This is a genomic window from Geodermatophilus sp. SYSU D00079, from assembly GCF_054050635.1.
Genome location: NZ_JBJGZS010000013.1, coordinates 1 through 55,692 on the forward strand (window position 1 = coordinate 1; position 55,692 = coordinate 55,692).

The 55,692-nt window shown below is 74.9% G+C and carries 54 protein-coding genes and 1 riboswitch; of the genes, 21 read left to right on the plus strand and 33 right to left on the minus strand.

Annotated features, from left to right (window positions below):
• Positions 1–165: 165 nt before the first annotated feature.
• The 5 genes from ACI79E_RS12395 to ACI79E_RS12415 form a co-directional block, all read right to left on the minus strand.
• The gene (locus ACI79E_RS12395) at positions 166–1,224 is read right to left on the minus strand and encodes a substrate-binding domain-containing protein (protein ID WP_456932847.1); all 1,059 of its coding nucleotides are present in this window, start codon (positions 1,222–1,224) and stop codon (positions 166–168) included.
• A gap of 136 nt (positions 1,225–1,360) precedes the next feature.
• Complete coding sequence (locus ACI79E_RS12400; RefSeq protein ID WP_456932848.1) at positions 1,361–2,545, minus strand: ABC transporter permease; 1,185 nt, start codon at positions 2,543–2,545, stop codon at positions 1,361–1,363.
• On the minus strand, positions 2,542–4,086 hold the full coding sequence (locus ACI79E_RS12405) for a sugar ABC transporter ATP-binding protein (protein ID WP_456932849.1): 1,545 nt from the start codon (positions 4,084–4,086) through the stop codon (positions 2,542–2,544). The genes ACI79E_RS12400 and ACI79E_RS12405 overlap by 4 nt, the downstream gene beginning before the upstream one ends.
• Positions 4,087–4,300: 214 nt before the next feature.
• Positions 4,301–5,467 carry an ROK family protein gene (locus ACI79E_RS12410; protein ID WP_456932850.1) on the minus strand — a complete coding sequence of 389 codons (1,167 nt, stop codon included), beginning with the start codon at positions 5,465–5,467 and terminating at the stop codon, positions 4,301–4,303.
• A 4-nt stretch (positions 5,468–5,471) separates the two neighbouring features.
• Positions 5,472–6,128: an alpha/beta fold hydrolase gene (locus tag ACI79E_RS12415; RefSeq protein ID WP_456932851.1), complete on the minus strand. Its 657-nt coding sequence runs from the start codon at positions 6,126–6,128 to the stop codon at positions 5,472–5,474.
• Positions 6,129–6,249: 121 nt separating this feature from the next.
• Here ACI79E_RS12415 and ACI79E_RS12420 point away from each other — a divergent pair, with 121 nt between their 5' ends.
• Positions 6,250–7,674, plus strand: a complete 1,425-nt coding sequence (locus tag ACI79E_RS12420) for an NAD(P)/FAD-dependent oxidoreductase (protein ID WP_456932852.1) — start codon at positions 6,250–6,252, stop codon at positions 7,672–7,674.
• On the opposite strand, the gene ACI79E_RS12425 is transcribed toward ACI79E_RS12420, so the two are convergent.
• From ACI79E_RS12425 to ACI79E_RS12445, 5 genes are read right to left on the minus strand one after another with little or no spacing between them, the layout of a single operon-like run.
• Positions 7,671–8,354, minus strand: a complete 684-nt coding sequence (locus tag ACI79E_RS12425; protein ID WP_456932853.1) for an alpha/beta hydrolase — start codon at positions 8,352–8,354, stop codon at positions 7,671–7,673. The genes ACI79E_RS12420 and ACI79E_RS12425 overlap by 4 nt on opposite strands.
• Before the next feature lie 5 nt (positions 8,355–8,359).
• Positions 8,360–9,646, minus strand: coding sequence for an erythromycin esterase family protein (locus tag ACI79E_RS12430; protein ID WP_456932854.1), 1,287 nt, complete (start codon positions 9,644–9,646; stop codon positions 8,360–8,362).
• A 4-nt stretch (positions 9,647–9,650) separates the two neighbouring features.
• Complete coding sequence (locus tag ACI79E_RS12435) at positions 9,651–10,442, minus strand: SDR family NAD(P)-dependent oxidoreductase (protein ID WP_456932855.1); 792 nt, start codon at positions 10,440–10,442, stop codon at positions 9,651–9,653.
• Positions 10,443–10,452: 10 nt separating this feature from the next.
• Positions 10,453–11,649 (minus strand): carboxylate-amine ligase, encoded by a 1,197-nt coding sequence (locus tag ACI79E_RS12440; RefSeq protein ID WP_456932856.1) that lies wholly within the window; start codon positions 11,647–11,649, stop codon positions 10,453–10,455.
• Positions 11,646–13,619: an alpha-amylase family protein gene (locus tag ACI79E_RS12445; protein WP_456932857.1), complete on the minus strand. Its 1,974-nt coding sequence runs from the start codon at positions 13,617–13,619 to the stop codon at positions 11,646–11,648. The genes ACI79E_RS12440 and ACI79E_RS12445 overlap by 4 nt, the downstream gene beginning before the upstream one ends.
• Before the next feature lie 105 nt (positions 13,620–13,724).
• On the opposite strand from ACI79E_RS12445, the gene ACI79E_RS12450 reads away from it, so the two are divergent.
• From ACI79E_RS12450 to ACI79E_RS12460, 3 genes are all read left to right on the plus strand, one after another.
• Positions 13,725–14,675, plus strand: a complete 951-nt coding sequence (locus ACI79E_RS12450) for a S1C family serine protease (protein WP_456932858.1) — start codon at positions 13,725–13,727, stop codon at positions 14,673–14,675.
• A 128-nt stretch (positions 14,676–14,803) separates the two neighbouring features.
• Entirely contained in the window at positions 14,804–15,736 is a 933-nt protein-coding gene (locus ACI79E_RS12455; protein ID WP_456932859.1) for a GGDEF domain-containing protein, read from the plus strand.
• A gap of 77 nt (positions 15,737–15,813) precedes the next feature.
• Entirely contained in the window at positions 15,814–17,214 is a 1,401-nt protein-coding gene (locus ACI79E_RS12460; RefSeq protein WP_456932860.1) for an FAD-dependent oxidoreductase, read from the plus strand.
• A gap of 3 nt (positions 17,215–17,217) precedes the next feature.
• Here ACI79E_RS12460 and ACI79E_RS12465 read toward each other — a convergent pair whose 3' ends face one another.
• Positions 17,218–18,030 carry an SDR family oxidoreductase gene (locus ACI79E_RS12465; RefSeq protein WP_456932861.1) on the minus strand — a complete coding sequence of 271 codons (813 nt, stop codon included), beginning with the start codon at positions 18,028–18,030 and terminating at the stop codon, positions 17,218–17,220.
• 226 nt (positions 18,031–18,256) lie between these two features.
• Between ACI79E_RS12465 and ACI79E_RS12470 the strand changes: the two genes are divergently transcribed.
• The gene (locus ACI79E_RS12470; RefSeq protein WP_456932862.1) at positions 18,257–18,616 is read left to right on the plus strand and encodes a DUF6221 family protein; all 360 of its coding nucleotides are present in this window, start codon (positions 18,257–18,259) and stop codon (positions 18,614–18,616) included.
• Between the two features lie 113 nt (positions 18,617–18,729).
• Here the strand turns inward: ACI79E_RS12470 and ACI79E_RS12475 are convergent, their stop codons facing one another.
• The 6 genes from ACI79E_RS12475 to ACI79E_RS12500 all read right to left on the minus strand — a co-directional run bounded on the left by ACI79E_RS12475 (position 18,730) and on the right by ACI79E_RS12500 (position 24,778).
• Positions 18,730–18,912 (minus strand): hypothetical protein, encoded by a 183-nt coding sequence (locus ACI79E_RS12475; protein WP_456932863.1) that lies wholly within the window; start codon positions 18,910–18,912, stop codon positions 18,730–18,732.
• 106 nt (positions 18,913–19,018) lie between these two features.
• Positions 19,019–19,948, minus strand: coding sequence for an ABC transporter permease (locus tag ACI79E_RS12480; protein WP_456932864.1), 930 nt, complete (start codon positions 19,946–19,948; stop codon positions 19,019–19,021).
• A complete protein-coding gene (locus tag ACI79E_RS12485; protein WP_456932865.1) occupies positions 19,945–21,033 on the minus strand; it encodes an ABC transporter permease in 1,089 nt (362 codons plus the stop codon). Before ACI79E_RS12485 ends, ACI79E_RS12480 begins: the two co-directional genes overlap by 4 nt.
• 55 nt (positions 21,034–21,088) lie before the next feature.
• Positions 21,089–22,693 carry an ABC transporter ATP-binding protein gene (locus ACI79E_RS12490; protein WP_456932866.1) on the minus strand — a complete coding sequence of 535 codons (1,605 nt, stop codon included), beginning with the start codon at positions 22,691–22,693 and terminating at the stop codon, positions 21,089–21,091.
• Positions 22,690–23,721 (minus strand): BMP family protein, encoded by a 1,032-nt coding sequence (locus ACI79E_RS12495; RefSeq protein ID WP_456932867.1) that lies wholly within the window; start codon positions 23,719–23,721, stop codon positions 22,690–22,692. Before ACI79E_RS12495 ends, ACI79E_RS12490 begins: the two co-directional genes overlap by 4 nt.
• A gap of 46 nt (positions 23,722–23,767) precedes the next feature.
• Positions 23,768–24,778 (minus strand): helix-turn-helix transcriptional regulator, encoded by a 1,011-nt coding sequence (locus tag ACI79E_RS12500; protein WP_456932868.1) that lies wholly within the window; start codon positions 24,776–24,778, stop codon positions 23,768–23,770.
• 94 nt (positions 24,779–24,872) lie between these two features.
• Between ACI79E_RS12500 and ACI79E_RS12505 the strand changes: the two genes are divergently transcribed.
• Complete coding sequence (locus ACI79E_RS12505) at positions 24,873–25,397, plus strand: DinB family protein (protein ID WP_456932869.1); 525 nt, start codon at positions 24,873–24,875, stop codon at positions 25,395–25,397.
• 82 nt (positions 25,398–25,479) lie between these two features.
• Here the strand turns inward: ACI79E_RS12505 and ACI79E_RS12510 are convergent, their stop codons facing one another.
• Together ACI79E_RS12510 and ACI79E_RS12515 are read right to left on the minus strand one after the other, a co-directional pair.
• Positions 25,480–26,415 (minus strand): hypothetical protein, encoded by a 936-nt coding sequence (locus tag ACI79E_RS12510; protein ID WP_456932870.1) that lies wholly within the window; start codon positions 26,413–26,415, stop codon positions 25,480–25,482.
• 29 nt (positions 26,416–26,444) lie between these two features.
• Positions 26,445–26,915, minus strand: a complete 471-nt coding sequence (locus ACI79E_RS12515) for an ArsI/CadI family heavy metal resistance metalloenzyme (protein ID WP_456932871.1) — start codon at positions 26,913–26,915, stop codon at positions 26,445–26,447.
• 131 nt (positions 26,916–27,046) lie between these two features.
• Between ACI79E_RS12515 and ACI79E_RS12520 the strand changes: the two genes are divergently transcribed.
• From ACI79E_RS12520 to ACI79E_RS12535, 4 genes are all read left to right on the plus strand, one after another.
• Positions 27,047–27,388 carry a metalloregulator ArsR/SmtB family transcription factor gene (locus tag ACI79E_RS12520; RefSeq protein ID WP_456932872.1) on the plus strand — a complete coding sequence of 114 codons (342 nt, stop codon included), beginning with the start codon at positions 27,047–27,049 and terminating at the stop codon, positions 27,386–27,388.
• Positions 27,389–27,393: 5 nt separating this feature from the next.
• Positions 27,394–28,503: an ACR3 family arsenite efflux transporter gene (gene arsB, locus ACI79E_RS12525; protein ID WP_456932955.1), complete on the plus strand. Its 1,110-nt coding sequence runs from the start codon at positions 27,394–27,396 to the stop codon at positions 28,501–28,503.
• The gene (locus ACI79E_RS12530) at positions 28,500–28,904 is read left to right on the plus strand and encodes an arsenate reductase ArsC (protein ID WP_456932873.1); all 405 of its coding nucleotides are present in this window, start codon (positions 28,500–28,502) and stop codon (positions 28,902–28,904) included. The genes arsB and ACI79E_RS12530 overlap by 4 nt, the downstream gene beginning before the upstream one ends.
• A gap of 72 nt (positions 28,905–28,976) precedes the next feature.
• The gene (locus ACI79E_RS12535) at positions 28,977–29,180 is read left to right on the plus strand and encodes a hypothetical protein (protein ID WP_456932874.1); all 204 of its coding nucleotides are present in this window, start codon (positions 28,977–28,979) and stop codon (positions 29,178–29,180) included.
• 63 nt (positions 29,181–29,243) lie between these two features.
• Here the strand turns inward: ACI79E_RS12535 and ACI79E_RS12540 are convergent, their stop codons facing one another.
• Positions 29,244–30,917 carry a hypothetical protein gene (locus tag ACI79E_RS12540; RefSeq protein WP_456932875.1) on the minus strand — a complete coding sequence of 558 codons (1,674 nt, stop codon included), beginning with the start codon at positions 30,915–30,917 and terminating at the stop codon, positions 29,244–29,246.
• Positions 30,918–31,090: 173 nt separating this feature from the next.
• Here ACI79E_RS12540 and ACI79E_RS12545 point away from each other — a divergent pair, with 173 nt between their 5' ends.
• From ACI79E_RS12545 to ACI79E_RS12555, 3 genes are all read left to right on the plus strand, one after another.
• Entirely contained in the window at positions 31,091–32,506 is a 1,416-nt protein-coding gene (locus tag ACI79E_RS12545; RefSeq protein WP_456932876.1) for an MFS transporter, read from the plus strand.
• Positions 32,507–32,978: 472 nt separating this feature from the next.
• On the plus strand, positions 32,979–34,613 hold the full coding sequence (locus ACI79E_RS12550; protein WP_456932877.1) for a hypothetical protein: 1,635 nt from the start codon (positions 32,979–32,981) through the stop codon (positions 34,611–34,613).
• Positions 34,610–35,971: an amidase gene (locus ACI79E_RS12555; protein ID WP_456932878.1), complete on the plus strand. Its 1,362-nt coding sequence runs from the start codon at positions 34,610–34,612 to the stop codon at positions 35,969–35,971. The genes ACI79E_RS12550 and ACI79E_RS12555 overlap by 4 nt, the downstream gene beginning before the upstream one ends.
• 48 nt (positions 35,972–36,019) lie before the next feature.
• On the opposite strand, the gene ACI79E_RS12560 is transcribed toward ACI79E_RS12555, so the two are convergent.
• A complete protein-coding gene (locus ACI79E_RS12560) occupies positions 36,020–36,334 on the minus strand; it encodes a DMT family transporter (RefSeq protein ID WP_456932879.1) in 315 nt (104 codons plus the stop codon).
• Positions 36,335–36,345: 11 nt separating this feature from the next.
• Positions 36,346–36,412, minus strand: a riboswitch (guanidine-III (ykkC-III) riboswitch).
• A 70-nt stretch (positions 36,413–36,482) separates the two neighbouring features.
• Between ACI79E_RS12560 and ACI79E_RS12565 the strand changes: the two genes are divergently transcribed.
• A complete protein-coding gene (locus ACI79E_RS12565; protein WP_456932880.1) occupies positions 36,483–36,968 on the plus strand; it encodes an SRPBCC family protein in 486 nt (161 codons plus the stop codon).
• Here the strand turns inward: ACI79E_RS12565 and ACI79E_RS12570 are convergent.
• Positions 36,955–38,658, minus strand: coding sequence for a PucR family transcriptional regulator (locus tag ACI79E_RS12570; RefSeq protein ID WP_456932881.1), 1,704 nt, complete (start codon positions 38,656–38,658; stop codon positions 36,955–36,957). The two genes, ACI79E_RS12565 and ACI79E_RS12570, sit on opposite strands and share 14 nt — an antisense overlap.
• A gap of 165 nt (positions 38,659–38,823) precedes the next feature.
• Between ACI79E_RS12570 and ACI79E_RS12575 the strand changes: the two genes are divergently transcribed.
• Positions 38,824–39,279: a GlcG/HbpS family heme-binding protein gene (locus ACI79E_RS12575; RefSeq protein ID WP_456932882.1), complete on the plus strand. Its 456-nt coding sequence runs from the start codon at positions 38,824–38,826 to the stop codon at positions 39,277–39,279.
• Positions 39,280–39,390: 111 nt separating this feature from the next.
• Here ACI79E_RS12575 and ACI79E_RS12580 read toward each other — a convergent pair whose 3' ends face one another.
• From ACI79E_RS12580 to ACI79E_RS12610, 7 genes are all read right to left on the minus strand, one after another.
• The gene (locus tag ACI79E_RS12580; RefSeq protein ID WP_456932883.1) at positions 39,391–39,819 is read right to left on the minus strand and encodes a RidA family protein; all 429 of its coding nucleotides are present in this window, start codon (positions 39,817–39,819) and stop codon (positions 39,391–39,393) included.
• The gene (locus ACI79E_RS12585) at positions 39,812–41,437 is read right to left on the minus strand and encodes a gamma-glutamyltransferase family protein (protein ID WP_456932884.1); all 1,626 of its coding nucleotides are present in this window, start codon (positions 41,435–41,437) and stop codon (positions 39,812–39,814) included. The genes ACI79E_RS12580 and ACI79E_RS12585 overlap by 8 nt, the downstream gene beginning before the upstream one ends.
• The gene (locus ACI79E_RS12590) at positions 41,438–41,872 is read right to left on the minus strand and encodes a Rieske (2Fe-2S) protein (RefSeq protein ID WP_456932885.1); all 435 of its coding nucleotides are present in this window, start codon (positions 41,870–41,872) and stop codon (positions 41,438–41,440) included.
• Positions 41,869–43,329, minus strand: coding sequence for an aldehyde dehydrogenase family protein (locus tag ACI79E_RS12595; protein WP_456932886.1), 1,461 nt, complete (start codon positions 43,327–43,329; stop codon positions 41,869–41,871). Before ACI79E_RS12595 ends, ACI79E_RS12590 begins: the two co-directional genes overlap by 4 nt.
• Positions 43,329–44,558 (minus strand): NAD(P)/FAD-dependent oxidoreductase, encoded by a 1,230-nt coding sequence (locus ACI79E_RS12600; RefSeq protein ID WP_456932887.1) that lies wholly within the window; start codon positions 44,556–44,558, stop codon positions 43,329–43,331. The genes ACI79E_RS12595 and ACI79E_RS12600 overlap by 1 nt, the downstream gene beginning before the upstream one ends.
• An 11-nt stretch (positions 44,559–44,569) precedes the next feature.
• Positions 44,570–44,962: a Rieske (2Fe-2S) protein gene (locus ACI79E_RS12605; RefSeq protein ID WP_456932888.1), complete on the minus strand. Its 393-nt coding sequence runs from the start codon at positions 44,960–44,962 to the stop codon at positions 44,570–44,572.
• A gap of 181 nt (positions 44,963–45,143) precedes the next feature.
• Positions 45,144–45,875, minus strand: a complete 732-nt coding sequence (locus tag ACI79E_RS12610) for a TenA family transcriptional regulator (protein ID WP_456932889.1) — start codon at positions 45,873–45,875, stop codon at positions 45,144–45,146.
• Between the two features lie 158 nt (positions 45,876–46,033).
• Between ACI79E_RS12610 and ACI79E_RS12615 the strand changes: the two genes are divergently transcribed.
• The 3 genes from ACI79E_RS12615 to ACI79E_RS12625 all read left to right on the plus strand — a co-directional run bounded on the left by ACI79E_RS12615 (position 46,034) and on the right by ACI79E_RS12625 (position 48,608).
• Positions 46,034–46,753, plus strand: a complete 720-nt coding sequence (locus tag ACI79E_RS12615) for a DUF1275 family protein (protein WP_456932890.1) — start codon at positions 46,034–46,036, stop codon at positions 46,751–46,753.
• Positions 46,754–46,793: 40 nt separating this feature from the next.
• Positions 46,794–47,612 (plus strand): SRPBCC family protein, encoded by an 819-nt coding sequence (locus ACI79E_RS12620; protein ID WP_456932891.1) that lies wholly within the window; start codon positions 46,794–46,796, stop codon positions 47,610–47,612.
• A 108-nt stretch (positions 47,613–47,720) separates the two neighbouring features.
• Positions 47,721–48,608 (plus strand): alpha/beta fold hydrolase, encoded by an 888-nt coding sequence (locus tag ACI79E_RS12625; protein ID WP_456932892.1) that lies wholly within the window; start codon positions 47,721–47,723, stop codon positions 48,606–48,608.
• A gap of 28 nt (positions 48,609–48,636) precedes the next feature.
• On the opposite strand, the gene mgrA is transcribed toward ACI79E_RS12625, so the two are convergent.
• Positions 48,637–49,671, minus strand: a complete 1,035-nt coding sequence (gene mgrA, locus ACI79E_RS12630; protein ID WP_456932893.1) for an L-glyceraldehyde 3-phosphate reductase — start codon at positions 49,669–49,671, stop codon at positions 48,637–48,639.
• A 34-nt stretch (positions 49,672–49,705) separates the two neighbouring features.
• Positions 49,706–50,083 carry a hypothetical protein gene (locus tag ACI79E_RS12635; RefSeq protein ID WP_456932894.1) on the minus strand — a complete coding sequence of 126 codons (378 nt, stop codon included), beginning with the start codon at positions 50,081–50,083 and terminating at the stop codon, positions 49,706–49,708.
• A gap of 100 nt (positions 50,084–50,183) precedes the next feature.
• On the opposite strand from ACI79E_RS12635, the gene ACI79E_RS12640 reads away from it, so the two are divergent.
• Positions 50,184–50,345, plus strand: a complete 162-nt coding sequence (locus ACI79E_RS12640; protein ID WP_456932895.1) for a hypothetical protein — start codon at positions 50,184–50,186, stop codon at positions 50,343–50,345.
• 134 nt (positions 50,346–50,479) lie between these two features.
• Here ACI79E_RS12640 and hisD read toward each other — a convergent pair whose 3' ends face one another.
• Positions 50,480–51,805: a histidinol dehydrogenase gene (gene hisD / locus ACI79E_RS12645; protein ID WP_456932896.1), complete on the minus strand. Its 1,326-nt coding sequence runs from the start codon at positions 51,803–51,805 to the stop codon at positions 50,480–50,482.
• Between the two features lie 130 nt (positions 51,806–51,935).
• On the opposite strand from hisD, the gene ACI79E_RS12650 reads away from it, so the two are divergent.
• Positions 51,936–52,955 carry a LacI family DNA-binding transcriptional regulator gene (locus tag ACI79E_RS12650; RefSeq protein ID WP_456932897.1) on the plus strand — a complete coding sequence of 340 codons (1,020 nt, stop codon included), beginning with the start codon at positions 51,936–51,938 and terminating at the stop codon, positions 52,953–52,955.
• A gap of 294 nt (positions 52,956–53,249) precedes the next feature.
• On the plus strand, positions 53,250–54,590 hold the full coding sequence (locus ACI79E_RS12655) for an MFS transporter (RefSeq protein WP_456932898.1): 1,341 nt from the start codon (positions 53,250–53,252) through the stop codon (positions 54,588–54,590).
• A gap of 162 nt (positions 54,591–54,752) precedes the next feature.
• Here ACI79E_RS12655 and ACI79E_RS12660 read toward each other — a convergent pair whose 3' ends face one another.
• The gene (locus ACI79E_RS12660) at positions 54,753–55,520 is read right to left on the minus strand and encodes an IclR family transcriptional regulator (protein WP_456932899.1); all 768 of its coding nucleotides are present in this window, start codon (positions 55,518–55,520) and stop codon (positions 54,753–54,755) included.
• Positions 55,521–55,692 lie beyond the last annotated feature (172 nt).

Consider the following 55,692-nt stretch of genomic DNA (forward strand, 5'->3'; position numbering starts at 1 on the left):
GGGGGGGGGGGGGGGGGGGGGGGGGGGGGGGGGGGGGGGGGGGGGGGGGGTGGGGGTGGGGGGGGGGGGGGGGGGGGGGGGGGGTGGGGGGGGGGGGGGGGGGGGGGGGGGGCGCCCCCCCCCCCCCCCCCCCCCCCCCCCCCCCCCCCCCCCCCCCCACGTCGGTCAGGACTCGAAGGCGCGGTCGATGTACTGGTCGACGTTCTCCGCCGTGACGACGGGGGCGTTCAGCACGATCTGCCGCGGGACCTCCGGGGAGACCAGGTCGGAGAACGACTTCTCCTGCGCGATCAGCCGGGCCAGGCGGATGCCGTCGGCGGCCTGCGTGTGCGGGTAGATGACGGTCGCCTGCAGGACCGACTCGCCGGACTCGATCTCGCGCATGGCGTTGGCCGAGCCCGCGCCGCCGACCATGATGAACTCGTCGCGGCCGGCGTTCTGGATGGCGGCCAGGACGCCGACGCCCTGGTCGTCGTCGTGGTTCCAGAGGGCGTCGATCTGCGGCGCGGCCTGGAGCAGGTTGGCCGCGGCCTCCTCGCCGCCCTCGACGGTGAAGTCCGCGGCGACGCGGTTGGCGACCGACAGCCCGCACTCGCTGAGCGCGTCGGCGAAGCCCTGGCTGCGGTCCTGCGTCAGCGGCAGCGAGTCGATGCCGGCGATCTCGGCGACGACCGCGTTGGGGTTGTCGCCCACCTGCTCGCAGACGTACGTGCCGGCCGAGACACCCATGCCGTAGTTGTCGCCCAGGATCGTGGTGCGGGCGGCGAACGGGCTGTTGAACTCGCGGTCGACGTTGATGACCGGGATGCCGGCCTCCATCGCCTGCAGCGCGACCGGGGTCAGCGCGGCGCCGTCGAAGGGCAGCAGCACGATGGCGTCGACGCCCTGGTTGATGAACGTCTCGACCTGGCTGATCTGCGTGCCGACGTCGTTGGTGCCCTCGGCGACCTGGAGCTCGACGTCCTCGTACTCCTCGGCCGCGGCACGGGCGGCCTCGGTGATGCCGGCCATCCAGCCGTGGTCGGCGGCCGGGGCGGAGAAGCCGATGGTGACGGTGTCGCCGGTCTCGTCGTTCGAGCTGGCGGCGTTGTTCCCGCCACCGCCTCCGCCGGAGCTCTCCTCGGGGGTGTTGCTCGTGCAGCCGGCGATCAGGGCGCCGGCACCCACGAGAGCCACCGCGGTGGACGTCAGGCGCCGGTAGGGGCGCCGCCTCGCTGCAGACATGTCATCTCCTCGAAGGACAGCCTCCCTGGCAGGACTCGGCCAGGTGGTGGTGCGTCGGTGGTGCTCCCCGCCGGACAGTGGCCGGCGAGGGGTGGTGCTGCTGGGGGGCGGGCGGCGGCTGCCGCCCGCGCACGGGTCAGGGCTGGGGGCGGTCGGTGGTCGCGCCGGGCGGGGTGCCGCCGGGCCCACCGGGCACGGAGCCGCCCGAGAGGGTGCCGGACGGCGCGCCGGCGGTGGTGGCGCTGCCGGACCCCGATCCCCTGCCGAGCCGGCCGAGGCTGAAGCTGCCGGTCGCCAGCCGCATCTGCAGCAGGACGGCGACGACGATGATCACGCCGCGGGCCACCGCCTGCGCGGAGCTGGACAGGTTGTTCAGGGTGAAGACGTTGCCCAGGGTGGTGAAGATCAGCACGCCCAGGACGGTGCCGACGATCGTGCCGCGGCCGCCGATGAGCAGCGTGCCGCCGATGACCACCGCGGCGATGGCGTCGAGCTCGGCCAGCGTGCCGTGGGTGGAGCTGCCGGTCGTCGTCCGGGCCATCAGCATGACCGCGGCGATGCCGCAGGTGATGCCGGAGAGCACGTAGAGCCACATGGTGTGCCGCTGCACCCGGATGCCGGCGAGGCGGGCGGCCTCGGCGTTGCCGCCGACGGCGAAGGTGCGCCGGCCGAACGTCGTCCGGTTGAGCAGGACCCAGCCGGCGACCGCGACCAGCGCGAAGATGATCACCAGCGTCGGGATGCCGAGGACGTCGCCGGAGAAGAAGGCGAGGAAGTCGCGGTCCTGGACGATCTGGGTGCGCCGGTTGGCGATGATCTCCGCCAGGCCCCGGGCCGCGGCCAGCATGGCCAGCGTCGCGATGAAGGCGACGAGCTTGCCGTAGGCGATCACGACGCCGTTGACCAGGCCGGCCCCGGCGCCCACGGCCAGCGCCGTGAACACCATGACGATCCAGTGGGTGTCCTCGGCCATCTGCTGGGTGGCCAGCGTGGTCGCCCACACCGAGGAGAGGGCGACGATCGCACCGACCGAGAGGTCGATGCCCCCGCCGATGATCACGAACGTCATCCCGACGCTGATCACGCCGATCACGGCGGCCAGCCGCAGGATCGTCAGGACGTTGTCGACGTCGGCGAAGCGGTCGCCGGCGGTGGCCACCCCGACGACGCAGAGCACCGCCAGGGCGATCACCAGGCCGAGGTTGCGCCCCACCGGGCCGGACATGAACCCCGGCCCCTTCCCGCCGGTGCGCCCCGGCGCGGTGCCGGCCGGCTCCGGGGTGGAGCCCACCCCGGTCGCCGCGGTCGTGCTGCCGCTCATGCCACGTCCCCTTCGTGCTGTGCGTGCGCGCCGTGGGCGGCCGCGTCCTCCATGACCAGGTCGAGCACCCGGTGCTCGTCGAGCGCGCCGGCCGGCTCCTCCGCGAGCACCCGGCCGTCGGCGACCACGAGGACGCGGTCGGCCAGGCCCAGCACCTCCGGGATCTCGCTGGAGACGACGACCACGGCGACACCGCGGTCGGCCAGGTCCCGGATCAGCGCGTAGATCTCCGCCCGCGCACCGACGTCGACCCCGCGGGTCGGCTCGTCGAGCAGCAGGACGCGGCAGTCGCGCAGCAGCCAGCGGGCCAGGACGACCTTCTGCTGGTTGCCGCCCGACAGCGTCCGCACCTCGCGGTCGACGTCGGCGGGCCGGACGTCGAGCGCCTGCACCTGCTCGCGGGCCGCGGCCTTCTCCGACCCGCGGGCGAGGAAGCCGCCCCGGGCGAAGCGGCGCAGGCTGGAGATGCTGATGTTGCGCGAGACCGACTCGCCGAGCAGCAGGGCCTGGCTCTTGCGCTCCTCCGGCGCGAGGCCCACGCCCGCCGACACGGCGGCGGCGACGTCGCCGGGGCGCAGCCGCCGGCCACCGACCCGGACGGTGCCGGCGGTCGCCCGCCGGGCGCCGTAGACGGTCTCGAGGATCTCCGAGCGACCCGAGCCGACCAGACCGGCCAGCCCGACGATCTCCCCGGCGTGCACCGAGAAGGAGACGTCGGAGAAGCGCCCGCGCAGGCCGAGACCCTCGACCTCCAGCAGCGGTCGTTCCTCGGTGTGCGGCCGGGTGCGCCGCTCGGGGAAGACGTACTCGATGTCGCGGCCGGTCATCAGCGTGATGACCTCGCGCGTGGCGGTCGAGCGGGCCGGCAGGCCGGTGGCGACGGTGCGGCCGTCCTTGAGGACGGTGATCCGGTCCCCGACCTGGCGGATCTCCTCCAGGCGGTGGGAGATGTAGACGACGGCGACGTCGTGGGCGGTCAGGTCGCGCATGACCGCGAAGAGCCGCTCGACCTCCTCGTTGTCCAGGACGGCGGACGGCTCGTCCATGATGATCAGCTTCGCGTCCTGGGACAGCGCCCGGGCGATGCTGACCATCTGCTGGGAGGCCGCCGGCAGGGAGCCGACCTCTGCGGTGGGCCGGATCTCGGCGTGGCCGAGCCGGGCGAGCAGCTCGGACGCCGCGCGGTTGGCCGACGCCGGACGGGTCAGCCCCAGGCGGGCGTGCTCGCGGCCCAGGAAGACGTTGTCGGCGACGGTCAGGCCGGCCACCAGGTCGAGCTCCTGGTAGATCGTCGCGATGCCCAGCGACATCGCCGCCTGCGGCGTGGTCAGGGAGACCGGCTCACCCCGCCAGGTGATGCTCCCGGCGTCGGGCTGGTGGGCACCGGCGAGGACCTTGATCAGGGTCGACTTCCCAGCGCCGTTCTGCCCCAGGAGGCAGTGCACCTCCCCCGCGCGGACGTCGAGGTCCACGCCGTCCAGGGCGCGCACCCCGGGGAAGCTCTTGACGATGCCGTGCATCTCCAGCAGAGGGGTGGTCACTCCGTGCCTCCTCCGGCGGTCGGGGCCGCGGCGCGCTCGCTGGGACCGACCACCACGCCACCCCCGGACTTTTGCTCACCATTGACCATTAGTCGTGTCAGGCGAGAACTTATGAGCCGCGTCACCTCCGGTCAAGGTCCCGGGGGGCAGTTACCGAACCGCAACGTCCGCGCGGAGTCGGGAGGAGGGCGCTCCGGGGGGCGGAGCGTCGGGCCTACTGGGCCAGGGCCTGGTGGACCGCGTCCTCGTCGAGGAAGCCCTCGATCGCCATCAGGGCCGCACCGAGGCGGCCCGAGAGGTCGGGCGCGTCGCTGACGGTGATCTCGAGGTCGCGGGCGGCCAGCGGCATCGAGCGCCGGTACACCGCCTCCCGGATGCCGGCCAGCAGCGGGGCGCCGGCGCGGGCCACGCCCCCCGTCATCACGATCCGGTGCGGGTTGAAGAAGTTGACCAGCGCGGCGAGCACCGTGCCGATCGTCCGGCCGGCGTCGCGGACCAGCTCCAGCGTGGGACCGTCGCCCTGCGCCGCCCGTTCGACGAGCTCCCGGACGCTGCTGACCGACAGGCCCGCGGCCACGGCGTCACGCAGCAGCGCCCCGCCGCCGGCGATCGCCTCCAGGCAGTTCTCGTTGCCGCACCGGCACACCACGACCGGCCCGCCGGGCCGGCCGACGTAGATGTGCCCGATGTCGCCGGCACTCCCCTGGGCGCCGCGGTACACGCGGCCGTCGACGATGACGCCGCAGCCGATGCCGGTGCCGACCTTGACGACGAGCACGTCCTGCACCGATCCGCCGACGCCCATCTCGCCCAGCGCCATGACGTTCACGTCGTTGTCGACGAAGACGGGGCACTCGTAGCGGCGGAACGCCTCGGGGATCGGGTGGTCGTGCCAGCCCGGCATGATCGGCGGGTGCGAGGGCCGGCCGCTGGAGAACTCGACCGGCCCGGGGACGCCGACGCCGACCGCGCACACGTCGCTCGGGGTGAGACCGGCCTCGGCGAGCACCTTCTGGCCCAGCCGGTCGACCTCGGCCAGCACCGGCCCGGGGCCCTCGGCGATGTCGATGGGGTGCCCCGCGGTGGCGAGGATCTGCGCCGACAGGTCGGTGACCGCGACGTCGACGCTGGTCACCCCGAGGTCGACGGCGAGCACGCACCCGGCGCGGCTGTTGAAGTGGAGCAGCGTGGGGGGCCGTCCGCCGGTGCTCCAGCCCGGGCCGCCCTCCTCCAGCAGGTTGGCCGCGATCAGCTGGTCCACCCGCGCGCTCACCGTGTTGCGGGACGCGCCGGTCAGCGCCACGAGGTCCGCCCGGCTGCGCGCACGACCGGTCCGCACGTGACGCAGCAGCGCCCCGGCGGATGCAGATGTGTGCGCCACGCCGTCATCGTGGCACGGCCCCGCCACTTCCCTCCCCGATGAGCGCGGCGACCTCGTCCGGGTGGGTGTGCACGGTCATGTGCGCGGCCCCGGGCACCTCGACCAGCCGGCCGTGGGGTGCGGCGGCGGCGACGGCGGCGGCCCAGTCGTGCGGGCAGAGCCGGTCGCGGGTGCCGCGGACGACGGTCACGGGCACCCGCAGGCCCCGCAGCCGGACGTCGATCCGGTCCGGGGCGGCCACCCGCCACAGCCGCCACATCGCCCGCGGGCCGGTGTGCAGCCACTGCGCGAGCACCCGCGGCACCTGCGCCCACGGCTCGCGGGCCGCCGTCCGCAACCACCGGCCGGCCAGCACCGGCCAGGTCCGCAGCCGCGGGTCGGTCGTCGGCCCCAGCAGCACCACCCCCGCGACCCGTGGGTCGCCGGCCGCCGCGGCCACCACCTGGCAGCCCTGCGAGTGCCCGACCAGGAGCACCGGCCCCTCCCCCAGCCCGGCCCGCAGGAGCGCGGCCAGCTCCTCCAGCGGGGGCACCGGACCCGGCAGGCCCATGCCCGGCAGGACGACGACGTCGCCGGGCAGCCGCGCCCGGACGAGGGCGGACGAGCGCGCGTCGAGCCCCAGGCCGGGGACGAACACGGGCCGGGGACGGGGGGTGGGCACCGCAACGGTCTACCGGTTCCCCGCGTGGGGCGCCGACCGGCGGGTGGTGCGCGAGACTGTGACCTGGATCGCGCGGAGCCGCGCACGGCCGGGAGCAGCCGGAATGGGAGACTGATTCATCATGACGACATCACCTGAGACCGCCCCCGTCGGCACCACCCGCTCCGGTCGGCCTCGGGTCGTCGTCATCGGGTCGGGCTTCGGCGGGCTGTTCGCCGCGCAGGCGCTGAAGAAGGCCCCGGTCGACATCACGCTGATCGGCAAGACCAGCCACCACCTGTTCCAGCCGCTGCTCTACCAGGTGGCCACCGGCATCCTCTCCGAGGGCGAGATCGCCCCGCCGACCCGCGAGGTGCTGCGCGGTCAGCGCAACGCCCGGGTGGTGCTCGGCGAGGTCACCCGGATCGACCTGGCCGCCCGCACGGTCACCTCGACCATCCTGGGCCGCACCACGGTGCACCCCTACGACGAGCTGATCGTGGCCGCCGGCGCCGGGCAGTCCTACTTCGGCAACGACCGGTTCGCCGAGTTCGCCCCCGGCATGAAGAGCATCGACGACGCCCTGGAGCTGCGCGGCCGCATCTTCGGCGCGTTCGAGCTGGCCGAGCTGGCCACCGACCCGGCCGAGGTCGACCGGCTGCTCACCTTCGTCGTCGTCGGCGCCGGCCCCACCGGGGTGGAGATGGCCGGGCAGATCGCCGAGCTGGCCCACCGCACGCTGCGCCGCGACTTCCGCAGCATCGACCCCACGCAGGCGCGGGTGATCCTGCTCGACGCCGCCCCGGCCGTCCTCCCGTCCTTCGGCGAGAAGCTGGGCGACCGGGCCCGCCGGCAGCTCAACCGGATCGGCGTCGAGGTGCAGCTGGGCGCCATGGTCACCGACGTCGACGCCAACGGCATCGAGGTCAAGGACGGCGACGGCCAGGTGCGCCGCATCTCCGCCGCCACCAAGATCTGGGCCGCCGGCGTCCAGGCCTCCCCGCTGGGCCGGCAGCTGGCCGAGCAGTCCGGCGCCGAGGTCGACCGCGCCGGGCGGATCTCCGTGCAGCCCGACCTCACCCTGCCCGGTCACCCCGAGGTGCACGTGGTCGGCGACATGATGAGCCTGGACCGGCTGCCCGGCGTCGCGCAGGTGGCCATCCAGGGCGGGCGCTACGCCGCGGAGCAGATCGAGCGGAGGATCGCCGGCCGCGCACCGAAGGGCCCGTTCCGCTACCGGGACAAGGGCTCGATGGCCACGATCTCCCGCTTCTCCGCCGTCGCCGACGTGGGGAAGCTGAAGATGGAGGGCTTCCTCGCCTGGGTGATGTGGCTGGTGGTCCACCTGGCCTACATCGTCGGGTTCAAGAGCCGCCTGACCGCCGTCCTGCACTGGATCGTCAGCTTCCTCGGCCGCGGTCGTGCCGAGCGGGTGGCCACCCAGCAGCAGGTGTACGGGCGGCTCGCCCTCGAACAGCTGGGCGCCGGGTTCGCGGTCTCCAAGTCCGGCGGGCCCAAGGACACCGACGCGCCGGCCGAGGACGTCACCGAGCGCCGCTCCGCCTAGCGCGCCGCTGCGCGCCGGTCGCCGAGCCAGCCGTCGAGGGCGGCGGTCACGAGGTCCGGCCGGACGACGTGGCCGCCGTCGAACTCCTCGTAGGTGACGTCGTACCCGGCGGCCGCGAGTTCCCGGGACACCCGCCGGCCGCAGCGGTCGACCGGCAGCACGCGGTCGCCGGTCCCGTGGGAGATCCAGATCCGCGGGGAGCCCCGGTGCGCGGGCGCGGCGACGAAGCCCGGGGAGAAGGCCAGGACGGTGTCCAGCAGGTCGCCGTTGGCCAGCCCGAGGGAGAGCGCGTAGGAGGCGCCGTCGGAGAAGCCGCCGACCGCCACCCGGCTCACCGGGTGGGCACCGAGGACCCGGCCGAGGGCCGCGTCGAGCACCGCGACGTCGCGGCCGAGGCCGCCGGCGATGAGGTCCCAGGTGCGGGCCACGGACGTCGTCGCCAGCACGATCACCCCGCGGGCGGTGGCGGCCTCCCCGATGGCGACCAGGCCCTGCGCCGCCGTCCCCCCGGCGCCGTGGCAGAAGACCAGGAGCGGCCGGGGTCCGTCCGCGTCGGGGACGGCGACCAGCGCCTCGGCCCGCCCGCCGAGGTCCAGCGACGTCAGGCCGACGGGGAACGGCCGCCCGGCGGGGCTCGTGGACGGACGGCTGTCCAGCCGCCCGTCGGCCGCCTCGCGCACCGGCCTCAGACCGCGTGGGCGACCGGCGGCACGTGCTCGTCGGGCCGCTCCAGGTGCAGCGGCTGCAGCGCACGGCTGGTGTCGAGGTAGAGGAAGGCGTCGTAGCGCCGGGCCAGCACGGTGGGCACGTAGTTGCCCCAGCGCTCGCGCTCGGGCCGGTAGACCACGCCGATCGCGCGGTGGTCCAGCCGCCGGTCCAGCGCGGCGGGGCGCGGCCCGTCCGGGGGCCAGACCAGCAGGGCGTCCTCCCCCAGCTCCTCGTGCAACAGCGCCTCGAGGCTGCCGACCCGTGCGGGGGGCACCTCCATCCGCTGCACCTGCGCGCCCCACTCCCGCCCGGCGACGACCCCACCGCGGTGGCTCCCGAACCCCACGAGGACGACGTCGCCGGCGCCGTGCCGTTCACGCACCAGCTGGCCGACGTTGACCATGCCGGCGTCGGCCATGTCGGTGGCCCGCGCGTCGCCGACGTGGGTGTTGTGCTCCCAGACGACGGCCTTGGCGTCACTGTGCTCGAGCAGCCGGTCCAGGGTGTCGGCCATGTGCACGTCGCGGACGTTCCACGACTCCGCCGAGCCGCCGACCATCGCCCGGTAGTACCGCTCGGCCCCGGCGACGACCGCGGCGTTCATCTCGGCCGACAGGTGGGCCTCGGGGTCGTCGGCCGGGGCCGGCCGGCCGCGCTCCTCGCACAGGTGCCGCAGCAGCTCGACCACGGTCTGCTCGCAGGTGGTGGGCGCGAAGCGGGTGGCGAAGGCGTACTCGGCGCCGTCCTCCCCGAAGGGCTCGAAGCAGGCCAGGGCCTGCGTCGCCTTCGCCACGTGCTCCGGCTCGTGCTCGCGCAGCCAGCCGACCAGCTCGTGCATCGAGTCCCAGAGGCTGTAGACGTCCAGGCCGTAGAACCCCACCCGCGCGGCCTCGGGCCGCGCGGCGTTGACCTCCCGCAGCCAGCGGCAGAAGTCGACGACGTCGTCGTTGGCCCACATCCACGTCGGCCACCGGGCGTAGGCGTCGAGGGCGTCACGGGGGTCCTCGTCGGCTCCCGGGCGGAGCTTGACGCTGCGGTTGACCCGGTAGCAGTCGGGCCAGTCACCCTCGACGGCGACGAGGCCGAAGCCGCGCTCGGTGACGAGCCGCCGGGTCAGCGCCGCCCGCCAGGCGTAGTACTCGTGGGTGCCGTGGCTGGCCTCGCCGATGGCCACGATGCGCGCGTCGCCGATCCGCTCGAGCAGCGGGTCGAGGTCGGCGGGCTCCCGCAGCGGGCGGGCCAGGTCGCGCAGGCCGTCGGCCATGGCCCTACTCCGCGCTCCCCGGCTCGGCCATCTTCGCGTGGCCGGCGGACTTCAGCTTGTCCGGCAGCACGGAGTTGGCCGCGGCCTGCGCCCGGGTGAGCAGGGAGCCGGCCACGACCTTGTCCTTGCCGGCCATGAGGGCCTCGAAGCCCTGCTTCGCCACCTGCGCGGGGTCGTCCTTGGGCCCCTGGCCGAGCTTGGTGTCCAGCAGGTCCCCGCGCTCGAAGAACTCGGTGTCCGTGGGGCCCGGCATCAGGGAGGTGACCGTGACCCCCGTGTCGCGCAGCTCGGTGGCCAGCGCCTCGGCGAACGACTGCACGAAGGACTTGGAGGCGTTGTAGACCGCCTGGTAGGGCCCGGGCATCGTCGAGGCGATCGAGGAGGTGAACAGCACCCGGCCCTCGCCGCGGGCGGCCATGTCGCGGACCACGAGCTTGGCCAGGCGGACGGTCGAGGTGACGTTCAGGTCGATGATGGCCTGCTCGTCCTCGACCGGGTTGTCGACGAAGGCCCCGCCCTTGCCGACGCCGGCGTTGAGCGCGGCCGCCGCGAGCGGCCGCCCCGTGGCCTGGACGGTGGCCCAGAGCGCCTCGACGCCCGCGGGGGTGCGGAGGTCGGCCTGCACCGCCTGCACCGTGGTGCCCCCGGACCGCAGCTGCTCGGCGGCGGTGGTCAGCTCGGTGTCCTCGGCGTTCACGACGAGGTCGAACCCGGCGCCGGCGAACTGCCGGGCCAGCTCCAGGCCGATCCCGCTGGAGGCTCCGGTCACGAGGGCGAGGGGGCGTGTCTCCGTCATGCGGCCTGCCCTACCCCGGTGCCGGGCGGCCACTCCTCGGCCGGTCGCCGGCCACCGCCCCCTCGCGCACCACCTGGGCCGCCACCGCCCGGAGGTCACCGGTGCGCTCCCAGGTGCGGCGCTGGCGGGCGGCGGAGGTGCCCAGCGCCCACAGCCGGTCCAGCAGGGCGGCCACCTCGTCCTCCTCGCCGTGCGCCCGCAGGTCGTCGGCGAGCTCCCCGACGAGACCGTCGACGGCGGTCCGCGCCGGCACGGGTTCGCCGCGCACGGGGTCGAACAGCTCGCCGGACAGGCCGTCCCGGGCCGCCCGCCAGCGCGCGGCGCGCAGCAGCTCCGGGCGGACCTCGGGGCACGGCTCGCCCGCCTCGGCGCGGCCGGCCAGCACCCGCACCAGCGCGCGGGCCAGCGCGGCGTGCAGGACGGCGGCGTCGAAGTCGGTGCAGACGTCGGCCAGCCGGAACTCGAGGGTGGGGTAGCGGGTCGAGGGGCGCAGGTCCCAGTAGAGGTGCCGGCCGTCGCCGATGGCGTCCCCGCGCACCAGGGCGTCGACGACCTCCCGGAAGCGCCGGGCGCTGCCCAGGTGCTCGGGCGGCCCGGCGTTGGGCCAACGCGACCACCACGGCGTCCGGAAACTCTCGTAACCGGTGTCGACACCGTGGTGGAAGGGCGAGCTGCCGGTCATGGCGAGGAGCACCGGCAGGTGGGGCCGCGCGCGGTCCATCACGGCGACCGCCGTCTCCAGGTCCGGGACGCCGACGTGCACGTGACAGCCGCAGATGTCCTGCTGGCGGGCGAGGACGGCCCAGCGGGTGACCATCTCGTCGTACCGGGGGTCGGCGGTCATGGGCTGGTCCCGCCAGGAGCCGGACGGGTGGGTCGACGCGGCGAGGAGGGTGAGCCCGGCACGGGCGGCGGCGGCCGCGGCCTCGGTGCGGGTGGTGACCAGCTGGGCGCGGAGCTCGGCGAGGGTGGTGCAGACACCGGTCGCCGTCTCCAGCTGGGTGGTCGCGATCTCGGCGTGGACGTGCGCACCGGCCGTGCCGCGGAGGGCGGCGGCGACGACCTCCGGCGCCGCGGTGAGCGCGAGGGTGTCCGGGTCGACGAGGTGGAACTCCTCCTCGACGCCGACCGTCGCCCCGGGCGGCGGCGGGTGGTCGGGTCCGGGACGGGCGGGCGCGGTGACCTCCTCGTCCCCCGGGGGGCTCACGGCTCGGCGAACCAGGCGAAGCCGAGGCCGGGGACACCCAACCGCCCCTCGACCACCTCCAGCGGGCCGTCGCTGCCGTGCACCTGGTCGAAGGTGCCGAACCCGGTGACCGTGTCGGCGTCGACCGTCCGGGGCTCCGGGGAGAAGTTCACCAGGCCGACGAAGGTGCCGCTGCGCGGGTGCCGCCGGGACCACGCCAGCACCGCGTCGTCCCCGACGTCCAGGACGACCGACTCCACCCCGCCGCGCAGCGCGAGCAGCGAGCGCCGGACCTCCCCCAGCCGGCGCACCGCGGCGCAGACGCGGCCCTCGAGGGTGGCCGGGTCGTGGCGACGGGCGGCGGCGGACCAGTCCATCGGCGGGCGGTGCATCCAGCGGTTGTCCGGCGCGCGCTCGGGGTCGTCGAGGTAGCCGGCGTCGTTGCGCATCGCCAGCTCGTCGCCCATGTAGAGCAGGGGGATGCCGCCGAAGGCGTAGGCGACCGAGTACAGCAGCACCAGCCGGCGGATCCCGGCGTCCAGCGCGGCGTCGTCGCCGGCCTCGAGCGCGGCCTCGATGCCGCACAGCGACGCCGCCGAGCCGGAGATGCGGGCGTCGCCGGTGGCCTCGTTCTCCTGGAACAGCGCGCCGCGGGCGAAGGAGCCCGGGAAGCGGCCCGAGTAGAAGTCGTTGAGGAACCGTCGGTGGGCGGAGCCGTCGACGCCGGTCGCCGCGGCGTCCTCGTCGGTGACCGCCCAGCCGATGTCGTCGTGCCCCCGCACGTAGGTGACCCAGGTGGACGACGGCGGGATCGGCTGCATCCGGCGCAGCGCGGTGCGGGCCAGCCGGGCGTCCTGGGTGGCCAGGCTGCTCCACAGCAGCACCATGAGCTGGTTGTGGTAGGCCAGCTCGCACTCGGGCCGGAAGCGGTCGTGCCCGCCGAGGTAGGGCACCAGGTCGTCGGGCGAGACGATCGCCTCGGCCTTGAAGACGACGCCCGGGGCGGCCAACCGGGCCAGCGCGTGCAGCAGCTGCAGGAGGCTGTGCGCCTCCGGCTGGTTCTGGCAGCTGGTGCCCAGCCGCTTCCACATGAACGGCACGGCGTCCATGCGGAAGACGTCGACGCCGCGGTTGGCCAGCCAGGCGATCTCGCCGAGCACGGCCAGCGTCACCTCGGGGTTGGAGTAGTCGAGGTCCCACTGGTAGGGCCAGAACGTCGTCCACACCCACCCGCCGGCGCCGCCGCAGGCCTCGGGCACCCAGCTGAAGGACCCCGGCGCCCGGTCGGGGAACACCTCCGGGATGGTCGCGTCGTAGGCGTCGGGCATGGTCCGGTCCGGGAAGGCGGTGTAGAAGCCGGCGTACGCGGGGTCGCCGGCCAGCCAGCCCTGCGCCCACGGGTGCTCGCGGGCGGTGTGGTTGAGCACGAGGTCGATGCACAGGCTCATGTCGCGCTCGTGCAGGGCCGCCGCCACCGCCTCGAGGTCGGCCATGGTGCCCAGCCGCGGGTCCACCGAGCGGTAGTCGGCCACGGCGTAGCCGCCGTCGTTCTCGCCCTCGCGCGGCCGCAGCAGCGGCATGAGGTGCAGGTAGGTGGTGCCGAGCTCGACCAGGTGGTCGAGGTGGCCGGGCAGCCGGTCCAGGGTGCCGCAGAATCGGTCGACGTAGCAGACGTAGCCCTGCGTGCTGGCCCGCTGGAACCAGGCGGGGTCGATCTCGCGCCGCCGGTCCAGCCGGCGCAGCGGCTCCGGCCGCTCCGCGGCGGCGGCGAGGACGACGTGCACCGCCCGCTCGAACAGCTCGTCGGCCGCCGCCCCGTAGAGGATGGCCAGCGGCTCGTGGACGTCGTACACCGCCAGGTCGGCACGGGCGAGGAAGGCGTCCCCCTCGGCCCCGCCCAGCGCGGCGACCGCGGCCTCCTCCACCCGGGGCCGCAGCCCCGCCCATGCCCGTTCCGCCGCCTCCCGGCGCGCGGCCGCCGAGACCGTCACCGGCCCAGTATCGGGGCGCTGTTCGCCCACGGCATGACACCTGCCGGGCGGGCGCGGGGAGGCGTTCAATCGTGCGCGTAATCGTGTAATCGAGGAGGCGGTCCCGTGTCCCTGGCCCCCGATCCCGACACCGCGGCGCTGGACGCCTACTCGCGCATCGTCACCGCCGTCGCCGCCGAACTCACCCCGCACGTGGCCGCCCTGCAGGTCACCGGGCCCGGCGGGCGCGGCGGCGCGGGCTCGGCGGTCGTCGTTCCCGGGGACGGGCTCATGCTCACCAACGCCCACGTCGTCGGCGGCGCCCGGCGCGGCCGGGCGGTGTTCGCCGACGGCAGCGAGACCGACGTCGACGTCGTGGGCGCCGACCCCCTGTCCGACCTCGCCGTGGTGCGCGCCCGGACGGCGACCCCGCCCCCGGCGGAGCTCGGCGAGGCCACCGAGCTGCGCGTGGGCCAGCTCGTCGTCGCCGTCGGCAACCCGCTGGGCCTGGCGGGCTCGGTCACCGCCGGTGTCGTCAGCGGGCTGGGCCGGTCGCTGCCCACGCGCGACGGGCGGACCGCACGCGTCGTGGAGGACGTGATCCAGACCGACGCCGCACTCAACCCCGGCAACTCCGGCGGCGCCCTGGCCGACTCCGCGGGCCGGGTCGTGGGCATCAACACCGCGGTCGCCGGCTGGGGCCTGGGACTCGCGGTGCCGGTCAACGACACCACCCGGCGGATCGTCGGTGCGCTGGTCCGGGACGGCCGGGTCCGCCGGGCCTACCTGGGCCTGGTGAGCACGCCCGCACCGCTGCCGGCCGCGCTCGCCGAGCGGACCGGACGCCGCCGGGGGCTGCGCATCGTCGACGTCGTCCCGGGCTCCCCCGCCGACCGGGCCGGGCTCAAGGCCGGCGACCTGGTGCTGGAGGCCGGCCGCCGTCCCGTGGCGGAGGCGCAGAGCCTGCAGCGGCTGCTGTTCGAGGACGCCATCGGGCAGCCGCTGCCGGTGACGGTCTCCCGCCGGGGGGCGATGGTCGACGTCGTCACCGTGCCCAGCGAGCTCACCGGCGGGTGACCGACGGCGGCCGCCGTCCCCCCGGCCGGGTGGCCGCCGGACTCCCCCGTTGGAGGCAGGTCCCGCCGTCGCACTGCGGAACGTCACCGGTCCGGCCGATGCTGACCGGGACGAACGGGGGGACACACATGCTCGCGGAACGGCCGGTGGGGACGGCGCTGCTGTCGTTGCTGTACGGGGTCAGCGGCGCGCTGTGCCTGCTCGGTGCCGTGCGGCCGCTGACCGCGGAGACACCGGTCGGGCTGCTCTGGGCGCTGGCCGCCGTGGGCTGCGGGGGCTCGGCGCTGCTGTGGTTCGGCCGCCGTCGCATCGGTCCCCGCGGTGTGCACGTCGCGGTCGCCACGATGGCCACGCTGATCGCCGTGCTGGCCTGGCGCTCGGTGACCGCCGTGGGCGTCGTGGGGCTGGGACCGTCGATGGTCGCGGTCGCCGTCTACACGGCCCACTACCTGCCGCGCAACGCCGCCCGCGGGCACGCGGTCTACCTGCTCGCGGTCACCACCACGGGCGCGGTCGCCGCGGCACCGTCCGGCATCGCCCTGCCCTGGCTGACCACCGTCGTCACCGTCGCCGCCCTGGTCGAGGCGCAGACCCGGGTCTCCGCGACGCTGCACCGCGCCGCAGGCACCGACCCGCTCACCGGGCTGGCCAACCGGCGGGCGTGGGTGTCCGGCGCCGAGCGGAGCCTCGCGCACGCGCTGCGCACCCACGAGCCGCTGACCATCGCCGTCCTCGACCTCGACGGGTTCAAGACGATCAACGACGTGGACGGGCACAGCGCCGGTGACGCGCTGCTGCAGTCGCTGGCCCGCGCGTGGAGCAGCGAGCTGCGCACCGCCGACCTGCTCGGCCGCTACGGCGGCGACGAGTTCGTGCTGTGCCTGCCCTCGACCGACGCCGCCTCGGCCGCCGAGCTGCTCGCCCGGCTGCGGGCCAGCCACCCGGCGTCCTGGTCGGCCGGCACCGCCACCGCCGGCCCCGGCGACACCCTCAACGAGCTCCTCCTGCGCGCCGACGCCGACCTCTACCGGCACAAGCGGCACAGCCGCCGCCCCGCCTGACCTCCCGGGCCGTCCGACCCTGTCCCCGCCCCCGCGGGCGGGGGACGGTGGCCGTGTCCCTCCGGGGGGAGGCCGGCATGGCGGCGATCGTGGTGTGTGGCGGGGGCGTCGTCGGACTGTCGACGGCGATGATGCTCGCCGACGACGGCCACGAGGTGACCGTCCTGGAGGCCGATCCGCTCGACCCGCCGGGGACCCCGGTCGAGGCCTGGGACGACTGGCGCCGCAAGGGGGTCGCGCAGTTCCGGCAGCCGCACAACCTGTTCGCCCGGTTCCGGGCGGTCGCGGACGCCGAGCTGCCCGGCCTCACCGACCGGTTGCTCGCCGCCGGGTGCGTCTGGGAGGACTACCTCGACCCGCTGCCGCCGACGGTCGAGGACCGCACCCCGCGCGAGGGCGACGAGCGGATCCGGTTCGTCACCGGCCGGCGCCCGGTGACCGAGTCGGTCGTCGCGGCTGCCGCCCGGGAGCACCCCGGGGTGACCGTGCGCCGCGGACTCCGGGGAACCCGACTGCTGCCCGGACCGGCCGCCCTGCCCGGCGTCCCGCACGCGGCCGGTGTGCGGACCTCCACCGGGGAGGAGATCGCCGCCGACCTGGTCGTCGACGCGATGGGACGCCGGACGCCGAGCGCGGCGTGGCTGGCCGACCTCGGGGCCCGTGGGCCCCACCTGGAGAGCGAGGACAGCGGCTTCGTCTACTACACCCGCTACTTCACCGGACCGGACCGTCCGCGGCGGATCGGCCGCGCCCTCGTCCCTCTCGGCAGCATCTCGATCCTGACGCTGATAGGGGACAACGACACCTGGTCCGTGACCGTGTTCGGGCCCACCGGCGATGCCCCGCTCAAGGCGCTGCGCGACCCGGACGCCTTCACCCGCGTGGTCTCGGCGTGCCCTCTGCAGGCGCACTGGCTCGACGGCCGGCCGCTCACGGATGTCGTGTCGATGGCCGGCGTCCTGGACTGCCACCGGCGCTTCGTCGTCGACGGGGAGCCGGTGGTGACCGGCATGCTGGCCGTCGGCGACGCGTGGGCGTGCACCAACCCCTCGGCCGGCCGCGGGTTGTCGGTCGGGATGGTCCACGCCCAGCAGCTGCGCCAGGCGGTGAGTGACCACCTCGACGACCCCGGACAGCTGGCGCGCGTCTTCGACGAGGTCACCGAGCGGGAGGTCGCGCCGTTCTACCGCGCCCAGGTCGCCGCGGACCGGGCCCGCATCGCGGAGATGGACGCGATCCGCGCCGGCCGGGAGCCACCGCCCCCCGACCCGCGACAGGTCCGGTTCCTCACCGCGGCGATGTGCGACCCGGAGGTGCTGCGGGGGCTGATGGAGATCGTCACCTGCCTCGCGCTCCCGCAGCAGGTGATGGCCCGACCGGGCATGCAGGAGCGGATCGCCCGGTACGCCGAGGCCCCACCGCCACCGTCGGCGCCGGGTCCGGACCGGGCCCGGTTGCTCGAGCTGCTGGCCGGCTGAGGCTCAGGGGCGGCGCCAGTCGTCGGTCGTCATGTGCGAGCCGGCCATCGGCCCCATCTGCAGCATCCCGCCGTCCACCGGCCAGGACGCACCGGTGACGTAGCCCGCCGCCGGGGAGGCGAGGAAGGCGACGACGGCGGCGACCTCCCGCGCGTCACCGGGCCGGCGCAGCGGGACGCCGGGGCGCTCGTGTCCGGGCGCGGTCGGGTCCTCGTCCTCCTGGCCGGTCATCGGGGTGGCGATCTCGCCGGGGGCGACGGCGTTGACGGTGATGCCGTGCTCGGCCAGCTCGATCGCGGCGACGCGGGTGAGCAGGCCGAGGCCGCCCTTGGCCGCGCAGTAGGCGGCCGCGCCCACCCGCGGCTGGTGCTCGTGGACGCTGGTGATGTTGACGATCCGCCCGCCCCGGCCGGCGGCCACCATCCGCCGCGCCGCCCGCTGCAGGCAGAGGAAGGCGCCGTCGAGGTCGGTGGCCAGCACCTCCCGCCAGGTGGCGTAGTCGGTGTCGAGGACGGTGGACATGTGGCCGGTGCCCGCGTCGTTGACCAGCACGTCGACCCCACCGAGCGCCTCGGCCAGGTCGTCGACGACGTCCGCGGCACCGGGCAGCTGCGTGAGGTCCAGGTGGCGGACCTCGGCGCGCCGGCCCAGCCCGCGGACCTCCTCGGCGGTGGCCTCCGCCGCGGCCTGCTCGCGGTACCACGTGACGCCGATGTCGCAGCCGGCCTCGGCGAGCGCGACCGCGGTCGCCCGGCCGATGCCCGACTCGGAGCCGGTGATGACGGCGACCCTGGACCCGCGCGCGCTCTCGCTCATGGCCGAAGGCTAGGAACGGTCGGGGCCGGCCGCAGGCCGGAGCGGTCGGGACCGCGGGACACACCGGACCGTCCGGTGCCCCATGGTGGGTCCGGACCGGTCCAGCGGTGCACCCGGCCCGGCACGGGGGGCGCCGGAACCCCGCGACGAGACACCTCGTCGCCGACCGCTCCGCCGCCGGAGCGCGACACCACCGCGCGGCGTCCTGGGAGTGGAGGATCGGCCCATGCCCGACCTCGCCGACTTCCTGCTGCACCGCATCGCCGAGGACGAGACGGTGGCCGTCCAGCTCGCCGAGCTGTGGGCGAAGGTCACCGACTCCGACCGGGGCAGGCTCGACCCCGGGGTCCGCGAGGGCATGGACTCCGTCTTCGCCGTCGCCGACGGTGCACCCGCCGACGGCGCACCGAACCGCCTGCTGGCCGAGTGCTACGCCAAGCGACGCATCGTCGAGCACATGCGCTACGAGGTCGACCCCGGGCAGGGCCGCGGAGCGGGTCGACCGCTGCCCGGCCACACCGTCCTGCGCCTGCTCGCCCTGCCGTACGCCGGCCACCCGGACTACCGCGAGGAGTGGCAGCCGTGACCTGCCCGCACGGGCTGCGCGCCCGCTGCTCCTGACCGACGAGGCGCGGTCGTGTCCCCTGGAGCGACAGCGGGACACCTGACCCGACCGGGCCCCGGACCCCACGACGGGTGTCAGGCGGCGGTCGCGAGGCGTTCGTCGAGGAGCGCGTCGACCGACGCCCGGGCCTCCTCGACCAGCCGGGTGTTCTCCGCCGACGGGCAGTGCGCCTCCGCGCTGCGGGCGACACCGAGGGCGATGGAGGCGACGGCGATCTCCAGGTCGAGGTCGTCGAGGCTGGTGACGGTGCGGGTCATGGCGGCCTCCCCGGGACGCTCCCCTGTGCTGGACACCTCGCACGCTAGGCCGGGGGTACGACGGTTCCGGGGGTCCGGCCCGGCGCACCGGGCCGGACCCCGGGCGTCAGGCGGTGCGGCTCTCCCGGTCGTAGTTCCTGCCCAGGAACGCCGGCACCCGCGCCCAGCGGAACGCGAAGATCATCACCAGGAGGGTGGCCACGTAGGGGACCACGAGCAGCACCTGGCTCGGGATGCCGACGTCGCCGACCTCGGCGCGCAGTGCGATGACGTCCATCGCGGCGAAGAACAGCGCACCCGCGGCGATGAACTGCGGGCGCCACCCGCCGAAGAACGTCAGCGCGATGGCCAGCCACCCGCGGCCGCCGATGATCCCCTCGGTGAAGGTGCCGGTGTAGACCATCGGCAGGAACGCCCCGGCGACGCCCATGAGCGCGCCGCCGGCGGTCGCCGTCCAGATGCGGGTCCGGGCCACCGGGATGCCGAGGCTGTCGGCCGCCTTCGGGTTCTCCCCCACCGCCCGCAGGTCCAGCCCGGCGCGCGTGCGGTACAGGAAGACGTACAGCCCGACCGCCACCAGCGCCGCCAGGTAGACCAGCAGGTTGTGCGAGAACAGCACGGTGCCGATCACCGGGATGTCGCTGAGCAGCGGGATCTCCACCCGTGGCAGCGTCACGATCAGCGGCTGGGACCCCGACTGGCCGACGACCACCCGGAACAGCAGCCCCGCCAGGCCGGTCGCGGCGAAGAACAGCGCCAGGCCGATGACGAACTGGTCCAGCCGCAGGGACGTCGTCGCCCAGCCGAGCACGAGCCCGAACAGCGCGCCCACGGCCGCGGCGCAGACGATCCCGACCGTGTTGCTGCCGACCCCGTAGCTGACCAGGAAGCCCACCGAGGCGCCGAGCACCATGACGCCCTCCTGCGAGACGCTGAAGACGCCGGCCAGCCCGCCGAGCATCGTGCCCAGCGAGGCCAGCAGGTAGGGCACCGTGGCGATCACGGTGAGCTGGGCCAGGGTCTCGAACTCCGTCATGCCGCGGCCCTCCGCGCGAGTCGCCCGGCGATGACGTCGGACAGGAGCAGGAAGATCAGGATCAGGGCCTCGATGATGAGGACCATCTCGGCCGGCACCCCGACCGTGCGCTGCATCGAGCTCGCCCCGACCTCGAGGATCGAGATGCCGAAGGCCACCACCGGCACCCACAGCGCGTTCCCGCGCGCGATGAGCCCGACGATGATGCCGAGCAGCAGGTAGTTGGCCTGCATCCCCTCGATCGCCCGGCCGTGGACGCCGGACACCTCGATCGCCCCGGCCAGCCCGGCCAGCGCCCCACCGACGACGAGGGCGACGACGGCGACGCGGCCCACCCGGATGCCGTTGATCGCCGCGGCCCGCGGGTTGGTGCCGGCGGCCCGCAGCTCGAAGCCGGCCGCCGTCCGCCGGGTGACGACGATGCTCGCCAGGCTGACCACCGCCGCCAGCAGGATCCCGGCGTGCACGCCGGGGGGCCCGCCGAGGACGGGCAGCTCGGCCGACTCCGCCACCGTCTGCGTGGCCGCGACACCGGCCGCGGGATCGGCCCACACCTCGGTCGCGGCGTAGTCGAGCACCTGGAAGGAGACGAAGTTCAGCAGGACGGTGCTGAGGATCTCGTTCACCCCGAACCGGCCCATGAGCAGGGCGGCGATGCCCGCCCACACCAGCCCGGCGAGCACCCCGGCCAGCAGCACCAGCGGCAGCAGCACCGCCGTCGGCAGGTCGGCGTACACGATGCCGACGCCGGCCGCGGCGGTGCCGCCGACCAGCAGCTGGCCCTCGCCACCGATGTTGAACCGGCCGACCGCCAGCGGGATGGTGAACGCCAGCGCCAGCAGGACGACGGTGACCCACTTGGTGAGGGTCTCGGTGAAGCCGAACGTCGTCTTGAACGACGTCGACAGGATCGTGGTGAACGCGCCGAACGCGTCGTACCCGAGCACCGCCATGACCACGCCGGAGACGAGGAAGGCGAGCACGAGGGCGAGCACGTAGGGCAGCAGGTCGCGCAGCAGCCGCAGGCCGCCGTGCAGCGGGACCGGCGGTGCATCGGTCTGCACCGGCGCCGTGGGGGCACTCACTCCGGGGCCCCCGCGGTGACGTGGAGCGCCGGCGGAGCGTCGTCGTGGGGTGGGTTCATGCGTCCTCCCGGACGCCGGCCATCAGCCGGCCCAGTGCGTAGGCGTCGAAGTCCCCGCGGGCGCGCTCCCCGACCACCCGGCCGGAGTAGAGGACCACCATGCGGTCGGCGAGCAGGCTCAGCTCGTCGAGGTCCTCGGAGATGAGCACGACGGCGCAACCGCGGTCGCGGGCCTCCTCGACACGGTCGTAGACGAAGCGGGTGGAGCGCAGGTCCAGCCCGCGGGTGGGGTTCTGCAGCACGAGCACCGAGGGCTCGCGCTCGAAGGCCCGCGCCAGCACCAGCCGCTGGATGTTGCCGCCGGAGAGATTGGCGGCCGGGGCGTCGGGGCCCGGGGTCCGGATGGCGTAGCGCTCGATGGTGCGCCGGGCGTGCTCCCGCACACCCCGCCAGTCGATCAGCCCGGCCCGGCGGTAGGCGGGGTCGCGCTGGGAGCCCAGCAGCAGGTTGTCGGTGACCGACGCCGCACCGAGGATGCCGTCGCGGTGGCGGTCCTCCGGCACGTAGGCGACGCCGGCGTCCAGCCACCGCGACGTCGGCCGGCCGGCCAGCTCGGTGCCGTCGACGGTCACGCTGCCCGACCGCACCGGGCGGACACCGGCCAGCGCCTCGGCGAGCTCCACCTGGCCGTTGCCGGCGACCCCGGCCACCCCGAGGACCTCCCCCGACCGGACGGCGAGGTCCAGGCCGTGCAGCGCCGACACGCCGTGGTCGTTGTCGACCTCGAGGTCGGCGACGGCCAGCCGCACGGCCGAGCCGGTGGCCGCGTGCTCCGGCGCCTCCGCCGCGACGGCGCCGACCGCGGTCAGGCCGAGGGCGGCGGCGACCTCCGTGGACTGCTCGGCGGCCAGCTCGCCGACCATGAGGCCGGCCACCCCCGCGGCGTCGGTCTCGTCCCGGCGGACGGTGGTGAGCCGGCGGCCGTCGCGCATGACGGAGATGCGGTCGCAGATGGCCAGCACCTCGCGCACCTTGTGCGAGATGAACACGACGCTGGTGCCCTCGGCGACGATCTCGCGCAGCGAGGCGAACAGCGCGTCGACCTCCTGCGGGGTCAGGTTGGTCGTCGGCTCGTCGAGGACCAGGATGCGCGCCCCGCGGTAGAGCACCTTGAGGATCTCCACCCGCTGGCGGGCGCCCACCGACAGCCGGTCGGTCCGCGCCCGCGGGTCGACCGACAGGCCGAAGCGGTCGGAGAGCTCGGCGATCCGCCGGCCGGCCGCGCGCAACCCGCCCGAGCCGCCGCTGGTGCCGACGACGACGTTCTCCACCACCGTGTACGCCGGCACCTGGAGCAGGTGCTGGTGCACCATGCCGATGCCCAGGCCGATGGCGTCGCGCGGCGACCGGACGTGCACCTCCTGCCCGTCGACCCGGATGGTCCCCGCGTCGGGCCGGTACAGGCCGTAGAGGACGTTCATCAGGGTGGTCTTGCCGGCGCCGTTGCCGCCGACCAGGCCGTGCACCTCGCCGGCGGCGAGCTCGAAGTCCGCGTCGACCAGCGCCTTGACCGGCCCGAAGGACTTGGTCACGCCGCTCATCGACAGCGGCACCCGTTCCGCCGACGCCTCCCCCGCCCGCGGCTGCTGCGCCGCCGTCACTCGACCGGGGTGACGTCGCGCTCGACCTCGATCTCGCCGCTGGTGAGACCCGCGATCACCTGGTCGACCTGGTCGATGACGGCCTGGTCCACACCGGCCGGGGGCTGCAGCGAGATGCCCTGCTCGAAGGTCATGCCGAGGTAGCCGCCGGTCTCGCCGTCCTGCACCTGGCCGAGGATCTCGTCGAGCATGACCGAGAAGTCGTAGAGCACCGAGGTCAGGTAGTGGTCGGGGGCCAGGTCGGACTTGTCGGTGTACTTGGCGGTGATCCGGACGGCGCCGGCGGGCTCGGCCTTGACCGCCTCGAAGGCGCCGACCATGCCCAGGTTCAGCGAGCCGAGGACGACGTCCGCGCCGCCGGCGACCAGCTGGCTGGTGAACTGCTGGCCGCGGGTGGGGTCGTTGAGGTCACCGGTCCACACGGGGGTCAGCGTCGCGGTGGAGCCGACGTCGGCCAGCGCCTGCTCGACGGCGTGCACCTCGGAGTAGCTGAAGGGCAGCGTGGCCCCGCCCAGGTAGGCGATCTGCTGGCTCTGCGTGGTGGCCGCGGCCAGCACGCCCAGCGGGTAGAAGGCCAGGTGGAAGTTGCGGTCGAGCACCCACACGTTCTCGGGGACGTCGGCGGGCTCGGTGTCCTGCTCGGCGATGAAGACGACGTCCGGCGCCTCCTCGGCCACCGCGACCGTGGCGTCGTAGAACTGGCTGCCGTGGGTCCAGATGACGGTGTAGCCGTCGGCGACGTACTCGCGCAGGACCCGCTGCGCGTCGGGCACCGCCACGCTCTCGGAGTAGGTGGTCTCCGCGCCGTACTCGCTCTCCGCGGCCTGCAGCGCCTCGAGGCCGAGGAAGGTGTAGTCGGCGTCGGTGGTGGTGCCGGAGAAGACCGCGGCGATCCGCGGCGCCTCGCCGTCCGCACCGCCCCCGCCGCCACCGCCGCCGCCGTTCTCGTTCCCGCCACAGGCGGTGGCGGTCAGCAACAGGGCCGAGCACAGGGCGGCGGAGCGCAGGAACACACGGGCGGATCGCATGGACGGGCACCATCCTCGGTCTCACGGTCGGAGGAGCGAGAGCCTGTCAGCCCCGTGTCACGCCTTCCCCCGCACCGCGGGCAGCCGAGACCGAATCGATACCGACCGCCGCGCGGGCGAACCGGTCCGCCCACTCGCGCAGGAGTCCGCGCAGCTCCGGCGGCGTGACCACGGTGAACTCCGCCCCCAGCGACCCGAGCGCGAACGCCGGCCAGTCCAGGGCGTCGGTCTCCAGGTGCACCCGGCTGCTGCCGGGGCCCTCCTCGACCACCCGGGCCCAGCGGCCGATGCGGGCGCGCACCTGGTCGGCCGGCGCCGCCACCACGGCCTCGACCACCACGGGCGTGGCCCGCGGCCCCATCCCCGCGCGCACGAAGGCCGCGGCGTCCTCGGCCGGCAGCCGCCGCGGGGCGAAGCGGGCCCCGGTGGGGCGCGGCGCGGTGAGCCGGTCGAGCCGGAAGCTGCGCCAGTCGCCGCGGCCCAGGTCGTAGGCGACCAGGTACCAGCGGCGGCCCAGCGCGACCAGCCGGGCCGGCTCCACCTCCCGCTCGGTGGGGGTGCCGTCGGCCGCGGTGTAGCCGAACGCCAGCCGCTCGGTGTCGCGGCACGCCTGCGCGACGGTGGTGAGCACCTCGGCGTCGATCACCGCGGGGCCCTCCCGCCACCCGGCCGGCTCGGTGACCGCCCGCAGCGCGTCGGCCCGGCGGCGCAGCCGCGGCGGCAGCACCTGCACCACCTTGGTCAGCGCCCGCACCGAGGACTCCGCCGTCCCGGCGATCGCGCTCTGCGCCGCCGCCTGCAGGCCGACGACGAGGGCGACCGCCTCCTCGTCGTCGAGGACCAGCGGCGGCAGCGCCGCACCGGGCGCGAGCCGGTAGCCGCCGTCCACCCCGGGCTGGGCCTCGACCGGGTAACCGAGGTCGCGCAGCCGCTCGACGTCCCGTCGCAGGGTGCGCAGCGAGACGCCCAGCCGATCGGCCAGCTCGGCGCCGGCCCAGTGCCGCCGGTTCTGCATGAGGGAGAGCAGTCGCAGGGTGCGGTTGCCGGTGTCGCCCATGCCGCCACATTCTCGCGGATTGCGGACAGGAACTGGCACCGATGGCTCCTAGCGTCGTCCTCGACGGATCCACCAGGACACGGAGGCGGGCACCATGACCACGACGACGACCACCCTCACCGGCGAGCGGGCGGACCTGCTCGAGGCCCTCGCCACCCACCGGTACTTCCTGCGCCACACCGTCCAGGGGCTGACCGACGAGCAGGCCCGGCAGCGGACGACGGTCAGCGAGCTGACCCTCGGCGGGCTGGTCAAGCACGTGGCCCACACCGAGGCGACCTGGGCCCGGTTCATCGTGGAGGGCCCCGGCGTGATGGCCGGACCGGACGACCCGGACCAGATGGCGCAGTGGGCCGAGGAGTTCCGCATGGGCCCGGACGAGACGCTCGAGGGCATCCTCGCCCACTACGAGGAGGTCGCCGCCCGCACCGACGAGCTGGTGCGCACCCTGCCGGACCTGGACGCGGCCCAGCCGCTGCCCGAGGCGCCGTGGTTCCCGCCGAACGCGGTCCGGTCGGCCCGCCGGGTGTTCGTGCACGTCATCGCCGAGACCGCCCAGCACGCCGGGCACGCGGACATCCTGCGGGAGTCCCTCGACGGCCAGAAGACCATGGGCTGAGCCTGCGGCGGCGTGGCCGGGGCGGTCCCGGCGCCTCGCGGTCCGGACGGCACGGGGCCTCGCGTACGGACGGCACCGGGCCTCAGCCGTCGCCCTCCAGCTCGGCGACGTGCTCGAGCGCCCGGTCGCGGGCGGCGGCGGCCTCGGTGGCCCGGCGCTCGGCGGTGCGGCGGTGCCGCTCGGCGCTCTTCAGCTCCTCCGCGGTGTCGGCCGCCTCGCGCTCGACCCGGGCGAGTTCGTCGGTGAGCTCCTCGACCCGCGCCTGCAGGTCGGCCCGGCGGGCGTCGAGGTCGTCGACACGGTGCCGCTGCCCCTCGGCGGCCGCACGGGTCTCGGCGGCGAGTGCCGTGGCCTCCTCCGCGGCCCGCCGGGCCTCCTCGAGCTGCTGACGACGCCGCTCCTCCTCCGCCCGGCGCGCCTCCTCCTCCCGGCGGCGGGCCTCCTCCTCGCGCTGCCGCCGGCGCTCGGCGGCGTCCGACCCGCGCGGGCGGGCGGGCGCCTCCGGGCGGGGCGGCGGGACCAGCCGCAGCGCCGGGCGGACGCCGGTCGTCCCCATGCCGCTGTAGGACATCGGGGAGGTGAGGCGGCCGGTCAGCAGCGCCTCCCCCGCCTCCGGGTCGGCCATGGCGGCCCGCAGGGTGTCCTCGACCTGCGCCTCCACCGAGCTGCTGACCCGGTGGCCGCGCTCGCGGGCCAGCGCGCTCGCCTGCCGGCTCAGGGCGGTGAGCAGCTGGGAGCGCTGCCGGTTGAGCGCCTTGAGGGAGTCGCCGGCGAGGTTCTCCTGCGCCTCGCGGAGCAGCCCGCCGAGCTCGACGAGGCCCTCGATCTCCTCACGGTGCTCGCGCACGAGCAGGTTGCACACCCAGGCGGCCGCCGAGGGCTTGGGCAGGGTGCCGATCGCCTTGGCCAGCGGCCGGTCGCCGGCGCCCCTCGCCTGGTCCTGGCGCTGCTTGCGCAGCGCGGTGAACTCCTCGGGCGGCACCTCGTAGAGCTCGTCGGCGACGTCCTCGAGGTCCACGGGGCGACCCTGCCACGACCCCGGAGCGGTCAGCAGCAGGTGGCCCCGCAGGCGCCGTCCTCGCCCGGCACGCAGCAGTCGCCGCCGCCGACGGCGGCGAGCGCGAGGTCCTCCTGCCCCTCCAGGTCGGCGCGGGCGTCACCGGTGACCGTGTAGACCTCCCACGGCTCCCCGCCGGGACCGGTCACCCACACCTTGTCCTGGACCGCGTAGCAGCAGGTCGTCTGCTCCTCGACCCGCGTGGCCAGGCCCGCCCCGGCCAGCCGCGCGGTGGCCGCGGACACCTCGTCGGTCGAGGCCACCTCGACGCCGAGGTGGTCCATGCGGGTGGGTTCCCCGCCGGCGCCCTCCAGGAGGACCAGCTTGAGCGGCGGCTCGGTGACGGCGAAGTTGGCGTAGCCCGGGCGCCGCTTGGCCGGAGGAGTCGCGAACAGCCGCGAGTAGAAGTCCACGGCGGCGTCGAGGTCGGCGACGCGGAGGGCGAGCTGGATGCGGGACACGGAGGGCCTCCATCGGTCAGGACATCGACGACTGTCGATGTCTGGTGGGACACCACCACCTTCCATCGATGGTTGTCAATACGACGGACGTCGTTACGATGAGCGGCGATGTCCGACCGAGGAGGACCCCGATGAGCGACCCCGGCCTCGCCTGCTGCACACCGCTGACCGGCACGGCCATGTCCGCCGAGCAGGCCGAGCAGGTCGCCCCGCTGCTCAAGGCCCTGGCCGACCCGGTGCGCCTGCGCCTGGTCAGCCTGATCGCCTCCAGCGGCACCGGCGAGGCCTGCGTCTGCGACCTCAACGACGCCTTCGACCTGACCCAGGCGACGATCAGCCACCACCTCAAGGTGCTGCACTCCGCCGGGCTGCTCGACCGCGACAAGCGCGGCGTGTGGGTCTACTACGCGGTGCGCCGCGACGCGCTGGCCGCCGTGGCCGGGCTGTTCGACACCGCGGCGGTCCCCGCGTGAGCGACATGGTCTCCGAGACCGCCGCCGCACCGCCCACGGCGCCGGTGCTCCAGCGGCTGTCCACCCTCGACCGGTTCCTGCCGGTCTGGATCGTCGCGGCGATGGCGCTCGGCCTGCTGCTGGGCCGGTGGGTCCCGGGTCTGGACGACGCGCTGTCGGCGGTCGAGGTCGGCAACGTCAGCCTGCCGATCGCCGTCGGGCTGGTCCTGATGATGTACCCGGTGCTGGCCAAGGTCCGGTACTCCGAGCTCGACCGGGTCACCGGGGACCGGCGGTTGATGGCGGCCAGCCTGGTGCTCAACTGGCTGGTCGGGCCGGCGCTGATGTTCGCGCTGGCCTGGCTGCTGCTGCCCGACCTGCCCGAGTACCGCACCGGGCTGGTCATCGTGGGCCTCGCCCGCTGCATCGCGATGGTGCTGATCTGGAACGACCTGTCCTGCGGCGACCGGGAGGCAGCGGCCGTGCTGGTCGCGCTGAACTCGGTCTTCCAGATCGCCGCCTTCGCCGCGCTCGGCTGGTTCTACCTGCAGGTGCTGCCCGGCTGGCTGGGTCTGCCGACGACGTCGGCGGAGTTCTCCGTCGGGGCGATCCTGCTCAGCGTCCTGGTCTTCCTCGGCATCCCGCTGCTGGCCGGTTTCCTCACCCGCACGCTCGGCGAGCGGAGGAAGGGCCGCGACTGGTACGAGGGCCGGTTCCTGCCGCGCATCGGCCCGGTGGCCCTCCACGGCCTGCTGTTCACCATCGTCATGCTGTTCGCGCTGCAGGGCGAGGCGATCACCTCGCGGCCCTGGGACGTCGTCCGGATCGCGCTGCCGCTGCTGGCCTACTTCGCGCTCGTGTTCGGCGGCTCGTTCCTGCTCGGGATGCGGCTGCGGCTCGGGTACGCCAAGACCGCCACGCTGGCGTTCACCGCGGCCGGCAACAACTTCGAGCTGGCCATCGCGGTGGCGATCGGCACGTTCGGCGTCACCTCCGGGCAGGCGCTGGCCGGCGTGGTCGGCCCCCTCATCGAGGTGCCGGTGCTCGTGGCGCTGGTGCACGTCGCCCTGTGGGCGGGGCGCCGCTGGTTCGCCGGCGACCCCACCGCCCCCCACGTCACGAGGAGCGCCCGGTGACGCCGTCGGTCCTGTTCGTCTGCGTGCACAACGCCGGCCGCTCCCAGATGGCCGCCGGCTGGCTGCGGCACCTCGCCGGGGACGCCGTCGAGGTCCGCTCGGCCGGGTCGCTGCCCGCCGACCAGGTGAACCCGGCGGCGGTGGCGGCCATGGCCGAGGTCGGCATCGACATCACCGACCAGCGACCGAAGGTGCTCACCACGGAGGCGGTCGAGGCCTCCGACGTCGTCGTCACCATGGGCTGCGGCGACGCCTGCCCCGTGTTCCCCGGCACCCGGTACCTCGACTGGCAGCTGCCCGACCCGGCCGGCCAGGGCATCGACGCCGTCCGGCCCATCCGCGACGACATCGAGGCCCGGGTGCGTGCCCTGCTGGCGGAGTTGCCGCCCGCCACGCCCTGACGTCGCGAAGATCACGCCCGGACAGTGGCCGCCGCCGCAACACGCAGGTCACGCGCGGGCAACACTGTGGGCATGCAGGAACGCACGCCGCTGGCGCAGACCCTCGCCGGCCCCGCGCTGATCGTCGTCGCCCTCGGGGTCCTGCCCCTCCTCTGGGACGCCCCGGTCGTGTGGCGGGTGCTCGGCCCGCTGGTGGCCGCGGTGTACGCGGTCCGCGCGCTCACGATCGTCTGGCAGCGGGTGTTCAGCACCTCGCCGCGGCACCTGCACGTCTGACCCACCACGCACGGCAACCCCGGACCGCGTGCGGTCCGGGGTTGCCGTGCGTGGCGGCGCGGGTCAGCCGAAGATGAGCACCCCCAGCACCGTGGCGACCACCAGGCCGGCCATGACCGGCAGGAAGCAGCGCCGCGCCAGCTCCACGGCGGGCACCCGGACGAAGCCGGCCACCGCGAGCAGCGAGGACCAGGCGACCAGCGTGCCGCCGCCGGACCAGATGTTGCCCATCTGGCCGATGGCCGCCAGCGTCGGGCTGCTGACGCCGGCACCCTCGGCCAGCGAGCCGGCCAGCGCACCGGTGAGCGGCAGGCCGGAGAAGCCCGAGCCGTCCAGGCCGGCGACGACGCCGACGATCATGACGCCGAAGGCCGTGAGCAGGGCATTCGCCGGCAGCTGGTCCTGACCGGCCACGACCAGGTCGAACAGCAGGTTCGGCGCCGTCTCCCCCTCGGGGATGCTGAGGATCGACGCGGCGAACTCCCCATTTCCGAGGAAGAAGAAGCCGGCGATCGGGAGGACGACGCCCATCGCCTTGAACGCGAACACCAGGCCGTCGACGATGTGGTCGGCTGAGGTCTCCAGGAACTTGTTCCCGCCCCGGGCGTAGGCCGCACCGAAGGTGACCAGCAGCGCGATGCCGCCCACGAGCGCCGCGGCGTCGCCGCCCTGCAGGTCCGGCACGGAGTCCGAGACGCTCGCCACGACCAGGTAGACGATCAGCGCCAGGTAGGCCAGCGGCACCAGCAGGGCGAACGCCTTGGAGGCGAGGGGCTTCTCGATCGGGGTGATGGTGTGCGCCTCCGGCGGTACGGGGCCCCCCGCCGGCGTACCGATGAGCGCACGGCCCTTGCTCAGGCGGGCCGCGATGGTCTGCGCCTCGTCACGGGGCCGGACGCCCCCGGTGCTGGCCGCCGCGACCAGCTCGCGCTGCCCCTCGATCGACGGGCCGCCGCCACCGGTGCCGTCCGCGGGCAGGTCGGCACCGCCGGGGCGACCGGCACCACCCTGGTCGGCAGCGTCCTCGAGGGCCTCGGCGTCGGCACTGCCGCTGCGCCGGTCAGCGGCGTTCTCCCACTCGGCGAGCAGGTCCTCCGACGGGCGCCGCATCTTGCGGATCTCCATCGCGTACCCGATCGCCAGGGCGACACCGCCGACGATCAGCGACAGCACCAGGCCGCGGTCGGCCACGACCGTCGCGTCCGCGTTGGCCGCCGTCGCCGACAACTGCGGCGCCACTCCGATGACGTAGTCCGCGGACAGCGCCATGCCCTGGCCGGCGATCGCGATGGTGAAGCCCACCGCCAGCGGACGCAGGCCGGAACGGATGGCGACCGGCACCAGCACGGCGCCGACCAGCGGCACCGCGGGGGTGGGCCAGAAGAACAGCGAGATGAAGTACGTGACGATGACCAGCGTCCACCAGGACAGGTGCGCGTTGCGCATGACCCGGCGGAACGGCGTCACCATCCGCTTGTCCGAGCCCAGGCCCTCCAGGGACCGCAGCATCGCGGTGACCATCGCGATGATCAGGAAGATGTTGAACAGGCTGGTCGCCGCGGTGAGGCTGGCATTGAAGACCGATGACAGACCGGTCGCGAGGCTCCCCGACCACACGAGCGCGGTGAGGAACGTGGCCACCACTGCCGGCACCACGATGTTCTTGCGCATGATCATCGTGGCGAGGATGACGACCACCCCGGCCAGGAAGACCCAGTGCGCTGCTGTGAGTTGCATCGACGCCCCTACGGGTGAGCCCAATGTGTTGGTGGAGAAAGCTCCCTGACCGGGGAGGGCCCGTCCATGAACGAAGTGCACACTCGCCCCGCCTGCGAATGTGCAGCCTGCCGTGGCCCTGTTCAACCCCCGTTGGCACTGTGTTCCCTTGACGTGAACGGGGAAGGACGTCTGTGACCGGCACCGCCACCCAGCACGAGCGACCCGCCACCGACGGGGCGTCCGCTCCCCCTCGGGCCGGCTGGCTGCTCGCCGCCCTGCTCGGGGCGACGTTCCTCGGCACCGTCAGCAACAACGTCGTCAACGTGCCGCTGCGCCAGATCACCGCCGACTACGGCGCCCCTGTCACCCAGGGCGTGCTGGTCGCCTCCGCGTCGGTGCTCGTGCTCGCGGTGGCCATGCCGACCACGGGCTGGATCAGCGACCGGCTGGGCCGCCGCCGCACGCTGCTGCTCGCGCTCGCGGTCCTGCTCGTCGGCACCGTCGGCGCCGCGCTGGCGCCCACCCTGCCCGCCCTGGTCGCCAGCCGGGCGGTGCAGGGGCTCGGCTGCGCCGCCGTCCCGACCGCGGTCATGGGCACCCTCGCCCGCTGCTGGCCGGTGAGCCGGCGCAACCGCGTGATGGGCGCGTGGGGCACGGCCAACGGCATCGGGCAGGCCGTGGGCCCCCCGGTGGGCGGCCTGCTCGCCGACGCCTGGGGGTGGCGGTCGATCTTCTGGGTGCTGGTGCCGGTGACCGTGGCGGTGCTGGTCCTCGCGGTCAGCGTCGTCCCCCGGGACGGCGGGTCCCGCGCCCCCATCGACGTCCCCGGGGTCGGGTCGCTGACCCTCGGCGTGGCCGCGCTGATGGCGGCGATCACCGCCGCACCCCAGGACGGCGTCCCGGGGTGGGTGCCCCTGGCCGGGGTCGCCCTCGGGGTCGTCGCCCTGGCCGCGTTCGTCGTCTCCGGGCTGCGCCGCCGGGAGCCGTTCATCGACCCGCGGCTGCTGGTCGAGATCCGCTGGCTGCGCAGCGCCACCGGCGTCTTCGTCCAGCAGGTCACGCTGTTCTCCGTGCTGGTGGCCGTGCCGCTGCACCTGACCGGCGTCGCCGGGTTGTCGGGCACCGCGACCGGTCTGCTGGTCTTCCTGCTGCCGGTGGTGTGGGCGGCGTCGGCACCGCTGGTCGGCCTGCTCGCCGACCGGATCGGGCCGAGGCCGGTGCTGCGGACCGGCCTCGGTGTGCTGCTCACCGTCTCCGTCGTCCTCGGCGTGCTCCTCGGCACCGGGACGACGGCGGTGCCGCCCATCGCCGTCGTGCTCGTGGTCGCCGGGTTCGGGGTGGCGCTGGTGCAGACGCCGTCGCTCAGCGGGGCCACGCGCTCACCGGCCGGCCAGCGGGGTGCGGGCCTGGGCCTGTTCAACATGATGCGGTTCATCGGCGCCTCGGTCGGCGCGGCCGGCGTCGCCGCCGCCTACCCCGACGCGCTCGGCTGGCTGTTCGGGGGGTGCGCGGCGGTCGCGGCGGCCGGGTTGGCGCTCAGCTTCGCCGGCCGGGAGGTACCCGACGCCCCCGCCGGCGACCCGGCACCGGAGCTCGCCACCGGCTGAGTCCGGCAGCAGGGCGACTCCTGGGTGGGAGCGTCCACCCCCCGAGGTCACCAGCGCCGGACTCCCGGCTCGGCGGCTCCGGACCAGCATGCCCGCCGACTGCCCCCGCGGCGTGGGTCGGCAGGGACGCGACGTACGTGGACATGCTGTTCATCCGATGGGCGTAGGCCTCGTATCCAGGGACGTCTGCCGAGGAGCTCCCCGCTCGATCCGGTGGCGGTCAGGAGTCGTCCTCCTGTCCGCCCGCCCGAGAGGAACTCATCGCTCGCTGCAGCGACTGCCCGGCCATCGATGGGCACCGTGCACAAATCGCGAGGTCACCGCTGGGCACCGTGCCGGTGAGCTGGATCACGGACGCCGCTAGCTTTCGGCGGACGGCCACCCGGGGTTGCGGGTGGCGCGAGTGTCCCGCTGTCCGGCCCGGTCGACCCGCTCCAGGCGGCCGAGCCCCGTGCACGCACCAGGAGGCACCATGGAGTTGACGGCCGCGCACTGGGTCTACATGGCAGGAGTGGCGTCGCTGATCGTCGTGATGCTGCTGCGGAAGAACGTCGTCGTCCCGGCGATCATCGCCACCCTGGTCACGACCTGGCTCTACACCGGGAACTTCCTCAACGGCCTCGGCTCGGTGTTCGGCGCCAGCATGGTGGCCACGACGGAGCTGCTGAACATCTTCCTGGTGCTCACCGTCGTCACCGCGCTGCTGGGCGCGCTGCGAGCCGTCGGGGCCGACCGGCGCATGATCGCCCCGCTGGCCCGGCTCATGAAGAACGGGCCGGTCTCCTACATCGCCCTGTTCGTCGTCACCTACCTCCTCTCCCTGGTCTTCTGGCCCACGCCGACGCTGGCGCTCGTCGCGGCCACGCTCCTGCCCGCGGCGATCGCCGCCGGGCTCTCCCCGCTGGGCGCCGCCATGGCCATCGCCATCGCCGGTCAGGGCATGGCGCTGGCCTCCGACTACGTCATCGGTGTGGCACCGAGCCTCTCGGCCGGCGGCGCCGGGGTGCCCGCCGGCGACATCGCCGACAAGGCGCTGGTCCTGAGCCTGGTCGTCGGCGGTGTGGCCATCACGATGACCTGGTTCATGCACGTGCGCCGTGACTCGCGGGGCGGCGTGCTGCCGGGCTCCGACGGGGCGGCGCGCAGCGGCCGGCTGGCGACGCTGACCAACCGCACCGTCAGCCTCGCCGAGATCCCCGCGACCGTCGGGACCGCGCTCACCACCAAGGGCGAGCCGCTGCGGGTCGGGTCCGGCGGCTCGGCCACCACGACCGTCGTCGTCGGCGGCGACGGCTCGGGCAACGGGCGTGGCCCGGCGGGCGGTAACGGGCACGGGCCGGCCGGCGGCAGCGGCTCCCCCGCTCCCGGGGACGCCGACGACGGGGCCGCCGCGCCGCTGCGGACCCGGCACGCCCGCCTGTACGCCCTCGCCGTCCCACTCGCGTTCGCGGCCCTGGTGGCCTACCTGCTGCTCGGCAAGGTCACCGACCTCGTGCCGGAGGTCGAGGCCGGGTGGGGGGCCGCGCTGGTCGGCGGGCTGGCCCTGCTCCTGATGCTGGGCGTCACGCTCTCCTCCGGCGGCGACGGCCTCGAGCGCGCCGGTGAGCACTTCGTCGACGGTCTGCTGTTCGCCTTCCGCGCCATGGGCGTCGTGATCCCGGTGGCCGGCTTCGTCCTCGTCGGCATCTCCGACTTCGCCGGGCGCATCATGCTGCTCCCCGAGGACGCCGAGGCCCCGGGCTTCCTCTTCGACGTCATCTCCAGCGGCGAGCGGTTCATCCCGGACAACTCCGTGGTGGTCATGTTCGCGATGCTGGTCGCCGGCATGCTCATCGGCCTGGACGGCTCGGGCTGGGCCGGGCTGCCGTTCACCGGTTCGATGGCCGACGCGTTCGCCGCCTCGACCGGCGCGGACACCGCGACCCTCGCGGCCATCGCGCAGAACGCGGCCGGGTGGACCGGCGGCGGCACGCTGGTCATCTGGTCGTCGCTGATCGCCGTCGCCGGCCTGACGGGGGTCCCGGTCGCCACCCTGGCGAGGAAGCTGTTCGTCCCCGTCGTGACCGGCCTGGTCCTCAGCGTCGTCGTCGCCGCGGTGATCTGGTGAGCCGGGCGACGGTCCGCGGCGCGGCCCGCGACGTCCGCGCGGGACGGATCTCGCCGCTGGAGGTGCTCGAGGCGGCGCTGGCCCGGGTGCGGGTCGTCGACCCGGCGGTCCGCGCGTTCGTCGCGGTCGACGAGGACCGCGCGCGGGAGGAGGCCGCGGCCCTCACCGAGGAGGCGGCCCGCGGCCGGTTCCGGGGGCCGCTGCACGGGGTGCCGATCGCGGTCAAGGACCTCATCGACGTGCGTGGCCTGCCCACCCGCGGCGGCTCGCTGGTGACCGACGACCGGCCGGCGACCCGCGACGCCGCCGCGGTGCACCGGCTGCGCTCGGCGGGCGCGCTGGTGCTGGGCAAGACGACGACGCACGAGTTCGCGCACGGGGTCACCACCCCGCCCACGCGCAACCCGTGGGACCTCTCCCGCATCCCCGGCGGCTCCAGCGGCGGCTCCGCGGCGGCGGTGGCCTCGGGCCAGGTCCCGGCCGCGCTCGGCAGCGACACCGGGGGGTCGATCCGCGTGCCGGCGGCGCTGTGCGGGGTCTCCGGGCTCCGGCCCCGGCCGGCCGACGTCCCCACCGGCGGGTGCCTGCCGTTCTCGCCGAAGCTGGACACGTGCGGGCCGATCGCCGGGGACGCCGAGGACCTCGCCCTTCTCTTCGCCGTGCTCGGTGCGACGCACTGCCCCCTGCCCGCGTCGGTCGCCGGCCTGCGCGTCGGCACCGTGCCGCCCGGGCAGCTCGGGGACGTCGACCCCGAGGTCCTGGCCGCCGTCGAGGCGGCGGTCGGGGTGCTGCGGGAGGACGGTGCCGTCCCCGTGCCGGTGGACGTCCCGCCGTTCCCGTCGTGGAGCGCACCCCGGACGGTGTACGTGCTGTCGGACTTCCTCGCCGTGCACCGGGCGGAGGGCTGGTACCCCGGCCGCCGGGAGCACTACGGCGCGGAGGTGGCGTCCTACCTGGCCCTGGCCGAGCGGATCACCCGGCGAGAACGGGAGGCCGCCGTCCGGGAGCTCGAGCGCCTGGAGTCCCGGCTGCGGGCGGCCCTCGAGGACGTCGACGTGCTGGTGCTGCCGACCACGGCGGTGCCCGCGCCGACGGTCGAGGAGTGCGCCTTCCGACCGGGGGACGCCGGTCGCTCGCCGGTCGTGGGCACCCTCATGCGGCTGTGCGGACCGTTCAGCTGGTGCGGGTTCGCCGTCGTCAGCGTCCCGTGCGGGTCCACCGCCGACGGCCGGCCGATCGGGCTCCAGGTCGCCGGCCGCGACGTCCCGACGGTGCTGGGTGTCGCCGCCCGGTACCAGGCGCGCACCGACCACCACCTGCGGTCACCGGCGCTCGACCCCGCACCCGCGGGGCGCTGAGCCGGCCCCGGCCGGGCCGGCGCCGGACGGCGCCGGCCCGGCGAGGAGTCAGTGGGTGAGCTTGAGCCCGACCACGCAGCCGACGATGCCGGCGAGCAGCAGCACGCGGACCACCGACACCGGCTCCTGGCCCGCCCACATGGCGTAGCCCGCGGTCAGCGCGGCACCGATGCCTACCCACACGGCGTAGGCGGTGCCGATCGGCAGGCCCCGCATCGCGAAGGCGAGCCCGGCCATGCTGCCGGCCAGGCCGACGGCGAACACGATCGAGGGCACGAGGCGGGTGAAGCCCTCCGAGCGGCCGAGGGCGGTGGCCCAGACGGCCTCGAGGACACCGGACAGGACGAGGACGAGCCAGTACACGGGGATCTCCTGGAACGCCGTCTTGTCGCTGTCCGGGTACGGCGTCACCTCGTCCGGGAGTCCGGTCCCGGACCCACCCCGAGGTTCTCACACCGGCGCCGCGGCGGGCGGTCAGATCGGTCACCACCCGCGCCGCCGGGAGGGCACGATGTCGGCCGTGGGCACGACCCGGGTCAGCCGTCACCTGCGCGCACCGCGCGCCGCCGTCTACCGGGCGCTGGTCGACGCCGACGCCGTCGCCCGGTGGAAGGTGCCTCCCGGGATGACCGCCACGGTGCACGACTTCACCGGCACCGAGGGCGGCACCTTCCGGATCTCGCTCACCTACGACGCACCCGACGCCGTCGGCAAGACCACCGCGCACACCGACACCTACCGCGGCCGGTTCGTGCGGCTGGTGCCGGACGAGCTGGTCGTCGAGGTCGACGAGTTCGAGACCGCCGACCCCGCCCTGCAGGGCGAGATGACCATCACCGTCACGCTGCGGGACGCCGACGGCGGCACCGAGCTGCTCGCCGTGCACGAGGGGCTGCCCGACGGCGTCTCCCCCGCGGACAACGAGACCGGCTGGCGGCTGTCGCTGGACCGGCTCGCCGCCCTCGTGGAAGACGACGCAGCGCTCAGTCCGGGCTGACCACCCGGTCGACCTCGGCGGTGGTGTCGGCCAGCAGGTCGAGGGTGTGGGCCAGCCACACGGTGAACTGGTTCTCCGCCTGCCGCAGGTCCATGCCGAGCAGCCGGGAGGCCCGGTCGAGCTTGTAGAGCATCGTGTTGCGGTGGATGTGCAGGTCGCGGGAGGCGGCGTTGACGTTGCCCCCGGCGGCGACGTAGGCCAGCACGGTGGCCTCCAGCTCGCCGCCGGCGGCGTCCCGCAGCGGCGCGAGGACGTCGTTGGCGAAGGACCGGCCGGTGCGGCTGGCCGCGACGTCCTCGAGGACGGCGTGCACCCGCAGCTCCTGGTAGCCGCAGACCGGCCGCAGCCCGAGCCGCCCCTGCAGCCCGTGGGCCAGCCGGGCCTCCCGGTAGCTGTCCGGGATGGCCAGCGCGCCCACCACCGGCCGGCCGTAGGCCACCCGCACCGGACGCCCGCCCTGGTCCTTGCGCCCTCCCAGCCAGCGGTGCAGGGCGGTCGCGTACTCGGCGACGACGTCCATCGCGGCGTCCGGCGTGCTCATGGAGCCGCGGCGGGCCGCCTCCCGGACCACGACGAGCACGTCGCCGACCATCGCCGCCTGGGTGTGCCGCTCCTGCTCGGGCAGCAGCCGCGCGGCCTGGGTGGCCAGCGCCTGCAGCCGGCCCGGCGCGTCGACGTCGGCCGGGGTGGTGACCCCCGAGGCCACGATGACGCCGAACCAGGACCGCACCGGGAAGCCGTAGTGCGCGGCCCGGGCGCTGATGTCCTCGACGGTGCCGAACCGGCCGTGCAGCAGGCCGTGGACGAAGTCGCCGCGGGCCTGCTCCTGGGCGCGCTGGACGCTGCGCAGCCGCAGCATCTCGGTGCCGATGATCGGCGCGGCCTGCTCGACGAGGACCCGGTGCTCGGCGAGGTCGTGCGGGTGCGGGTCGTCGGTCTCCTCGAGCAGCAGGATCCAGCCGTCGTGCCGGCCGCCGAGCACGATCGGGGTGAGCACGCAGGACAGCTCCCGCCCGCCCAGGGTGAACGGCGCGAGCCGCGGGTGCAGCTCCGTGGGCTCACCGCCGGTGCCGAGCTGCTCGGCCTGCGCGGCGAAGGCCGCCACCAGGTCGGGGGCCTCCACGGTGCGCGGCTGCCGCTGCTCCAGGGCGGCCAGCTGGCCGTGGGTGTCGAAGACGGCGACCGGGCGCTGGGACATCCGCGCCATCTGGCTGCACAGCGCCGAGAGCTCGGCGCCGCGGTAGAGCAGCTCGGCCAGCGCGCGGTGCACGGCCAGCCCGTAGCGGAGCACGTGGGTCTCGCGGGCGAGGGTGAGGTCGGCGACCAGCCGGTTGAGGACGGCGAACGGCACCGCGTCGGCCATGGTGGCCAGCGGCAGCCGGGCCGCGGCGGCGGCGTCCCCCGGCTCGGGTGCGTGCCCGTCGACCAGCAGCGCCGCGGCGCCGAGCTCGGCCAGCCGGGCGGCGGCGTCGGCCAGCGTGGCGCCGGACTCGGCCAGCTGCGCGGCGTGGGCGTGCACGAGCACCCCGGTGAGCGGCTCCTCCTGGGTCAGCGCGACCGACCACGGCGTCACCCAGTCCAGCCGGGTGACCGCCCCGGTCCGCCCGGCGTGGATGCGCGCCCGTCGCAGCGCCGGCTCCTGCAGGAGCCGGGCGAGGGTCAGCGCGTCGTCGGAGTGGGCGTGCGGCACCACGGGTCCCTTCGGTCAGAGTGCACAAGCTCGCACGGAGTTGCCACGGCAGTCTCACCATTGCCGGGGCGTCCGTCCAGCACGGAGGGTGGGGTTCGGCCGCCCCCACTCCCGCGGGGGACGGCAGCCGTCGACCCGGCCCGCGGGCCGGAGGAGGAGAACCCCGTGCACCAGGTCTTCCGCATCACCCTCGATGACGCCCTGCCGATGCTGGCGGCCGCCCGCGCGAAGGCCGAGGAGATCGGCGTCAAGCAGACGATCTGCGTCTGCGACGACGGCGGCAACGTGCTGGCGCTGCACCGGCTGCCCGGCGCCCGGCTGACCGGCGTGGAGATCTCCATGGCCAAGGCGTTCACCGCCGCCGGCCACGAGCGGGCCACGCACCTGTTCAACGAGCCCCCGAACGGCCCGGCGCTGCCGGGCAACGAGGCCTTCGGCATCGCGCACATGCTGCCGGGCAAGTTCGCCGTCTTCGTCGGCGGCTTCCCGATCGTGCACGAGGGCCAGATCGTCGGCGCGGTCGGCGTGAGCGGCGGCAACGGCGAGCAGGACAAGGCGGTGGGCGCCGCGGCGCTGCAGGCCTTCGCTGAGCACGTGGCGCAGGAGAACGCGCTGGTCTGACCCGTCGAGATCCCGTGATCTCGCACGTCCATGGCTCCCCTGGCGTGCGAGATCACGGGATCTCGCTGTCGTGGCTGTCGTGGCGTCGTGGCTGTCGTGGCGTCGGGGCCGTCAGCCGAGCGCCGCCACGAGCTCCACCTCGACCGGGGCGCCCGAGGGCAGGGTGCGGACGCCGACCGCGCTGCGGGCCACGACGCCCCGCTCCCCCAGCCGCTCGCGCAGCACCGCCGAGGCACCGTCGGCGACCGCTGGGTGCTGGGTGAAGCCGTCGACGGCGGCGACGAACACCGTCAGCTTGAGCGCCCGCACCCCGGCGAGGTCGCCGACGGTCTCGGCGATCGCGGTCAGCGCGTTGCCAGTGGCCAGGCCGGCGGCCTCGCGGGCGGTGGCGAGGTCGACGTCGGCCCCGACCACCCCGCGGACCACCAGTTCCCCGGCACGGCGCGGGGTCATGCCCGCCGTCCAGACCAGGTCGCCGTGGACGACGGCCGGAACGTAGTCGCCCTGCGGCGGGACGGCGGTCCTCCCGGGCTCAGACACCGAGCGCCACCCCGTCCTGCCGCGGGTCGGCGCCACCGGCGAGCACGCCGCGGGTCTCGTCCACCGAGACCACCAGCGCGCTGCCGCCGGCCCCCCACGCGCCGCACGGGCGGACGTCGTGGCCGCGGTCGGCCAGCTCGGCGAGCGTGGCCGCGCCGAGCCGGGTCTCGCACTGCAGCGTCTCCGGGGCGCCCAGGGCGTCGGCGTCGCTGCCGGGATGCACGGTGAACCGCGGCGCGGCCACCGCGGCCTGCGGGTCGAGGCCGCCGTCGACCAGGTGCGAGACGACCTGGGTGTTCCACTGCACCTGGCCGTCGCCCCCGGGGGTGTTGCCGGCGTGCCGGAGCCGGCCGGCGTCGTCGGTGAGGACCCACGCGTTGAGCGTGTGCAGCGGCTTGCGGCGCGGCGCCAGGGCGTTGGGGTGCCCGGGCAGCAGGTAGGCGCCGCGGCCCAGCCGGTTGTTGAGCGCGATGCCGGTGCCCGGCACGGAGATCCGGGCGCCGAAGGTGAACGCCAGCGAGGAGATGGCGCTGACCGCCCGGCCCTCGGCGTCCACGGCCACGCAGCTGGTGGTGTCCCCGGCCATGCCGACGCCGCCGGTGAGCAGCGGCTGGTGCTCCAGGCCGGCGCGCGCCGCGGCCAGCGCGTCGGCGGTCAGCAGGGCGCGCCAGGTGTCGGTGTCGGCGCCGCAGGACTCGTAGCGGTCCCGGAACGCGCGGCGGGCCGCCAGCGCCATGAGGTGGACGGCGTCGGCGCCGAGGGTGGGCCGGCCGAGCAGCTGCCCGTCGAGCAGGCCGGCCTGCTGCAGCGCCATCCAGCCCGGGGAGGGCGGCGGCGTCTGGTGCAGCACCAGGTCGCCGTAGCGGGTGGTGATCGACGGCTCGGCCGGGGCGGAGGCACCCAGCGCCCACTCCTCGCCGGAGAACGGCGCCCCGCCGGCGCGCAGCAGGGCGACGGCCTGCTCGGCCAGCGACCCGGAGTACAGCGCGAGGGGGTCGGCGGCCAGCAGCTCGATGCTGTCGGCCAGCTCGAAGGCCGGCAGCCGGTCACCGACGGCCGGCACCCGGCCCGAGGGCAGCAGCCAGCGGCGCAGCCCCTCGTCGGCGGCCAGCGAGCCGGCGTGCTCGGCGATGTCGGCGCGGTTCTTCACGGTGCACGGCAGGCCGGCCCGGGCGGCGGCGACGACCGGCGCCCACAGCTCGGCCAGCGAGCGGGTGGCACCGCGCGAGTGCAGCGTGGACAGCGCGGCGAGGGCACCGGGGGTGGCGACCGCCCGCGCACCACCCATCGGCAGCGCGGTCAGCCCCTCGTCGAGGTACCCCTCGGCGGTGGCGCCGTCCGGGCCGTAGCCGCTGCCGCCGACGGTCCACACGGTGCCGTCGGGCTCGCGGACGACGGCGAAGGCGTCACCCCCGATGCCGCACTGCCCCGGCAGGGACAGCCACGCCATCGCGGTCATCGCCAGCGCCGCGTCCACCGCCGTCCCGCCGTCGGCGAGCACCCGGGCACCGAGCTGGCTGGCCACCGGCGAGCTGCTGGTGACCATGCCGTCCGCGGCGATCGTCGGCCCGCGCCCGGCCTCGTCCTCCGGCGACCAGGTGCCCCCCGCGCCGGCCATCTAGTCCGCCGCCGGTGGCCGGCGACGCCGCGGGCCGCCCTCCAGCACGTCGCGCTCGGAGAGGCCGACGAGCACCTGGCCGTCCTCCTCGCGCACCGGGTAGGTGCGGATGGCCTCGGTGGCCGGGGGCGCGATCGGCTTGCCGGTCTCCAGCTCGAAGACGCTGTTGTGGCACGAGCAGCGGATGCCGTCGTCCTGCAGCTTCCCGGAGCTGAGCAGGCAGTCCAGGTGGGTGCAGTAGTTGCTGGTCGCGTACGCCCTGCCGTCCAGGCGGGCCACGGCCAGCTCCACCTGGCCGTGCTCGGTCTCGGCGTAGAAGCGGCGCACGTACCCGTTGGGCACCTGCCCCGCCCGGCAGATCCGCACGAAGGCGCACTCGGTGCTGGCCGCGGCCAGTTCCTCGTCGGTGGCCGCCAGGGGCCGGTCGTCGCTCATGCGCTCAGGTAGACGGTCTTGTCGACCGTGTAGAAGGCCATCATCGCTTCCCCTGCCTGTTCCTTGGACGTCTGCGTGCTGCTGTCCTTGAGGCCGCCGAACGGCGCGTTCATGGCCTGTCCGGTGGTGGTCTGGTTGATCTTCACGAGGCCGGCGGGCACCTCCCGGGCGAACCGGAGGGCGCGGCCGACGTCGGCGGTGACGATCGCCGCCGAGAGCCCGTAGCGGGTGGCGCCGGCCAGCTCGATCGCCTCGTCGAACGAGCCGACCCGCAGGAACGCCAGCACCGGCCCGAACACCTCCTCGGTGGCCAGCGCCGAGGCCGGGTCGACGTCGGCGAAGACCGTGGGCCGCACGAAGTGGCCGTGCGCGAGGGCGGGGTCGTCGTCGGCGGGGTCGCCGGGGCCGCCGACGACCAGCCGGGCGCCGTCGTCCAGGGCCCGGCGGACGGCGCCGAGCACCGACTCCTTCTGCCGGGCGGTGGCCTGGGGGCCGACGTCCACCCCCGGCTCGAGGCCGTGGCCGAGGCGCAGTGCGGCCGCCCTGGCGGCGACCCGCTCCAGCAGTGCGTCGTGCACCGCATCGTGGACCAGTACCCGGCTGGTGCCGGTGCAGGCCTGGCCGGAGAGGCCGAAGGCGCCCTTGGCGATCAGGCCGGCGGCGCGGTCGAGGTCGGCGTCCTCCAGGACGACGACGGGGTTCTTGCCGCCCATCTCCAGCTGGGTGCGCTGGCTGGCCCGCACCACGCGGTGGATGGACTCCCCCACCGCGGTCGAGCCGGTGAACGTGATCGCCCCCAGCCGGTCGTCGGCCACCAGCGCCTGCGACACCTCGGCCCCGCCGTGCAGGACGGCGAGCGCGCCGGCCGGCACCCCGCCCTGGAGCAGCGCGTCGACCAGGCGCTGGCCGAGCAGCGGCGTGACCTCGCTGGGCTTGAAGACGACGCCGTTGCCCGCGGCCAGCGCCGGGCCGAGCTTGCGGGAGGGGATGTTGAGCGGGAAGTTCCACGGCGTGATCGCGGCGACCACGCCCACCGGGGAGCGGCTGGTGAACACCAGGCTGCCGTCGCCGGTGGGCAGCGTCTGCCCGGCGGTGCGCAGCGCCTCCCCGGCGTAGAAGCGCAGGTTCAGCGGGGTGCGGGAGACCTCCACGGTGGCCTCGGCGCGGGTCTTGCCCTCCTCGCGGACCAGCTCCTCGACGAGGGCGTCGCGCTGGGACTCCAGCACGTCGGCGGCCTTCTCCAGGGCCCGGCCGCGCTTCTCCGGCGCGGTGTCGGCCCACTCCGACCAGCCGGCGAGGACGGCGGAGACCGCGGCGTCGGCGTCCTTCGCGTCGGACTCGGGGAAGACGCTGACCACCTGGCGGTCGTCGCCGGGGTCGCGGCGCTCGCGGGTCCGGCCGGTGACCGACTCGACCCACTGGCCCTCGACCAGGTTGCGCACGGTGCTGGTGCCCATCAGGCCGGCACCTCCTCGAACTCCAGGAGCTCCTCGAGCTCGACGGACTCGTCGGCCAGCCGGTCGGCGTCGACGGGGACGGCCAGGTCCACCAGCTCGCGGGCGACCGAGACGTCCTCGCCGCGCTCGACGGCGGCCGCGGCGACGACCACGCCGTCGCGCAGCCAGAAGACGCTGCCGTCGAGGGCGGCCACGTCGCCGCGGACGACGACCTCGTCGCCGGGCCGGACGCCGCCGAGCCCCAGGCCCTGGACGTTGACGTCGTACTGGTCGGTCCAGAACCAGTGCGGGTCGGCGAAGGCCCGGGGCCGGCCGGCGATGGTGGAGCCGATCGCCGCGGCCTGCTGCTGGGCGACGTCGGCGTGCTCGACGCGGACCCGGCCGTAGCGCGGGTGGTCGTGGGCGGCGACGTCACCGGCGGCGAAGACGTTCGGGGTGCTGGTGCGCCCGTGCGCGTCGACCTCCACGCCGTTGCCGACGGCCAGGCCGGAGGCCAGCGCCACCTCGATGTTGGGGTCGATCCCGATGCACACGACCAGGTCGTCGACGGTCTCGGTGCCGGTGGGCAGGGTGAGACCGACACCGTCGGGGCGGGCGGTGACCGCCTCGATCGGCCGGCCGAGGCGGAACTCCACCCCGCGGGAGGCGTGCAGGTCGGTGAGCGCCCGGCCGATGCCGGCGCCGAGGACGCGGGTCAGCAGCACCGGGTCGCGGTCGAGGACGACGACCTCGGCGCCGCGGGTGCGGGCGGCCGCGGCGACCTCGGTGCCGAGGAAGCCGCCGCCGAGCACACCGATGCGGCGGCCCGGGACGAGCCGGTCGCGCAGCCGGTCGCTGTCGGCGAGGGTGCGCAGGGTGTGCACGCGGTCCCCGGTGAGACCGGGCAGCTGGCGGGGGCGGCCGCCGGTGGCGAGGACGACGAGGTCGGCCGCGACGCCGCCGCCGTCGGCGAGCAGCACCGAGCCGGTGGCGGCGTCGATCCGCTCGACCGGGCTGCCGGTGCGGATCTCGACGTCGTTGGCGGCGCACCAGGCCGGGTCGAGCAGCCAGAGGCCCGCGTCGCCGGGGCCGGCCAGCCGCTCCTTGGAGAGCATCGGGCGCTGGTAGGGGCCGACGGGCTCGTCGCCGAGGACGACGACGGGGCCGGCGAAGCCGCGGCGGCGCAGCGCCTTGGCGGTGGCGGCGGCGACGTGGCCGGCGCCGACGACGACCAGGGTCTGTTCAGTCATGGGGATGCACCTCAGGCGGGAGCGTCGGGCGCGCTCTCGCGCCGGGGGGTGACGGGCTCGGGGTCGAGGAGGATCGCGCCCTCGTCGGTGACCTGGACGGCGTAGGTGGCCTGGCGGCCCTCCTGGTCCTCGGCCTCGCCGGTGCGCGGGTCGAACCGCCACTGGTGACCGGGGCAGATGACCTGACCGTTGAGCAGCGTGCCCTTGGTGAGGAACCGCTCCTTGTGGACGCACACGTCGTCCATCGCGAACACCTCGTCGTCGACGAGGAACAGGGCGATCGGGCAGCCGCCGACGGTGACCTGCTTGCGCTTGCGGCGGGTGAGGTCCTTCATGTCGGCCACGTGCACCCACGCGCCGGGCGAGGGGGCGGGGGCGGTCGCGGGGCTCGCGGGCTGGCTCACGGGAGGGCCTCCGGTCGAGGGCGTGCGGGGAGGGCGCCGGGTGCGGCCGGCGGTGCGGTGTGGGGGTCGGTGCGGTCGAGGGGGGGGGGGGGGCCGGGGGGGCCCCCCCCCCCCCCCCCCCCCCCCCCCCCCCCCCCCCCCCCCCCCCCCCCCCCCCCCCCCCCCCCCCTCGGCGGGTCGCTCAGGCGGCGCCGAGGTCCTCGGCGACGTAGGTGTCGTAGAGGGACCGGGTGTAGGCGTAGCGCATCTCGGCGCCCCACCGGACGAACTGCAGGCAGCGCTGCTGCAGCTCCGGGGTGGTCGCGCCCTCGAGCACGATCTGGAAACCGCGCTCACCGTGCACCTCGTCGGAGGTGATGTGGAGGTCGAAGAACTCGATCTCGTCCTCGGTGAACCCGTAGGTCTCGCGCAGCGGCACGATCTGCTTCTTGTAGATGCTCGGGACCTGCGACTCCAGGCCCACGACCAGCGCGGCGGTGGCGACGACGTAGTGCTCGCGCATGGCGGTGGCGTAGCACCACGCCTGCAGGCCGCGCGTGACGGCGTTGGCCGTGTTCGGGTCCTCGATCGCCTCGCGGGTGGTGCCACACGCCTCGCCGAAGCGGATCAGCAGGTCGGTGTGGCGGATGTCGGCCAGCTCCTCCTCGTACATGTTCTGGAGGAGGAAGTCCTTGGCGTCGGTCATGTGGTCGGGGGTGTTGCCGTAGATGTAGCCGAGGTAGTCGGCGAACGGGCCGACGTAGGTGTAGTGGTTCTCGGCCCAGCGGGCGAAGTGGTGACGCTCCAGCTTGCCCTCGGCCCAGGCCTTGCTGAAGGAGGCGTTCTTGGCCTCGCGGCCCTTGATCGCGTCCTGCAGGGCGACGCGGAAGTCGTCGTGGCTGAGCAGCTCGGTGCGGTCGAGCATCTGGGTCATGTGATTCGCCTTCTCCGGTCTCCAGCGGTGGCTGTGTGAGAACGACGCTAGGAGCGGTCCACCCCTCCGCATGAGGGTCACAGTGCACAGGGATGCGGCGGTTCCCTGGGCAGTTCGACCAACGCGGGGGACGTCGTCCGTCCGGAGACTCAAGCGTCGTGTCCGCCGCCGTCACCACGCCCTCGTCCGCACCGCCGCTGCGCCCGGCCGGGGGTGTCGGCACCGGCCTGCGGCAGGCCCTCGTCGTGGCGCTGGCCGTGGTCAGCGGTGCCACCGACGCCATCGGCCTGCTCGCCCTGGGCGGTGCCTTCACCAGCGTCATGACCGGCAACCTGGTCATCCTGGGCGTCTCGGCCAGCTCCGCCGACGGCGCGCTGGCCATCGCCTCCGGGGGCGCCATCCTGGCCTTCTGCGCCGGCTGCGCCCTCGGCGCCCGGCTGGCCGGCCTACCCCGCCCGGACGACGCGGTGTGGCCGCGGCCGGTGACCGTCGGGCTGGTCGTGGAGCTGGTCCTGCTGGCCGGCTACGCGGTCGGCTGGTGGGTCAGCGGCGCGCAGCCGGGCCCGGTGCTGACCCAGGTGCTGCTGTTCACGATGGCCGCCGCCCTGGGCGTGCAGAGCAGCACCGTGCAGCGCTTCGGCATCGCCGGGATGTCCACGACCTACCTGACCGGGACGCTGACCACCGTCGTCATGCGGATCGTGGCGGGACGGGCGCGTGAGGTGCGGGCCAGCGTGGAGATCATCCTGGGCCTCGTGGTCGGGGCCGCCGCCGGCGCCGGGCTGCTCCTGGTCGCGCCCCTCGTGGCACCGGCCCTGCAGCTGGCCGCGCTCGGGGGCGTCGTCCTGGTCGCGGTGGTGGTGGGCCGCCGCCGCTGACCGCGCGCATCAGCGCGGGCCGGAGGGGTACCCGCCGGCCATGACGACGAGGGTCGAGCGCTCCATCCAGGTCGAGGTGCCGCTGCGGACGGCGTACGGGCAGTGGACCCAGTTCGAGGACTTCCCGCACTTCATGGGCGGGGTCAGGGAGGTGCGCCAGCTCGACGACCGCCGGCTGCACTGGGTCGCGGAGATCGCCGGCGTCCGGCGGGAGTGGGAGGCGTCGGTCCTCGAGCAGGTGCCCGACCAGAAGGTCGCCTGGGCCGCCACCAGCGGGGCGACCAACGCCGGGGCGGTGCGGTTCGAGGCGGCCGGCCCGAACGCGACGGTGGTCCACCTGACGCTGGAGTACGAGCCCGAGGGCGTGGTGGAGCAGGTCGGCGACGAGCTCGGCGTCGTCGAGCGGCAGGTCCGCTCCGACCTCGAGCGATTCAAGGCGCTGGTCGAGGACGAGGGCTACCCCACCGGCGTCTGGCGCGGGTCGGTCGACGCCGGGGCCGGCGTCGGCACCCCGGGCGTGGCGGACGCCGCGGCCTCACGGGGTGACAGTGGCAAGGCGGGGGTGTCGGGCACCGCGGTCGCGGCCGGCGTCGCCGCGGTGGCCGCGGGTGCCGCCGCCGTCGGTGCGGCGGTGGCGGCGAGCGGCTCTCACGGGACGGAGGACAAGCCGGGGCCGGTGGAGATCCCGCCGTCGGAACGGCTGGCCGCCCACGCCTCCCAGTCCGCGCCGGAGTCGTCGACCGCCGCCCTCGGCGTCCCCTCCGAGGTGCTCGACGAGGGCCCGGAGCCGATCGCGCAGCGCACCCTCGACCCCGGCGTCGGCCGCGACGAGGACGGCACCGCCGACCGGCCCCACTGATCCCTCGGGCCCGGCGGTTGACCGCCCGCGGGCCCGAGGCCACGATCACCAGGGCCACCCGGGTCCGGCCCACCTGCCGAGCGCCCGTCCCTGGGACCAGGGGAGACCATGAGCAGGACAGAGACGATCACGGTGCCCCACCTGGGCACCTCGACCATCGGCTACCGGCTCGGCAGGGCGTACGACCCCTCGCTCCCGACGCTGGTCATGGTCAACTCGTTCACCACCTCCGTCGAGCTGTACCGGCCCCAGTTCGCGGACGAGGAGCTGTCCGCCACCGCCAACCTGCTCGCGCTCGAGCCCTACGGCCACGGGCAGACCCGCGCCGGGTACGAGCAGTTCACCTACTGGGACTCGGCCATCGCCAACCTGCAGGTCCTCGAGGCGCTCGGCATCCCCGAGGCGTTCGTCCTGGGCACGTCGCAGGGTGGGTGGATCGCGGCGCGCATGGCCCTGCTGGCCCCCCGCACCGTGAAGGGCATCATCCCGCTGGGCACCTCGATGGACTCCGAGAGCCAGCGCAGCCGCGACCTGGGCTGCTGGGACGGGGTCGGGTTCTGCACACCGGCCATCGACGCCCTCGCCGGGGAGGTCGGCGACGACTGGGTGATCCCGGTGGAGTTGGTCGACGCCGTCCTCGCGGAGGGCTTCGGCGGGGACGTGCCGCCCGAGGAGCGCACCTTCTGGCACGAGACGCACCAGGAGAACTACGCCGGTGACGCCGGGCGGGCGCGGCTGCGCACGAGCAGCATCAACCTGCGTGACCGCGACGGCCTGCACGCCCGGCTGGACGGTGTGCGGTGCCCGGTCCTGTGGATGCACGGCACGGCCGACCCGGTCTACTCCGTCGCCAACGCCGAGGACGAGATCGGGCTCTTCGTCAACAGCCCCGAGGCCCGGCTCCGCGTGGTCGACGGTGGCCGGCACTTCCTCAGCGCCTCCCACCCCGCGGACGTCGACGCCGCGACGGTCGAGTTCGTCAACCGCTGGAGGTAGCGCCGGCACCTCCGGCGCGACGGGACGCTCAGGCCCCCGTGCGCGGGCCCTGCCAGATGTCGATGCCGGCGTCGACGGCGTGCTGGTCGATGGCGGCCAGCTCCTCGTCGGAGAACGCCGGCTGCTCCAGCGCCCCCACGTTCTGCTCGAGCTGACCGACGCTGCTGGCCCCGACGAGCACCGTGGTCACCCGCGGGTCGCGCAGCGCCCAGGCCAGCGCCATCTGGGCCAGGCTCTGCCCGCGCTGCTGCGCGATCTCGTGCAGCGCCCGGACGTGACCCAGCGCCTCCTCGGTGAGCAGGTCGGTGGACAGCGACTTGTCCTGGCTGGCCCGCGACCCCGCCGGCACGCCGTCCAGGTACTTGGTCGTCAGCATCCCCTGGGCCAGCGGGGAGAAGGCGATGCAGCCGGCGCCGACGTCCTCGAGCACGTCGAGCAGGCCCTCGGTCTCGATCCAGCGGTTGAGCATCGAGTACGACGGCTGGTGGATCAGCAGCGGCGTCCCGAGGTCGGCGAGGATCTCCGCCGCCCGCGCAGTGTCCTCCGGGCCGTAGCTGGAGATGCCGGCGTAGAGGGCCTTGCCGGCCCGGACGGCGCTGTGCAGCGCGCCCATCGTCTCCTCGAGCGGCGTGGTCGGGTCGGGGCGGTGCGAGTAGAAGATGTCGACGTATTCCAGGCCCATGCGGCGCAGCGACTGGTCGAGGCTGGCCAGCACGTACTTGCGCGAGCCGCCGCCCTGGCCGTAGGGCCCGGGCCACATGTCGTAGCCGGCCTTGGTGGAGATGACCAGCTCGTCGCGGTACGCCGCGAAGTCGTCGGCGAGGTGCCGGCCGAAGTTGGTCTCGGCGGAGCCGTAGGGCGGGCCGTAGTTGTTGGCCAGGTCGAAGTGCGTGATCCCGAGGTCGAAGGCCCGCCGCAGGATGTCGCGCTGCCGGTCGAACGGGACGTCGTCCCCGAAGTTGTGCCACAGCCCCAGGCTGATGGCGGGGAGGTCCAGGCCGCTGCGGCCGGTGCGCCGGTAGGTCATGGAGTCGTAGCGGGCGTCGGACGCGCGGTAGGCCATGGCGCCGATCCAACCAGCGGCGTGGCCGGCCGGCTCAGCCGCGGCCGAGGGCGGCCAGCCGCTCCCGCCGGGCGGTGCGAAGCAGCTCGGCCAGCCGCGGGTCCCCGAGCGTCTCGGCGCCGGCGACCCGCAGCCTGCGGAAGGACTTCCCGGTGCCGTCGAGCAGGCCGCGGTGGTCCAGCGAGGCGCCGTGGTCGAAGCCCAGGTCGAGCACCTGCCGGTACACGGCGAGGTAGGCGTAGTGCTCGGTCGTCTTCCGGCGGCCGATGCCGTAGCCGACCGTCCTCTGGTGCGGCCAGACGACACGGACGACGTCGGCATCGGTGCGCCGGACCAGCTCGTCGGCGGCCCGGACGAGGTCGGCCACCTCCGGGCCGACCACGGCGAGCAGTGCGTCGAGGTCGTCGGGCACGGTGCGGGGTTCCTCTCGAGATCGGGCCGGTCGGCCCTGGTCGGGGCCCGGTCAGCGCCTAGGGTCGGGGACGACAGTCTCCGCCGCCGCCCCTCGGGAGATGACCGTGCTCCGCCTCCTCGGACTCCTGCTGGTCGTCTGGCTCGTCGTCACCGTCATCGGCGCGGTCGTGGAGGGCCTGTTCTGGCTGGCCGTGGTCGGGCTGGTGTTCTTCGTGCTCACCGGGGCGTTCGGCTGGGGGCGGCAGAAGAACCGCCTCTGAGCGGACCGGCCGCCCACGGGCGCCCCGGAGGCCTCGCGCGGTCGCCGTTCCGGCCGGCGCGGGGCGGGCGATGGCGGGAAGACGCCCACCACCACCCGGCCCCGTCGGCGCGGACCGGTCCGCACCCTCCGCCGTCAGCGGCTGCTGACGGCGTACTGCTCCGGCGCCCACGGGAGGGGTGCCCCCGCGTACTTGGCCGCACGGACGTCGCCGGAGCGGGCGTGCCCCTCGAACAGCTCGACCCGGCTGGCCCGGCCGCACAGCTCCCCGAGCGCGGCACTGGACTCGCGGTTGCGGACCTCCTGGTAGGTGACCGTCTTCAGGTACTTGCCGACCCACAGGCCACCGGTGTACCGGGCTGATCCCCGCGTGGGGAGGGTGTGGTTGGTGCCGATGACCTTGTCGCCGTAGGAGACACACGTGCCCTCACCGAGGAACAGCGCGCCGTAGTCGCGCATCTCCTCCAGGGCCCGGCGCGGCTCCGCGGTGAGCACCTGGACGTGCTCGGAGGCGAACTCGTCGGCGAGCGCGAAGGCCTCCTCGATGGTCTCGACGACGTGCACCTGGCCGTGGTTCCGCCAGGCCGGCTCGGCGAAGTCCTTCGTGGGCATCTCCGGCAGGAGCCGCTCGATGTGCGCGATGGCCCGGCGGGCGACGTCCTCGCTGGTGGAGATGAGGACCGCCGGCGAATCCGGTCCGTGCTCCGCCTGGCTGAGCAGGTCGACGGCCACGACGAACGGGTCGGCGGAGTCGTCGGCGATGACCAGGATCTCGGTCGGCCCGGCGAACAGGTCGATACCGACCTCGCCGAACAGCTGGCGCTTGGCCTCGGCGACGAAGGCGTTGCCGGGACCTGCCAGCATGTCGACCTTCGTCACCGTCTCGGTCCCGAGGGCCATCGCGGCCACGGCCTGCACACCTCCGAGCAGGTAGATGTCGTCCGCGCCGGCCAGGTGCATGGCGGCGACCGTCGCGGCCGGGATCTCCCCCCGGATCGGCGGCGTGCACGCCGTGACGTGCTCGACGCCGGCCACCTTGGCGGTGAGCACGGTCATGTGGGCCGAGGCCACGAGCGGGTAGCGGCCGCCCGGGACGTAGGCGCCGGCCGCCGAGACCGGCAGGTGCTTCTGGCCGAGGAAGACCCCCGGCATCGTCTCGACCTCGAACTCCTGCATCGAGTCGAGCTGGTGCTGGGCGAACGTGCGCACGTTCCCCTGCACGGTGCGGATGTCGTCGATGACCTCCTGCGGGACGCCGGCCATGATCTCCTCGACCCGCTCCGGCGCCAGGCGGAAGCTCTCCGGTGCCCAGTGGTCGAACTTCTGCGAGTACTCGCGGACGGCCTCGTCACCGCGCTGCCGGATGTCCTCGATGACGCCGGCGACGGTCTCGCGCACCGCGGGCGCGGGCGCCAGACCGCCCGCCGACCCGGTGGCGGCCTTGAGCACTGTGCTGGTCATGCGGTCCTCCTGTGGGGTGGTCCGGGGATGTGACGAGCGTGTCTGCATACGCATGCAGTGTCAAGACCGCCCGGCGAGGGCGGCCGGTACGCTGCCCATCAGCACAGTCCTGGTCACAGGTGGGGAGCGCATGGCCGCAACGAGCTTTGACGTCGCTCGGCTCGCTGGCGTGTCGCAACCGACAGTGTCCAGAGCACTGCGGGGTGAACCCAGTGTCGCGCCGGAGACCCGACGGCGGGTGGAGGAGGCCGCGACCGCGCTCGGCTACGTCACCAGCCACCTGGGCCGAGGGTTGGCCACCCGGCGGACCCGCCGCATCGGGGTCGTGGCCGCCGAGCTGACCAACCCCTTCTACCCCAACCTCGTCGGGCCGCTGCAGCGGGAACTGGAGCTGGCGGGCTATCGCAGCGTCCTGTACGCCGAGCGCGGCGACGACGTGCTCACCGTCGACGAGCTGGCCGACGGGTCCCTGGACGGCGTCGTCCTCACGACCGTCTCGCTGGAGTCGACGCTGCCCCAGTCGCTCACCGAGCGAGGCGTTCCGTTCGTGCTGCTCAACCGGGAGGTCGACGGTGTCGTCGCCGACGCGGTGGTCGTCGACAACGTGCGTGGGGCCACCTTGATGGCGGATCTTCTCGTGGAGCTGGGGCATGAACGGATCGGCGCCCTGCTCGGCCCGGAGTGGACGAGCACCGGGCGTGACCGGGAGCGCGGCTTCCGCAAGGCCCTGGCCGCGCGCGGCCGGGAGCTCCCCGAGCGGTCGACCGTGCACAGCCCGTTCGGCTTCGACGAGGGCCGGGAGGGGCTGATCGAGCTCCTGGCCCGCGGTGGACCGCGCCCGACCGCGGTGTTCTGCGCCAACGACGTGCTCGCCCTCGGTGCCTACGACGCCGCGGAGCGGGCGGGCCTGCGGGTGCCCGAGGACCTCACCGTCGTGGGTTTCGACGACATCAGCCTCGCCTCGTGGGCGCGGTTCGACCTCACCACGGTCCGCTGCGACCTGCCCCGGCTGGCCGCGGTGGCCGCGGAGCTGCTGCTCAAGCGGATCACCGCGCCCGGGGAGTACCACCAGCGGATCGTGCTGCCGGTCGAGGTCGTCCGGCGGGGTTCGCACGCGGCACCCGCGACCCGGGACGCATCCCCGGCCTGACCGGTCCCGCAGGGACGCCCGGTCGGCGCCCCCGGTGCCGGCCGTCCGGCGTGAGCCGGCGGACGGCGGTGACCCCGACCACAGGTGGGCCTTGACACCCCCGCGCGAGCCTGCCTACGGTCGTCCACACGGGGTTGCATACGCATGCAGCATGGTCGTGCGACACCGCACCGGCCCGAGCGCCTGTTCCGGTCGGTCCCAGGCGACCACCCGCCTCCTGTCTCCGCCCCGCTGCCGGTCCGACCGCGCCGGCACCGGAGACCACCCCGGCCGACCTCAGAGGGAGTCACCGGCATGGACACCACCACCGGCACGACGGAGTCCGTTCCGCAGTCGTCACGCCGCAAGGTGCTGACGTCGAGCGTTATCGGCAGCGTCATCGAGTGGTACGACTACACGATCTACGGCACCGCGGCCGCGCTCGTGTTCGGTTCGCAGTTCTTCCCGAACTTCGACCCCGCCACCGGCACGGTCGCCGCGTTCGGCACGTTCGCCGCGGGCTTCCTCGCCCGCCCGCTCGGCGGCCTGGTGGCCGGGCACTACGGCGACAAGATCGGCCGCAAGGCGATGCTGGTCCTGACGCTCACCGTGATGGGCGTGGCCACCGCCCTCATCGGTCTGCTCCCCACGTACGCCCAGATCGGGATCTGGGCGCCGGCGCTGCTCATCCTGCTCCGCCTCGTCCAGGGCTTCGCCGTCGGCGGGGAGTGGGGCGGCGCCGTGCTGATGGCCGTGGAGTACGCACCCGACCGCAGGCGCGGCTTCTACGGGTCCCTCCCCCAGACCGGCGTCCCGGCCGGCCTGGTCCTGGGCACCGGGGCGTTCGCGCTGTTCTCGCTGCTGCCGGACGACCAGTTCGACGCGTGGGGTTGGCGGGTGCCGTTCCTGCTCAGCGTGGTGCTGGCCGGGGTCGGCATGTACATCCGCTTCCGCCTGGCCGAGACGCCGAACTTCAGCGAGGTCAAGGAGCACGGGCAGACCGACAAGAGCCCCCTGGTCGACGTGCTGCGCCGGCATCCCCGGGAACTGGTCGTGGCGTTCTTCGCCCGGTTCGCGGAGGCGGGCAACTACTACATCTACACGGTGTTCATCCTGGCGTTCCTGGTCGACTACGCGGGGGCCGACGAGTCGGCGGTCCTCGCCGCCGTCGTCATCGCCGCGGCGGCGGACGTGCTCGCCATCCCGTTCTGGGGCCGGCTGTCCGATCGGGTCGGCCGGCGTCCGGTGATGATCTGGGGCGGGCTCTTCCTCGCCGCATCGGCCTATCCGATGTTCCGACTGGCCGAGGACGGCGACGCGGTCATGATCACGGTGGGGTTGACGGTCGTCCTCGTGGCCGGTCACGCCGCGGTGTACGGCCCGCTGGCCGCGTTCTACGCAGAGCTGTTCCGGCCGTCGCTGCGCTACAGCGGGGTCTCGATCGGCTACCAGGCCGGATCCGTGCTGCTGGGCGGGTTCACCCCGCTGCTGGCGACCTCCCTGGTGGCGTGGTCCGACGGGAGCGCGTGGCCGGTCGTCGTCCTGGTGGCGGGCACGTCGCTCATCGCGACCGTCACCTTCTTCCTGGCTCGCGAGTCCCACCGGCGCAGTCTGGCCGAGGAGTCCTACGACACCCCGGCGCCGGCCACGGTCTGACCTCGGTGCGCCGCCGGCCCGACCAGGCCGCACCCCGCCCGTGCGTCCGCCGGTGGTGAGGTCCCCCGACCTCACCACCAACGGGCGTGCGCAGCACCAGGCCGGCCCCTCCGGGTGCACGGGAACCGAGCTGCCCCTCGGACCGGTGGCGCACGACGGGCGTCACCGGCGCAGGGCCACCGGCACACCGGCCAGCTGCCGGGACACCCCACGGGCGGTCGCGATGACCGCGGGCACGTAGCTGGGCGCGGAGGTGTCCTCCGGCGGGACGACGACCGACACGGCGCCCACGACGACCCCGCCGCGGCCCACCACCGGCGCGGCGACGGCCAACGCCGGCAGCGGCATCGTGCTCGTCGCCACGGCCACCCCCGACCGGCGGACCTCGGCCAGCACCCGGCGCAGCCGCCCGGGCTCGGTGACCGTGTTGGGGGTGTAGCGCTCCAGCGGGCCGGCGAGGACGGCGTCCTGCTCCTCCTTGGGCGCCCATGCGAGCAGCGCCAGCCCGACACCGCTGGCGTGCAGCGGCAGCCGGCCGCCGATGCGGGTCGCCGTCGGCACGGCCGACCGGGTGGCGAAGTGCTCCACGACCAGCGCGGCGCCGGCGTCCCGGACGGCGAGCTGGACGTTCTGCTGGGTGGCCTCGTAGAGGTCCTCGAGGAACGGTCGGGCGGTGTCCCGCAGGGCGCTGGCCCGGGGCGCGGAGGCGGCCACCTCCCACAGCCGCAGCCCGGCGCGGTACCGGCCGTCGGGCTGCCGCTCCAGGCCGCCCCACGTCGCCAGCGTCTGCACCAGCCGGTGGGCCGTCGACAGCGGCATGCCGGTCTCGCGGCTGACCTCGGTGGCCGACAGGCCGGCCGGGGCGGCGCCGACCGCGTCGAGCACCGCGCAGACCTTGGACGCGACGCTGCGCGACTCCCTGCCCGCCACGGGCACCACCTCCGATCCTCCCGACTATAGGGAGGACTGTTGTCCGGGACACAGTGACCCGGGTCCCATGGTGTGCAGCGGCCGGGGAGACGATCCCCGGCACCTCCCCCGGGTGCGGTCACCCCACCCGGCCATCCCCTTTCGCCGTCCGGCGTGCCCGGACGCCCGTCCG

Coding starts and splice junctions, on each gene's coding strand:
- mgrA (WP_456932893.1), bottom strand. CDS start 49,671: ATGGCCTACCGCGCGTCCGACGCCCGCTACGACTCCATGACCTACCGG.
- ACI79E_RS12435 (WP_456932855.1), bottom strand. CDS start 10,442: ATGACGGAGACACGCCCCCTCGCCCTCGTGACCGGAGCCTCCAGCGGG.
- ACI79E_RS12460 (WP_456932860.1), top strand. CDS start 15,814: ATGGCGGCGATCGTGGTGTGTGGCGGGGGCGTCGTCGGACTGTCGACG.
- hisD (WP_456932896.1), bottom strand. CDS start 51,805: ATGACCAGCACAGTGCTCAAGGCCGCCACCGGGTCGGCGGGCGGTCTG.
- ACI79E_RS12475 (WP_456932863.1), bottom strand. CDS start 18,912: ATGACCCGCACCGTCACCAGCCTCGACGACCTCGACCTGGAGATCGCC.
- ACI79E_RS12640 (WP_456932895.1), top strand. CDS start 50,184: ATGACCGTGCTCCGCCTCCTCGGACTCCTGCTGGTCGTCTGGCTCGTC.
- ACI79E_RS12505 (WP_456932869.1), top strand. CDS start 24,873: ATGACCACGACGACGACCACCCTCACCGGCGAGCGGGCGGACCTGCTC.
- ACI79E_RS12400 (WP_456932848.1), bottom strand. CDS start 2,545: ATGAGCGGCAGCACGACCGCGGCGACCGGGGTGGGCTCCACCCCGGAG.
- ACI79E_RS12600 (WP_456932887.1), bottom strand. CDS start 44,558: ATGACTGAACAGACCCTGGTCGTCGTCGGCGCCGGCCACGTCGCCGCC.
- ACI79E_RS12500 (WP_456932868.1), bottom strand. CDS start 24,778: ATGGGCGACACCGGCAACCGCACCCTGCGACTGCTCTCCCTCATGCAG.
- ACI79E_RS12590 (WP_456932885.1), bottom strand. CDS start 41,872: ATGAGCGACGACCGGCCCCTGGCGGCCACCGACGAGGAACTGGCCGCG.
- ACI79E_RS12565 (WP_456932880.1), top strand. CDS start 36,483: ATGTCGGCCGTGGGCACGACCCGGGTCAGCCGTCACCTGCGCGCACCG.
- ACI79E_RS12520 (WP_456932872.1), top strand. CDS start 27,047: ATGAGCGACCCCGGCCTCGCCTGCTGCACACCGCTGACCGGCACGGCC.
- ACI79E_RS12480 (WP_456932864.1), bottom strand. CDS start 19,948: ATGACGGAGTTCGAGACCCTGGCCCAGCTCACCGTGATCGCCACGGTG.
- ACI79E_RS12430 (WP_456932854.1), bottom strand. CDS start 9,646: ATGGCCGACGGCCTGCGCGACCTGGCCCGCCCGCTGCGGGAGCCCGCC.
- ACI79E_RS12655 (WP_456932898.1), top strand. CDS start 53,250: ATGGACACCACCACCGGCACGACGGAGTCCGTTCCGCAGTCGTCACGC.
- ACI79E_RS12595 (WP_456932886.1), bottom strand. CDS start 43,329: ATGGGCACCAGCACCGTGCGCAACCTGGTCGAGGGCCAGTGGGTCGAG.
- ACI79E_RS12395 (WP_456932847.1), bottom strand. CDS start 1,224: ATGTCTGCAGCGAGGCGGCGCCCCTACCGGCGCCTGACGTCCACCGCG.
- ACI79E_RS12610 (WP_456932889.1), bottom strand. CDS start 45,875: ATGACCCAGATGCTCGACCGCACCGAGCTGCTCAGCCACGACGACTTC.
- ACI79E_RS12650 (WP_456932897.1), top strand. CDS start 51,936: ATGGCCGCAACGAGCTTTGACGTCGCTCGGCTCGCTGGCGTGTCGCAA.
- ACI79E_RS12585 (WP_456932884.1), bottom strand. CDS start 41,437: ATGGCCGGCGCGGGGGGCACCTGGTCGCCGGAGGACGAGGCCGGGCGC.
- ACI79E_RS12495 (WP_456932867.1), bottom strand. CDS start 23,721: ATGCGATCCGCCCGTGTGTTCCTGCGCTCCGCCGCCCTGTGCTCGGCC.
- ACI79E_RS12470 (WP_456932862.1), top strand. CDS start 18,257: ATGCCCGACCTCGCCGACTTCCTGCTGCACCGCATCGCCGAGGACGAG.
- ACI79E_RS12465 (WP_456932861.1), bottom strand. CDS start 18,030: ATGAGCGAGAGCGCGCGCGGGTCCAGGGTCGCCGTCATCACCGGCTCC.
- ACI79E_RS12535 (WP_456932874.1), top strand. CDS start 28,977: ATGCAGGAACGCACGCCGCTGGCGCAGACCCTCGCCGGCCCCGCGCTG.
- ACI79E_RS12455 (WP_456932859.1), top strand. CDS start 14,804: ATGCTCGCGGAACGGCCGGTGGGGACGGCGCTGCTGTCGTTGCTGTAC.
- ACI79E_RS12420 (WP_456932852.1), top strand. CDS start 6,250: ATGACGACATCACCTGAGACCGCCCCCGTCGGCACCACCCGCTCCGGT.
- ACI79E_RS12620 (WP_456932891.1), top strand. CDS start 46,794: ATGACGACGAGGGTCGAGCGCTCCATCCAGGTCGAGGTGCCGCTGCGG.
- ACI79E_RS12550 (WP_456932877.1), top strand. CDS start 32,979: ATGGAGTTGACGGCCGCGCACTGGGTCTACATGGCAGGAGTGGCGTCG.
- ACI79E_RS12625 (WP_456932892.1), top strand. CDS start 47,721: ATGAGCAGGACAGAGACGATCACGGTGCCCCACCTGGGCACCTCGACC.
- ACI79E_RS12540 (WP_456932875.1), bottom strand. CDS start 30,917: ATGCAACTCACAGCAGCGCACTGGGTCTTCCTGGCCGGGGTGGTCGTC.
- arsB (WP_456932955.1), top strand. CDS start 27,394: ATGGTCTCCGAGACCGCCGCCGCACCGCCCACGGCGCCGGTGCTCCAG.